The organism is Rhizobium sp. LjRoot30 (assembly GCF_964253915.1).
In the GTDB taxonomy this organism is placed as follows: domain Bacteria; phylum Pseudomonadota; class Alphaproteobacteria; order Rhizobiales; family Rhizobiaceae; genus Metarhizobium.
On sequence record NZ_CAXUSG020000006.1, the window covers coordinates 284520 to 342190 of the forward strand.

Sequence of the window (57671 nt, forward strand, 5' to 3'; positions counted from 1 at the left end):
GCCGAGGCGTGCACGGTCTCGCCGACGCGGTAGATGCCGCGTTCGGTCCAGGTGAGCACGTCGATGGCGCCCGGCGAAGCGCGGCCGGTGACGCCGCGATCGGAAAGATCGAAACCGGCGCGGGTCATGTCGAGGAAGACGTAGTCCTGCTCGCCGTTCTGCGCCGTGATCATTGCCGGCACCATGGCGGCGGTGCCGCGCAGCAGGCCGGCGCTGAACGTGGCGCGGCCTTCCGCGTCGCTGGTCGCTTCGCCGAGGATTTCGTTGTTCTTGGCAAGAAGCTGCAGCTTGACGCCGGTAATCGGCTTGGCGGTCGCAAGCGAACGGGTGAAGACGGTCAGGCCGTCCGTGCCGGTGTAGGTGGAAAGGCCGGTATCGGAGACGACGAACCACTGGGTGGCGCGGCTATCCCAATATTCCTGGTGCGCTTCCGGCACCTGCGCCGTCAGCACGTAGACGCCCGGCTTGCGCTGCGGCAGGGCTTCATCGACAGGGAAGCTGGTGACCACATCCTTGTTGAGGTCTGGCTTGATCTCCAGCGAGCCTTCCCAGACGAGCTGGCCCAGTTCGTCGCTGATACGGCTGGTGTTGTAGCCGTCCATCTGGGTCAGGAACTGCGAGTTGGTGAGCAGCGTGGCGATGTTGCGGTCGCCGACGCGGTAGAGCTGGAGGTTTGCTTTGGTGGCATTGACCGAAACCAGCGGAATGCCGCGGCGGGCGGTGCCCGGCAGCACGAAGCTGTCGCCGGTGAAGCGGACGCTCGCCGAGCGGTCCTTCACATAAAAGTCGATATCCACCTGCTTTTCGAGGTTTTCCTCCACGGAGGACGGCAGGCCGGGACGCAGGCTGATGCGGTAGCGGTCGCCGTGAACCAGGCCGTCGATGCAGATTTCCGTGCCCTTGGCTTCCAGCCCCTGCGGAGCGGCGCCGTTGATGGTCACGAAGGTGGAATAATCCGTGCCGTTCTTGACCAGCGCCTCGGAGAATTGCACGCAGGCGCGCGGCGTTGCGCTATCGGCATCCACCGTGTGGTTGGTCACGCGGAAACCCTGCTGCTCGCGCAGCGTCACATATTCGGAGTGGACGAGCGGATCGTCGACCAGCGCCAGGCTTGCCTTGTAGGCGCTCAGCGCGTTGCGATAGCTTTCCGAGCCGGCCAGCGCCGAAGCGAAGGCAGCCAGCGCCTGCGCCCGCGTCCCCGTGGTGCGGCTGGCCTGGTAGGCGTTGAGGCCGGCCAGCGTGCCCTGCCGCGACAGGTCGGTGCCGCTCGAGGCGCGGGCGCCGGTGCGCGTCAGCTCGATCCAGAGGCCGACATTCTCCTTGTCGTAGACCAGCGCCGACTTGAACGCCATCATCGCCCGTTCGAGGTTCGATACGGCGCGTTCGGCGAGACCCATCGAGGAGAGGCCGAGGATGCCCTGGTCGGCGAAATCGGCCGTAGTCAGGTTGTCCTTGTATTCGCGGGCCTGCTGCACCAGCTCGTCGGAGACGAAAGACAGGGCGGGAGCGGCACCGATATCCTTCTCGGCGCTGACATCGACAACCTTGCCGGCGATGGCGCCGGGGAAGCTGTTGATCTTGCTGAAGTCGGACTTCAGGAAGCACCATTTCACCTTGGGATTATAGGTGAATGCCCGGCAGGCCTGATCGCCGAGGCAGATCGTCTGGCATTGGTCGAGCGAGACCTCCGTTTCGGTCCTGAGGTCGAAACCGAAATAGTCGCTGTCCTTGACGGTGACGACCTCGCGTTTCGTTTCCGCGGCCGTTGCCGGAAGAAGCGGGATGAAGAGAAGGAGAAGAAAGGCAGAAAACCGGATGAGTGCGCGCATAGACATAAAGTCCTCCCAACGCTGCCCGTTTATCGGTCTAGTCTTCCGGCTTCGGCACGGCTTGTCAACGCATGGTCATGCGACCGTCTGCGTGATGCGTGATTGCAACCAAAAGAGGTGTCCCCGACGAATCAATGCTGAATTTAAGCCAACGCGCTCCGCAAGATTGCCTTGCAGGACCGCATGGGCATTCAACGGAGGGCGGTGGGGATTTATTCGGGGGCCCGCAGAAAAAACTTTCGCGGGCATTTTTCCGCAACTATTTTTGGTCTCTATTTTGGCCGCCTGCTCGGGTGAACGTGTCTTCAAGACCGCGCGCGTGAAAACCGGGCGTCAGAAGCGCACTTCGAGGAGCGAAAAATCGTCGGGCAGCGGCCCGTCGCTGTTGAAGGTGCGCACCCATTCGTGGATGGCCGCCGGCGTATTGCCGGTCTTTGCCGCGAAGGCCGCCAGCTCGTCGACGGAGAGCATGTCGTCCTCCGGGCCGTTGACCTCGAATGTCCCGTCGCTGAGGATCAGCAGGCGGTCGCCCGGGCCGACCTGGACGGATTTGCATTCGTAGTCGACATCCGGGAAGGCGCCGATGGCTATGCCGCCGACGGTGATGAGCAGTTCCGGCTCGGCATCGGGCGCATCGGCGCGAATGAGGATCGACGGCGGGTGGCCGCCGGTCGCATAACGCAGTTCTCCCGTGGCCTTGTTGTAGACGCCGTACCAGATGGTGAAAAACATATTGTTTTGTTTTTCCATCGGAAAGGTGGCGTTGAGCGCCGCCATGACCTGGGATGGATCACGAAAATCGGCATTGGCGAGCGCGGAGGCACGCAGCACGTTGATCGCGGTGACGGACAACAGGGCGGCGCCGACGCCGTGGCCGCAGACATCGAGCAGGTAGAAGGCGAAATGATCGTCGTCGAGGGCGTGGTAACCGAAGGAGTCGCCGCCGAGCTCCGTCGACGGCACCAAGAGCCAATCCGTCTTCGGTGCCTGGCTTCTCTTGTCCGGCAGGATGGAGAAGACATAACGCGTGGCATCGGACAGTTCTTCCTCGAGCCGCGCCTGGGTTTTTTCCAGAAGCAGGTTCTTTTCCGCCAACTGATCTTCCACCGCCTCGCCATGTTCGATCATGGCTTCGTAGAGCAGTTTGAGATCCTCGAATTCGGCCGAGAGACGCTCGATTTCCGCATTGGCACGGTCGAGTTCGGCTTGCTTCTCGTCTTGAGACAGAGATTGTTGGTCAGACTGAGGATTTGACATTTCGTTCATGTTTCTGTGTGATTTTGGCTGCCAGTCGCCGAGAGAAGTGCTTGATTACACTTTAAACTTGAAACAATGAGAAAAAATCTCGCGACGGGCGGTATTCTTTTTTTCGTTTCAGGCCTTGAGTGAAATATTCTCGGCTTTCCTGTAACCTTTGTCCGGTCGGTTATCTTTCGGGTGATCGATCAATCTACACTGGAATTGCGGTATGAATTCAAGAGCGGAACCAGCAGAAAAAACAAACTTCGCGCTGTTGTTGCAATTCGACATGCAGATCGACGGTTTTTCGTCCAATTGGGCCTATTGTGATCGCCTGTCCTCTTTCGTGGCACGGATGATCGGCCATAACAGGACGGATTCCCTTTTGTATTCAAATCTGTTCTCGTCTGCATTCAATGAGTTGCTGGAAACGGCGTTCCGGATTCACGAGCCGGGCAGCGATTTCGTCTGCCGCATCTGGCGCAAGGGGCCGACGGACCGGATCGAGCTGACCATCCCCTGCAATACGGAGTTGAGCGCGTTCTACAAGGACGCCGTCGGCACGCTGGGCGAAGACAACCTTGCCGAGCGGTATCACTCCGCACTTTTCTCGGACGGGCCGCTGCAGCCATCCATCGGCCTGATGGAGCTGGCCGTCGACTACAAGGCCCGCCTTTCCATAGCAGCTGCGGGGGACCGCGCTATCCAACTCGTTGCAGAGTTGTCTCTTGAGGATGTAAACCAGTGATGCTCGATACCATAACGCCAACCTATACGGCCCGGTTCGACGAAAACAGCCAGGAGCTTTCGCTCATCGGCTCGATGCGGCCGCAGCACGAAGCCGACATGGCCAAGTGCCTGCAGGTGCTCGAGCAGTCGCTGCGTCTGGTGCGTGGCACGCTGTATATCAACGTCAAGCGGCTGGTGCGGGTTAACAACATCGCGTTTCGCATCCTGGCGGCGGCGCTCGTCAATGCCGCGACGGAACGGCCGGACCTGAAGATCAAGATCATCACCTCCAGCGTGGTGGGCTGGTCGACGAAGAAGTTCGGAGTGCTGAGCGCCGTCAATGCGAACCTCATCGTCGAGGAATACGACAACGAATTTTATCCTGGCCAGACCTTCGTCGAAAACAGCGATTTCATCCATGTGCTGCGCACGCAGACGAAGATGACCTGGCGCCACGAGCGCAGCATCCTGCCCCGCCATGGCCTGAAACCGGGCATGAAGGTCGCCGACATCTGCTGCGGCATCGGCGATTTCGCCGTGCTGATGCAGAAGGAATTCAACCCGTCGCGCATCGTCGCCCTCGACCATTCGAAGTCGAGCCTGGCCTATGCCCGCGGCGTGGCCGAGGAATTTGGCATTTCCGGCATCGAATACATCTATGGCGACGCCTCGGAGATGCTGCTGGAGGACAACCAGTTCGATTTCGTCACCTGCCGCCATGCGCTGCAGGTTTTCGACCGGCCGGAACTGATCCTCAAGGAACTGTATCGCATCTGCAAGCCGGGCGGCCGCATCTACGTGACCAACGAGAAGAACTCCCATTGCCTGGGCGAGCCGCATGGCGACTCCATCCAGTGGACCTATACCGAGGTCGCAAAACTCTGGCATCACTTCAACATGGACATCGAATGCGGCCCGAAAAGCCGCCGGCTGCTGCAGGACAGCGGCTTCGACAAGATCCAGATGGAATCCTTCATGGTCACCAATCTCGATGGCGACCCGCAGGATTTCGCCGATATCATCGAGTCCTGGAAGAACCTGTTTGCCGGTGACATGGCCAACCAGCGCGGTGACACGCCCGAATTCATCGAGCGGTTCAAGCGCGGCTTCGACGACCATATCTTCGCGGCACTGCATCCCAAGGGATATGCCGGCTGGCCGATCTGGGTAGCCTCGGGACGGAAGCCGCTATGACCGACATACAGTCTCAACCAGATAGCCTCGGCAAGGTAGGCTATCTTTCCCCGCGCAGTTTCCGTGCCAAGTTCATTCTGGTCGTCGGCGCTGCCGTGCTGTTCGACCTGCTTCTCGGCGGTGGCATTGCCATCTGGAACGTGCAGCATCTGTCGCGCGACGCCGCCAACCAGGTGGGTGAAGGTCTGACCGAGGCCAACCAGGAATACCTGAAGACCTATATCGAGACGACTGCGTTGCGCGCCGACCTGCTCCTGGAGCAGGTGCATTCCGACGTCACCACGCTTGCCAACACGATGCAGACCCTCGGCGACCATCCGGAACTCGAAGCTGCGATCGGCACGGCGCTGGAGCGGAACCCGGCCTTTTCGACCTCGCTGGTCTATGACCAGACGGGTGGCTGGGCGCAGAATTCGGCCGGCGCCGCCTCGGCGGTCAGCGTCTGGGGTTATCTGCTCGATCCCAGCCATCAGCCGGTCCCGGCGGCGCAAGACCAGGTCCGCAACAGCGAGATTCTCGGCCTTCTCGGCCCGGCGCTGATGAAGACCGGCTCGCCGAAGCTGCAGATGTATTATGTCGGCCCCAAGTCGGCCTCCATCATGCGCGCCACGCCCTATTCCGAGCAGGCGCAGACCTTCGACAAGCTGTATCCGGGCCACAATAACGGACCGAACTTCTGGGATTTCTTCTTCCCCGGCGTTTATGAGGGCTGGCAGTCCTGGATCGCCAATCCCGCTTCCCGCCCTGTCGATACCGATATCGTCACCACGGCGCCTTATATCGATGCGATCACCGGCAAGCTGATCGTCAGCTTCTTCCATCCGCTGTGGACGGCCGATCGCAAGGACGTCGACGGCATGGCGGCCGTCGATATCACCCTCGACCAGCTTTCGGGCCTCGTCCAGAGCGTCAACATCGCCGAAACCGGCTTCGGTTTCCTGGCGATGTCGAACGGCAACGTCATCACCACCAGCAAGATCGGCGAAGAAACGCTCGGCCTCAAGTCCAGCGACCAGAGCGGCCAGGGCGTCACCGGCGTCGACCGGTCGCTGAAGGCCAGCACCCAGGAGGCGATCGCCTCGCTGGCGCTGCCGAGCGACGGCAGCACGCAGATCCTGCACATCAACCTGAAGCGCAACGGCGAAGACATACCGCATCTTGTCGTGCTCAAGCAGCTCAAGCCGGCCAACCTCTGGGACGGCAAGGGCATCGTCAAGGAAACGATGACGCTCGGCTTCGTTGTTTCCGAACAGGAGATCTACCAGTCGCTGATCGCGGCGCAGGACGCGTTGTCTTCGGCCACGAGCCGGATCGTCAACTACCAGATCATCGCAGTGCTGGTCAGCCTGCTGATCGTCTTCATCGCGGTCTTTGCAATTTCCGGCCGTATCACCGCCGGTCTCAGTGCGCTCGCCGATGCGGCGCGGCGGCTGCAGAACAAGGACTATTCGGTGCGGGTCAATATTCCGAGCCGTGACGAAGTCGGCGCCGTCGGCGTCGCCTTCAACCGAATGGCCGAGGAGATCCGCTTCCATACCGAGAACCTGGAAAAACTGGTCGAGGCACGCACCCACGAACTGGCGAATGCCAACACCGAGATCAACGCGCTGAACCAGAAGCTGAAAAGCGAAAACCTGCGCCTCGGCGCGGAGCTGGATGTCGCCCGTCATATCCAGATGATGGTGCTGCCGAAGCCGGCGGAACTGGGCGCTATCCAGAAGATCGAGGTTGCCGGTTACATGGAACCTGCCGACGAGGTGGGCGGCGATTACTTCGACGTGCTGCACGACGGCTCGCGGATCAAGGTCGGCATCGGCGACGTCACCGGACACGGCCTGGAAAGCGGCGTCCTGATGCTGATGGTCCAGTCGGTTGCCCGCGCGCTGCAGGAGCAGGGCGACGAAGATCCGCGGACGTTCCTCGAAGTGCTCAACCGGGCGATCTACAAGAACATCGAGCGGACCAAGACCGACAAGCATCTTTCGCTTGCCTTCCTCGACTACCAGGACAAGCAGATCACGCTGTCCGGCCAGCATGAAGAGGTTCTGGTCGTTCGCAAGGAGGGTGAGGTCGAACGGGTCGATACGGTCGATCTCGGCTTCCCGATCGGGTTGGAAAGCGATATCGCGCCGTTCATCGCGACCCGCGACATCCCGTTCGACAGCGGCGATATCATCGTCCTGCATACCGACGGCGTGACCGAAGCGGAAAGCCCGACGGGCGAACTCTTCGGGCTGGAGCGGCTTTGCGAAAGCGCCCTCAAATACAGGGATTGTGACAGCGCCGAAGAAATCAAGGCGGGCATCATCGCCGACCTGATGGCACATATTGCGACCCAGAAGATCCACGACGACATCACCCTCGTAGTGATGAGGCACAGATAAAGGCCATGACAATCCATTTCGGCGATATCATTTTCAAGAACGAGCCGACGTCGTTCGGCAATCGGCTGCAGCTGGCGGAAGGTCCGATCGACCTCAACTGGCATCATTGCAGCGTGACATCGGAATTTCTCGGCGAATTCTTCGCGCTGCGTTGCGGCGCGAAGAACCTGGATTACAACGAGGCGCGCCACAGCATCGGCTATCTCGTCAACGAACTGCTCGAAAACGCCATCAAGTTCCGTGCGCCGGGTGACATCGTCATCGAAACGACGCTTCAGGAAAACCATTTCGAGATAAAGGTCACCAATCTGATCAACGTGGAAACCTCTAATCGTTTCCAGCCCCTGCTCGCCGAATTGACCTCGCGCGATCCCGGGGACCTGCTGATCGAGCGGATCGAAGCCAATGCGGAAGACGCATTTTCCAGTGGATCGGGGCTTGGCCTTCTGACGTTAATGAGCGACTATGGCGCCCGATTAGGATGGCGATTCAGCCCCGTTGCTGAAGGCAACAACATTCGTCTAGAAACTTTTGCCGCCCTTGATTTTGTCTGAAGTCGGGCTTTTGGAGTATATTGAGTCATATGGAAATCAAGACAAGCGAATATCGGGTGTGGAGCGACGGCGCGGCGATACACTATGAGGGAACGATGCGCCTTTCCGGCACCGAAGCCTATGCCCCCATCCTGGAGCTGATGCAGGAAGTGATGGCGTCCAAGCCGCAGACCATCCTGCTGGACCTCACCGAGCTGGAATTCCTGAACAGCTCCGGCATCAACCTGCTGGCGAAGTTCACCATCGAAGTGCGCAAGCAGCCGGGCATCGGTCTGTCGGTCAAGGGGTCGACCCGTATTCCGTGGCAGTCGAAGTCGCTGCCGAACCTGAAGAAGCTTCATCCGGCGGTTGCGCTCGTCATCGTCTGAGGCAGATGGCGGCAAGTTCTCTTGCCGCCGGCCGGCTTTCCGGGGGGCCGAGGCCGCGTGCCAACGCAGCCACCAGATCCGGGTCCGCCTGCCGCCGGGCGGCGGCAAAATCGAATTCGAGAACGGCGCCCAGCCGTCTTTTTCGTATGATCTCCTCGCTCTCGCCGCTGAAAGGCCGTTCGCCCGTCAACAGCCAGAGCCCGACGGCCGACAACGCCCAGATATCGGCCGGTGGCCCGACCTCTCCCGACAGCTGTTCCGGTGCCATCCAGGCCGGCGTTCCGGCGAATTCGACGGCGCCGAGCGGATCGTCTGCTGTCAGCGCCGCTATGCCGAAATCGATCAGCACCGGCTCCTCGCCGCGAAACAGGATATGGCTGGGCTTGATATCGCCGTGGACCACGCCGCGGGCGTGAAGATAGGCCACGGCCTCCGCCAGCGTGCCCAGCAGCCGTCCGACGGCGTTACCGTCGCCGAACCGCGCCGCCTGTCCCGCTGCGGCTAGGGAAGGCTGCAGATATTCGAACCCCAGCCAGTCGCCGCCCTCTTCGAGGAGCACGGCAAGCTGCGGATGGCGAAGCGTCGAGGCAAGCCGTTTTTCGCGCTCGAAACGTCGGGCGCCGATTGGGTCGGCGCTTTCCGTATCTCGAAAGACATGCTTGACGACCATCGGCTGGCCAGTGGCGGACAAGGCTTCGTAGACCCGCAGCCCGCCCGCCTGCCGGAGCAGCTTGAGGCAGGCCGGCGGGCTTGTCTCCGTCATCGGCGCGATCAGATCGCGCCGACGCGTTGCCAGAAGGGCAGGGCGCCGGTGAGGATGGATTCGGCGCTTTCCCGCAGGATGCGCCGGTTCTCCTCGGGATCCACCACGAATTCACCTTCCTGGCGCAGGCGGTCGCCCCGCTTTTCGAGAAGGCCCCACATGGCCTGCGTCAGGGTTTCCGTCTCCGGTGCCGTTCCGGTCACCAGCACTTCATAAGCGAGCATTTCGATCAGGCGAACCGTGACCGCGGAGCCGATTGCGACGGCGGCCATGGCGCAGATCGAGCGACCTTCGTCGGCGCAGGCGGAAAGATGCGCGAGGTTGAAGGCCCGGACCCTGGCAAGGGCGTCTTCCGAGACCGGGTTGACGACGAGCATCGCCTGGCGCGTGCCGACCATCATGCCGAGCACTTCGCGCGGCGCAGCACTTTTGGCCGCCGCGTGCGGCAGGTCGCGCAGCTCGCCGATCGTCTGCGGGCCTTCCGTCAGCGCCTCGAAGGCCGGCGTGTAGAAACCTTCGTTCAACGTCGCCTCGCCGCGCGGGATCCGCACGGTGCGGCTGATCGCCGATGGCGGAACGACCAGCGAGAGCCGCTTTTCGCTGATCCGCTGGTCCAGGCGCCGCTCCGGGATGGGCCGGGGACCGCGCATGTAGATATCGCGGCGGAACGTCCGCAGCATGAAGTAGTCGCGCGCCGTTTCGGCCACTGCGGGCGGCAGCTGGGCGAGTAGGTCGCGTTGCTCGCCGGTCAGCGAAAGGTCCGGAAAGTTTTCCAGCAGGTTGGCGGTGCCGACGAAGGACAGTTTTGCGGCGGAAAGATCCTTGGCGACATCCATCTGGAAGCAGGGTGACCAGTGTTCGTTGAGATATTCGTGCGACAGGTAGGCGAGATTGCCGTTATCCCGTTCCTTCTTGAGGCCATCCAGCAGTTCGCTCGAAATTCCGACGGCACCGGCTTCGACGAATTGCAGCATGCGGTCCAGCGATTGCACGATCCGCCGGTCGGACCGCTCGTGTCCCATGGTCGAAAACATCAGCAGCATACGCTGCATCGGTGTCACCGTCGCCCAGCCGGGGAGGGCATTGTAGGTCACGTAGACCAGCCCGCCGGGCTTGAGGTAACGGTCGATGAAGCGAACGATATGCTGGCGGTTTTCCAGGCTGACCCAGCTCCAGACGCCGTGAAGCGTGATGTAGTCGAAGGCGGGCAGGTCGCTGACTTTTCCGGCGTTGAGTTCCTCGAACGAGGCTTCTTCCAGCCGGATGTTGTCGAGTTTGCCGGCATCCGCCAGGGCGCGGGCGCGGGCAATGTGGGCGGGGTTGAAATCGAAGCCCCAGACGCTGCTTGCCGGGTTGGCGGCCGCGACCACCAGCGCTGTCTCCGCAACGCCGCAGCCCAGTTCGCAATAGGTGAATGGCTGGCCCTGGGCGACCGGCGGCTCTATGCCGCGCAGCAGGCAGGTGGCATCGAGATGAACCGGTGTCTGCTCCGCGTAGAAGCCGGGCAGGTATTCGATGTCGGAAACGTAACCTTGTGTCCAGTCGTTCATTGAAGGATCCTGATATGTCTATCGCAAATGGGGTAGGGGCTGAAATTCGGTGGTTGCGGCCTCCGTGCGCGGCTGCGGCGAGGTGAGCCAGGTATTCCAGCCGAGGCGGCTGGCGGTCGGGCTCTGGCTGTCCGCTTCGAGCTGCAGGTTCGGCACCTCGGCCGCCTTGAGTTCGAGGCGGATGCGGAAAACCTTGTCCGGGCCGAGCGCGTTGGCGGCGACATCGCTCAGGAGCTGCGAACGGTCGCCATCCGGCAGCAGGGAGCGAAAATCCCGGTAGGTGAGTGCCTGCACGCAGATCAGCACGGTGGAACGGATGTCGAATGTGCGTTCGCCGATCACCAGGTCGTCGCCAAGGCGCGCGAAAGCGCCGTCGCGGTCGTCGCGATGCGGCAGGCGGCTGCGGTCGGCAGGTGCGATCGCCAGCCATTCGCCGTGAAACTGCTCGATCTTCAACTGGTGGCCGAGCGTGCCCGACAGGGCCCTTTCGATGGCCATGGCCGAGCGGCCCTGGCGCCCGAGAAGCCCGCCGAAGAACACGAAGGTGGAATCCGGGGCGGCGGTGCGGTTGGCGGTGGAGGGCAGGCCGAGCCCGACGATCGATTTCAGCGCATGGTCGATCGGCTGGCTGGTTGCCAGCATCGTGGCGCGTTGGCGCTCGACGCTGATACGATATTTCGCCCAGGCGCTGTAGAGCAGGCCGGCGAGCCGATTGTTGAACAGGTCGAAGAATTCCCGCAGCGCCATGTTGCGTTCACGCACGCTGACCTGCACCAGCTCGCTCAGGGCATGCGGCAGGACGCCGGAGGGGCCTGTCAGCCCGACGATGGTCTGCGTCAGTTCGACGGGACCGCCGCCGCGCGGCCGGCGGACGGACGTGACTTCGGCTGCGGCGAAACCGAGCGGCACCGCCGAGCGGATGTTGAGGGCGGCGTTGGTCGGATCGACGCCTTGTCCCACCGGATCGACCGGCGGTAATCCGAGCCGGTGGCTTTCTCGCGCCGCCATCGCCTCGATCAGCCGGATCGCCTGAAACAGTTCGTAGAGCTGCGGCTGCTCGAAGAGGTCGGCCTCTAGAGAAGTGCGCGGTCGCCGGCGCGTGCTGGCCATGTCTTCAAAATCCCGGTGCGGCCTTTCACCAGTGCGGTGAGGCGTGAGAAAGAATTGACGCTGGCGTAAAGCCCCAGGAAGCGCTCCAGCACGCTTGCCATGAGATAGACGCCGTTGCCGGAAAAATTCGGCTCGTCGAAGGTGATGTTGACATCGATGCCGCGGCAGAAGGCACTCTGCCCCTGGCTGCGGACGCGGGCCGTGCCGCTTTTCGAGGAAAGGCCGACGATGCCGTCGATCAGTGCCCGCGTCTCCGCGGAATCGCGGAAATCGTAGAGCAGCAGGATTTCGCGCAGGGCTTCGATGCCGCCGTCAGACACCAGCGACAGGTGGTTGAGCGACAGGTGCGAAATGAGCCGCCAACGGCCGCCCTGGCCGAACAGCGGCCGCAATGTCGAGGTCGGCGCCGTCAAGAGCCGCATCGATTTCACCATCGGCATCGGCTCGACCATGCGCAGTTGCGGCTGGCCGCCGCCGAAAGGCAGTCGCTCCGGCCGGTTACGGTTGAGGCACAGCGTCTCGATCGCCAGCACCTCGTCGGCCGGCACGCTGGCGCGAAAATCCGGATCGGCGAGCGAGATATAGACCTCGCTGCCCGGATTTTCCGCGGCCGCCGCCTCACGGCGCGACAGCCACCAGATCTCGTCCTTCCTGCCTTCCTTGAGGCGGTCGGCGCCGGCGGCATGCTCGACGCTGTAGAAACGGTGCATGTCGTTCTGATTGCCGTCGGAATCGATCGAGGTGACCGATTCGATGCTGTAGACCTCCAGCGCCTGCGGCCTGCGGCTATCGGCGACCACGCGGTATTCAGGGCTTTTCTGGTTGAGCGTGATCGGCTCTGCCGTTTGCGGAAACAGGTTGACGACCGGGACGCATCCGAGCGCAAAGGCCGCCGCCGTCAGCGAGCGTTCGAGGCTCGGCGAGGGGCGGTTGAGGTAGACGAAGACGTCGAGCGTCCGCCCCTTGCGTGCCAGGCGTTCCCGCGCCGGGAAGGCGAGATCGACGAACAGGAACTTTTCCGGAAAGGCGAAATATTCCGTCAGGATCCGGTACCCGAGATGTGATGCCTGCGGATAGGGCAACAGCCCCTCGTTCTCCTCGAAGCCGCCGGGCGAAAAGGCGCTGCCATCGAGAAAGACCGGATCGGGGTCGTTGGCGCCTTCGGCAAAAGCCACGGCGATCGCATCGTTGAGCAGCAATTCGTAGAGGGGATAGACGAGCTGCGGCTGGCCCCGGAGGAAGAAGCGCAGCGATTGCGGGCTGTGGGTGGCGAAACTGCCGTCCGGCACAGACACGTCCAGCGTCAGGCGCAGGCAGGCGGTGGCGTTGAGTGCCCGCGTCGTTTCCGGCGCGGTGATCGGCCGGCCGGTCAGGGTGGCGGAGCGGATGGTGATCGGATGCAGCGCCACATCGAAGGCGGTGCGGAAGCGGCAGCGTTCGCCATCGACCTGTTCCGTATCGATCAGCGTCTTGGCCGGAACGTGGTAGACATCCTGCAGTTCCTGCTTCGGGTCCATCTGCAGGATCGACATCGACGGGATCGGCCGGTCGAGATGTGGATAGAGGATGCCGAGCATGGCATTGGTCAGCTCGGGAAAATCGTCGTCCATCTTCTGCCGCACGCGGGCGGTCAGATAGGCGAAGGCTTCGATCAGGCGGCCGACATGCGGGTCCTCGATCGCATCTTCCGAAAGGCGCAGGCGGCCGGCGATGCGCGGGTTCTCGCTGGCGAAAGCCGCCGCCGCGCGCCGGATGTTCAGCAATTCCCGGTTATAGTGAACCAGCAGGTCATCGGACATGGGCCGGGCTCATTCCTCTCTGTCACGGCGCACGGCCTCGATGCCGCGGCGCTGGTCTCTTTACGGACATTGGCGGAAGAATTTCCGCCAAGTCAAGGCGATCAAATCAAGGCGATTTCGGCCATGGATATGCGCCGCCGGTCACAGGACCGGGCAGCTGTAATCGGCGAGAATATCGCGGGCAAAGGGGTTGCGGGTCGGCGGCGCGGCGAGCCGCAGCAGAACCTGCCGGCTGCCGACGCGGAACTGGTAGGTAACGATATCGGTCGGGCTCTTTTCCAGCATACGGCCGAGCTTGAGCAGTCGGAACAGCGCCCAGGCGCCCTGCCGCGAAACGATGTTCCGTTCGCCTTCCAGCTCCGGCATCATCGATATGTTGGCGCCGACGGAGATGTTTTCCGATGGCCACTGATATTGCGTGTCGACCGGCGGACCGTGATTGTAGAGCAGGGCGGGACCGCCGATGTCGAGAACGAAGGCGCGGGCGCGCATGTCGAGCTTGCCCGGCGTGATGGTGAACTGCACCGAGGGCTTTTCCTGCTCGCCGAAATAGATCGTCGTGACGTTGTCGGCCTTTTCAAGCTCGGCCAGGATCTTGTCGTCGTAGCCCAGCCCGATCTGCTGCCCGGTCTTCCAGCGCCACGGCCGCGTCGACGAGTCGATGAACGGCTTGAGATAATTCTCGCGGAAGCCGGCAATGGCGCCTTTCGGGCCGAACAGCCGGGCGAAATCCTCCAGCGACGTGTCGTTGATGCTGTTGGGATCGAAGGGATAACGCGCCGTCGTGGTCGCCTCGCAGAGCGGCAGCACTGTCGTCTTCCAGATCTGCGACAGGCGCTCGCGCGAACTGCCGCCGGTAATGGCCGCCACCTGCGCCATGATGCGGGCAAACAGCGGCTGCAGCGATGCCGGCAGCTCGCCGTTGCGCTCGGAAAGCTGGTTGAGCAGCGTCTGCGGCTCGGCGCCGAGTTCCAGCACGTCGTTGCCGGTCGCGACGTGGTTGAGCATCCGGTAGAGCGGCTGCATCGCCACCAGCATGGCATCCACCGGTGCCTGCTGGCCTTCCGGCGCGGTCACGGCATTGCGGAAGGATTTGTAGTGTTCCGCTATGGTCTTGGCGACATTGACGACGCGGCGGGGCTGCAAGGCCGTATTGACCTGCGCGGACTTGGCGGCGGCACCGGGGATGGCATCGAGCACCGTCGTCGAGGCTGCTTCCAGATCGGTTTCCGCGGCAATGGCGGTGACGAGTTCCTTCACCGGCGACGGGTTGCCGGTGATGATTGCCATCGAGCGGGCCACTTCGCTGGCTGCCGTTCCGCCGCCGAGGCTGAGATCCGACAGCAGCGTGTCCCATTGGGTGATGTAGTCGACGCGGTAGAGATCGAGCAGGCCGTCGCGAATGCGTGCCGCCTCACGTTCCTGCTCGACGAGATTATCGGCCGTGCCCATGGCCCAGAGGTCGTCGGCAATGCGCCGCGCCACCCGGTTGGCGGTGCCGAGCATCACGTCCTTCAGCCCGTTGCGGGTATAGATGCCGGGGATCCCGTCCCACAGGCTGCCATTGTTGGCGCGCGCCAGCGCCTGCGGCCCCTGCAGGCCCATGTGATCGACAGGTCGCCAGATCGGCAGTTGCTGGACCTCGGAAACGGCCAGCACGTTGTCGTAGGCAAGCCGGGCGAGCGTATAATCGGCGATGCGGCGGCGGGCGCGATCGACAAGTGCCAGGTCGGCGGGCGGTGCCGTGACCGTCGTGCCGGCAAGTGCTGCGAAATGCGCCGAGATGCGTCGGTCGATATCGGCATTGCGCTCGTAGGTCAGCCAGTTGGCAGCGAAATCGGGGCTGATCAGGGCGGCCGTTTCCTGGTCCGTCGGGCGTGTCCCGGTCAGCATCAGGTAGAATTTCAGCTGCTGGAAGCGCAACGCCGCCGGCGTGGCCGGATTGTCCAGCCCGTCGCGCAGATACGCCCAGACGAAGGGGAAAAACAGGTTGGCCAGGGCGCGGTCGTAGGCCTCGCTGGAGGCTTGGCGCACCGAGCCGGTGGTGTAGAGGCCGAAAGTGGTGCTGCGCGGCACTTCCTGCGACAGCGTCCGCAACCGGTCGAGCACGTTGAGTACCGGCTCGAATTTCGTCGGGATCTTGCCGTCGGGTGTCGCCTCGGTGATGTTGGCGTGGGTGACGGTGACGTGTTCGTCGATGCGCGCCGTATAGGCCCGGCCTTCGCTGAAACCCAGCCACCAGATGCCGAGCAGCACCAGCAGGGTGATGAACAGCACGATGTTGGCCGCCACGTCCTGCAGGCGCGTCACCAGCAGGGCCGGCTTGGTCAGGCCGCTGAGATTGGCCTCGGGAATGATGACGTCGCGAAAAAGGCCGGTGAGGAAGAACGGACGGGTGCGCCGCACCCCGACATCCTGCGGCAGCGCCAGACCGCCACGCCGCTGGCCGAAACTCGTCGACAGCGACTGGCCGAGCAGGTCGGAAAACTCGCCGGACTGGTTGGTGCTGGTGAAGAACAGGCCGCGAATATTCGGCGCCTGGCCGAAACGATGCGTCGAGGCGAGGTGCTGCAGCAGCGGTTCGAGCCTGGCCTGCAGCAGCGCGAACTGGCCGGTGAACTCAAAGATCCGCCGGCGGCGGAGTTCGTCCGGCTCCTCCTGCATCCGCAGAAACTGCTGCTGCGAAAAGCGCTCGATGATGCTGGAAAAACCGTTGGCAAAGCTGCCGCTGGCACTGGCGCCATCGACGGAGCGCAGCGCCGACAGCGGCACGCCGAGCACAGAGGTGCGTTCTTCTGCCGTCAGGCTTTCGAAAAACTCCTCGAAGCCGACGACGAGATCGAGCTTGTTGACCAGCAGATAAACCGGCGCCACGGTCCGCAGCCGGGTGATGGTCTCGTCCAGCCGCTTGCGGATGGCGGCGGCATAGTCGGTGATCTGCTCTTCCTGCATCGCCAGCAGTTCTTCGGTGCTGGTGACGACGAGAATGCCGTTGATCGGCTGCTGGGCGCGCTGCCGCTTGATGTAGTCGAGCATGCGCTGCCAGAGCAGCGCCAGGCGTCTTTCCGGCTGGGTCAGGAATGCGCCGGGAAATTCCGCAAACACGGCGCGATCGGTGATGTGAAAATGCACGGTGCCGGCAACCGATGGCGAGGCGGTCTCGAAAGGCAAGGCAAGGCCGCTTGCCCGGACGACGCTCGTCTTGCCGGCGCTGTCGTTGCCGAGGACGACGTACCAGGGAAGCGAATAGCGGGCGCTGACGAACAGGCTGCCGCGCCCCTTGCGCAGGAACTGCACGACGGTGCGAACCGCTTCCCGGAATGCGGAGATTTCCGCGTCGAGTGCGGCTCCTTCCTTTTCCTCGGCAACTTCCGTTTCTTCCTGCTGCTTGCGGAGCGCCGCCAGCATCGAGGTTTCTTCGCTGCTGCGCACGGTGCGGAAGAACAGGCTGCCGATGCCCCAGAGAAGGGCGATGAACAGCAGGCAGGCGAGCCTGACCGAAACAGGACCGAGCGGCTGGAAATCGCCGAAGGCGATCAGCGGTCCGAGGAACCAGATCAGCAGCGCCAGCGCTATCAGGCCAAGGGATATCAGCACCCCCGGGCGACGCAACGTGTTGCCCAGCCATCTGATGAGCTTGCGCGGGCTCACGTCAGGCTTTCCTTGTAGGCGATCAGCCGGCGCGCGGCTTCGAGGTATGAGGGTCCGATGCGCAGGCCGCCGGCTTCGCGGATGGCGACCGGCGCTTCGCTTTCGAGCGTCGCCTTGTCGTCGGCCGCAAGGCTTGCGGCGTTCTTGGCCACCCAGTCGAGAAGGATCGGCGAATCGACGTTGCGGGCATCGGTGGCGACGGCTAGACGCTTGCGCAGCGTCTCGACATCGGCGTTGACGTCGATCAGGTCGGCTTCGAGACGGGCGGCCAGATGAAAGACCAGCGCATTGACCCGCAGGCCGCGTTCAGCCAGCACAAAGCGCTTGTCGAGCTGCGGTCCCACCGAAAGGCCGGGAACCGGATAGGAGACGGCGAGGCGCGGCGTCGCAAGTGCTGCCTCGATCTGCCGCAACTGCCGGAAGCTCTGCAGCAGCGCCGGCAGGTCTTCGCGTTTGGCCGGATTGGCAACCGGCTTCAGGCCGGCCAGCCGGTCCGAGAGGTTGCCGGCGAACTTGATTTCTTCATCGAAGGTGCGGAAGATCCAGTAGCCGCTGCCGAGGCAGGCGAGCACGGTCGCCGCGATCAGCGCCCATTGCACGAAGAAACCGGCGCCGCGGCGTTTGCCGCGCAGAACCAGCCCGGCTTCGGGGATGACGATGCGTTTCAGAACGCCGGTGATGAAATATCCCTGGTCTTCTTCGTCGAGGCCGAGATCCGGCGGCAGCATGCCGATGCGCGGCATGGCGAAACGGCGCGACAGTTCCGGCAGCAGCGCGTCGATCGACAGCGGTTCCTGGCGGGCGCTGGTCAGGAAGATGCCGCGCATCAGCGAGCCCTTCCAGTTACGGTCGTGTTCCGGTGCCAGGTTCTCGAGCAGCGGCGTGATGGTCTTCTGCAGCGCGGCGATCTGTGCCGAAAAGCCCTGCAGATGACCGCAACGCACCGGATCGGCCTCGCGCGAAAGCCATTCCATGTGCCGCGCCCGCATGGCGGCGAGCAGATCCTGGAAACCCTTGTCGATCTCGGCGTGCCGTTCCACCGCCGGCTTGCCCTTGGCCATGGTTTCGTAGGGCAGGATGAAACCCCAGGGCTGCTCGCGCTCCTGCGGTTCGTAACGGTCGAAGAATTCGCGGAAGCCCGGCACGAGGTCGGTCTTGGACAGCAGAAGGTAGGAGGGGATGCTGGTCTTCGTCACCTCATCGAGCATGCGCAGGCTGTTGGTGACGGCATGCATGACGGAGCGCTGCTCGGCAAGATCGGCCAGCGTCAGGTCGGCGGGGCTGAGCGTCAGCAGCGTAGCGTTGACAGGCAGTTTCGGCCGCAGGCTGCGCAGAAGATCGTAGACCTCGCGGGTCACGGCTTCTTCCATGCCGAACGTCGTCTCGATGAAGACGGCTTCCGGCCCCACCCACCATGTGGCGTTGCCGATCGTCATCGGCATGCCGAGGCGCATGTCGGAACGTTCGAGAATGCTCGACTTGCCGCTGCCGGGAGGGCCGACGAGCAGGAAGAACGGCCGGGCGTAACGGCCGCGCCGGCCCTTTACGCCGCGATTGGCGAGAAAGGCGATGGCGGCGCGGCGATGACCGCGCAGCGTCGGCGATTCCTGCGGCCCGGCGGCCTTGAAGAACTGCCGCGAAAACACGACGGGCACCATGGCCCAGAGGATCAGCGGAAGGAGCGCCACGCCGAAACGCAGTTCCTGGCGGATTTCCATCGGCAGGAAATCCGACGCATGGGTCCAGATCAGCCAGCTTGCGCCGGCAGCGACCAGAAGCCCGAGGAACCAGGATATCAGCGCGGCCGGCCTCATGGCGTCTTTTCCGCGGGGATCTGGAATTCGACGCGCCTGTTGCGGGCGCGTTCTTCCGCCGAACTGTTCGGCACGATCGGATCGGTCTCGCCGCGGCCCTCGAAGCTGACGCGCGACTGGTCCTCGACATGCTTCTGCAGCATCTGCGCCGCCGAACGGGCGCGGGCGACCGAAATAGCCATGTTGTCGCCGAGCGGGCTGCCGGCACCGACAGGCACGTTGTCGGTGTGGCCGACGACGAGAATGGGGCCGGGTTCCGGATCGAGTGCGGCGCCGATCTTGGCGATCAGCGGATCTTCGGTCAAAGCCAGGTCCAGCCCGCCCGAGGGGAAGGAGGCACCAAGCATGCGGATGACCACCTTGTCATCGACGGTGGCGACCTCGATGCGGCGTGCGGCAATTTCCGTTGCAAGCGCTTCCGTGATCCGCTCGATCTGCGTCTTGCGCACTGGCGGAACCGGCTCGGGAATGTCGGGAATACCGGCGCGTTCGACCATGACCGGAATGCTCGGCACCAGGCCGCGGATCTGTTCGGCGGAGCGCTCGACGCTGGCGCGCAGGCTGATGCTGGAAAAGGCCCAGAGACCGGCAAGCAGCAGCAGCAGCAACAACGCCGCCGCCCACGGCGCCGCCATGCTGATCGGTGCGCGGTGCGGCACCGGCATGGTCTGCCAGGCGGCGGAGAGATTGCGCTCATAGGGGCCGCGGATGCGGCGAATGGTGCGGTAGAGATCCTGGCGCAGGCGTTGCAGCTGGCCCTGGCCGCCTTCCGCCACCCGGTATTTGCCGGAAAAGCCGATCGACAGGCAGATCGCCATCAATTCCAGCGCATCGATATTCTGGTCCGGCTGCTGCATCACCTGCGACAGCAGGTCGTAGAAACGCTCGCCGCCCCAGGTCTCGTTGTAGAGAATGCTGACAAGGCTGCTGCTCGCCCAGCCGCTGGAGGCGCCCCAGCGGGTGGACAGGATGATGTCGTCGATCACGGCGCAGAGCGCATAGCGGGAGACGCGGATCAGCCTGTCCGGCACATCCTTGGCCATGGCCGCGGTTTCGAAATTGCGGATTTCGTCCATGACGCGGCCGCGGAATTCCGGGATGTCTTCCGGCGGCGCGCTTTCGTTCAGGCGGCCGGCGAGCCAGAGCAGCGGCGAGGCGGCGCTGACCAGCGGATTGATGGCGGCAAGATCGAAAGCCTTGTCGATGGCGGCGTCGCCGCGCCGCGACGGCTTTTCCATCACCGGCTGGTTCAAGCCGAAATCATCCGCAAATCCCTGTCGCGCCTTCGGCTTGGGATCGAAAAAATCGTCGGAGAAAGCGGCGGAGGCGCCGGGGCGGGCAAGCGGCTCCAAGCCCTTGCCGGCGAGTGGTTCAACAAAAACCGCAGCCTGCCGAGGCTGCTCTCCCGAAAGAGGGCGGCGTATCGTGTCGTCGGAACCGGGGTAATAAGCAAACGGATCGCTCAGCGTCTCCCCTCCTCAATCTTTGACGGCCCACAAATCGAGCTCGAGTCCGGGAAATTCCCCTGCGACGTGAATGGCAAGGCCGGCACCGGCGGCAACCTGCTTCCAGATGGGGCTGGAGCGGTCGAGCTCGAAATAGGCCTTTCCGGTGTGATACGGGATCTGCCGCGGCGCCACCGGCAGGGCGCGCAACATGACGCCGGGCAGCGCCGTGTTGACCAGTTCGGTGATCTGCTCGACGGCGCCGATCTTCACCTGGCCGATCAGGCGGCGCACGAGCGCTTCGGCCGGCATGTCCGCCTTTCCGGCGAGCACGAAGGTGTATTTCAGATAGAGCGAGCGGTCCGGAACCTCGGCCACGCGGATGCCGTAGCGATGTTCCGTCAGCGGAATGGCGATGGCGTTGCGTTCGAGCACGGCGCTCAGCGCCTGGCGGATGGCGGCGGCGACGGGCGTGAACACCAGCTGCAGCCGCTCGTGGTCATAGACCGGGAAGGGGCGCGGACGATGCGAACCGCTGGTGAAGGTCGACAGTTCGCCCGCCAGGCCGATCGCCGTCATGAAAAGCTGCTCGGGATGGACGAAGGACGCCGACGCCAGATGTGAGAAGACCGGCTGCCAGCGATTGATCGTCTGCAGCATCATCATGTCGGTGATTTCCGACGCCGTGCCGGAGCTGGAGCCGGCCAGGCGCGAGGCGATCGCCTCGCCGCGGTGATTGAGCAGGCCAACGATCTCGGTCATGAAGCCGGACAGCAGGTTGGACACCTGGGAATCGAGCACCGGCGGCACATAACTCTCGTCGAGCACCACGGAATTGTCGGCGCGGACCTCGATAATGCGGGCCAGGCCGATGCTGACGAGGCCGCTGCGGTCGCTGCCTTCCAGCGCGTAGCGCAGGCGCAGCTTGCCGACGACGATGGGTGCCGCCGAAATATCGTTGCTGTTGGCGTCGGAAATTTCGATTTCGGTGGTTGCGTAACGCGTCTGTGTTTCCGCCGAAAGTTCGGCCGTCTCGCGCCCGCCCGGCTGGCTGATCGGCAAGGTCAGGTAGACGATGCTGTTGCGGACATTTTCGTTGAGCTGCAGCGGTGGCAGTTCCAATGCGTCGTCGGGAATGGAAAACGGCGTGCCATCGGCAAAGACGCCGGAGGCGCGCTCGACGCCGAAGCGGCCGATCGACAGAAGTTCGCGGTTGAGGCGCAGTTCGGTCAGGCCCCACGCGTAGGGCCTGAGGCCGCGCGTGCGGTTGCGCACCAGGCGCTCGACGTAGCGGGCATCCTGCTGGAAGTGCTGGGCACGGATGAACATGCCCTCGGACCATATCACCTTGTCAAATGACATCGTCCGCTCCCCTCAGGCGCGGTGAAAACTCCGCCCTCTTGTTCCAGTCAAAACGCGACATATCAATCCTGCGGTCCCAGTTCGACGGACGATGTCTTCAGGTCGGCTTTCAGCTTGAAACGCTTGTCGCCCTGAAGCGGCACCATGGCCCGCCATTTCGCATCCTCAAAATTCCTGTAACCCACCACGACCGCAACAATCGTGGTGCCTTCAATCAAGTTCGCCTTAATGCGCTCCACCCCGCCAGGCGTCAGGTATATTTCCGTCTTGCCGAGCATGGTTCCGCCCAGCGTCTTTTCGTCTTCTTCCCAGAGTTGGCGGAAACTGCCGTTGACGAAATTCGTTTCACCGTTGAGCTGATAGAGCCGCATCACCACGGGTGACGGCACGCCGTCCGGGCCGGGATTGGCCAGCGGCGAGGCGACCGCGATAAAATCGATGCTTGCAGCGGCCGGCGCCGGCTTGATCTCGATTTCCGTCGGCGGCGGCTTCTTCTTGCCGAACATGCCACAGGCGGACAGTCCGGCCGCCAGAACGCAGACGATCAGAACCTTGAGGACAAGCGACATAGCTCCTCGAATGGCCGGGACATGCCCGGCATTCATAGGAAACGACCCTACTGCCAACGCGACCTCTCCTCCTGGAGGAAGTCACGTAGCCTGGCGTCAAATACCTGTCTTTCGTTTTCTGACAAAGCCAGCATCGCCTTTTCAACAACCCGGATCAACGTCTTCACGTCGACAGTTCCGGCCGCCTGCAAAAGCGTCCCCATTTCGCCGCTCGAAACCGGCACTACTCCTTGGTTGCCCCCCGCCACATCCGGCGGCGAGAGGGCACTTCCGGCCACCATATCGGCGGACAATGGCAGTTCGGGCTTGCTCGAAGCTGCCTTTGGATCCCACCAGTCCTGCAAGAGCGGGCCTTGGCCCGGTTGAATCGCTGCCTCCTCCGCAGCCGGTATAACGGTAACAGCCGGTGCCGCCGCCTTGTCGTCGAAGCCGAAGGGGCCATCGAGAAAGGCCTCGCCCGGCAATGCTTGCATGGCAACCGTGCCCGGTATCTCGGCAACCGCAACCGCGGCCGACATCGCTTCGATTTCGACGCCGATGATGGCGTCGCCCAGAAGCAGCGTATCCCCGTGCGACAGCAGTCCCGGAATACCGCGCCCCACCGGTACGTCGTTAATGCGCACGCCATTTGTTGACGTGTCCGTCACCATAAACCCTCTCTCCGTTCGATCGATGCGGCAATGCGCCTTGGAGAGCACACGATCGGGATCGGGAATCATCCAATCCGCCTCCGGTGACCGTCCTATGACGAGGCCCCCGGACTCAAGAACCTTTTCTGGTATGGTTTGCATTAGGCGTGCGGGGCCTCTCAACAAAAGTTTCAGTCGCATGGAACTCCCCGCTATACGACGGCGTAATATCAATCTTCTATAGGTCGATACACTATTTCACGGTTTTTCGGGCCGCCACAAGGTGGGCGGAGTAGTACATACAGGAACGATCGTGCAATCTGACATGCCAGGGAACCTCCTGCGAAGGGCCGCTGCGCCTGAGATCGCCGGCTGCAAGCGGTCCGTCGGAGAGCAGCATGTCGAGGATAGCCTCCGGGCTGCCGCCATGTGCGGCGCGCTGCGAATGGCCGCCAAGCCAGGCTTCGACGGGCGTCACCTGACCTGACCAGTCGAACGGTACGGAAAGGATGGCCGCCCCGTCCGGCCGCAGGGCGCGGCTGATTTCGGTCAGTCCGGCCCGCGGGTCGATCATGCAGTCGACGACGTTCATCGCAGCGGCGGCGGCGAAAGTATCGGCCGCGAAAGGCAATGCCATGACATCGCAGATCCAGATATCGGCCAGCTTGCCCGCCTTGTGGCCTGCGGCATAATGTCGTCGATCGTAGACGAGGCCGTTGCGGCGCAAGCCGTAATCGACGACCCCGCCGACGACGGCCTGGCGCCCGTTGCGCGCCAGCGACATCGAAATGTCGATGCCCAGCGTCAACCGGCCCGTGCGCTCGGCCAGTTCCACCGTCGTTCTCCCCGTGCCGCAGCCGATGTCGAGGATCGGTCCGTCCGGCATGTCCGCGGCAACCATGTCGAGCCCGGAAGCGAGGTTGCGGACGACGGCGCCCGGTGTGGCGCCGCCCGGCGGACTGCCGGCGCCGGCTGGATCGCGGTCGCCCCAATGGTCCCACGCATAGGAGGAGACGTGCTGGCGAATCGCCTCCAATCCGCTTCCGGGGCCGGCGGCGTCGCCGATCAGCCCCTCGACGGCGGGCGTCAGGTCGTTGCGGGCCAATATGTAAAAGAGATTGTCCTGGACATAACGTCGCACCTCGGGAACGAGGATCGGCAGGCCATCGATGATCGGGAATTCAGCCCCGCAGGCACTGCAGGAAAGAATGCCGCTGCGGATGTCGTCGTCCTCTTCCTTTTCCACCACCATGATGGCGACGGGGGAATTGTTCCCCTGGCGCCGGCACACGGGGCAGGCCGGACGAAGCGATTCGAAATGATGCCGACGCACGCCCGATAACCCTCAGCCGCCGATCATGACGGTGGGGCATCCCGGCGGCAAAACCTTGCCTGTCGGGCTCGGGATCGGCGCAACACAGGCCGCATGCATGGTCATGTCGTTGATGCGCGCCGCCGGCAGGTTGCCGATCAGCACCGTTGCCGAACCCAGGGAGATCATGCCGGGGCCGCCGGGAACGCAGCCGGGAAGCGTGCAGGGCGCCGACGTGTCGGTCAGCCGCGCCGCCGGCATGTTGCCGATCATGACGGTCGGCAGGCCGGTGATGATGGCGAGCGGCAGCGCCGGATGCGGCACGGGCGTCGGCACAAGCGCCGCGGGATGGATGGGCGCATGGCAATGCGGCGCATCCTGCAGGATCATGTCTCCCATGCGAGCGGCGTTCATTGTCCATTTCCTCCGGCCGGGGGCAGATTTTTTTCAAGTAAAAGGACGTTCCAGCCATTACTTCGTTTGTACTCCACCCTGTCAAGCAAAGTTCGAACGAAATGCATGCCCAATCCACCGATCTGGCGGTCGTCGATCTCCACGGACAAGTCCGGTTCTGGCACACTCAAGGGGTCGAACGGCCCTCCGTCGTCGCGAACTTCGATGGTCAGCAGCCCCGATTCGACCGAAAGTGACACAAGGATTTCGTGGGCGTTGCCATCCTTGTAGCCGTAGTTAACCGCGTTGGTCAGAATTTCGTCCAAAGCCACGTCAAGCCCGGCAACCGCCTCTTCGTCCAGCGATTGGCGCAGGAAAAAGCGGCCGATATCCTCCAGCAAAGGCGGAATTCCAGCCAAATCATTGGTCATGACGAAGGTGGCTGACCTGTTCGATTTGGCGGCAGTCTTGTAGAGAACCGCGCAGCCCACGCCTGTGGAGGCCTGCAGAGCAGGCTTCACCAGCCCTTCAAGTCCCTCGATCGGCACCTTGCCGTCGGGCAGGCCGGGCGTATCGCCGGCGGTCAGCCACAGGATGCTGCCGGGCGTAACGGACGGGCCGGCGAACGCCTCCGTGCCGTCGCCGAGGCGGGCACCCGCTTCGCCCGTCGTCGCAATGCTCACCTGGCCGGATACGACGTCGAGCCGAGCCAGGACGGCGTCGAAGCGGATCTGCGGCGCCAGGTTGGCGACGGCTGCAAGCACAGCGTGTGGGTCGCTGATTCGCGTCAGCAGTGCCCGCAGCATCTGCCTAAGGCCGGAGGCCGTCCAGGCGCCGTCGAGGCCGGTCTGGTGCACGCGGATCGCCGTTGCGGCGAAGATCTGCGTTTCCACCCAAATATGGTCGTAGAAGGCGACTGTGGTGTTTCCCGTACCGATGCCGGATTCGACTTCGAGGTCGCGACGCACCGGAAACCGCGGCGGCAGCAGCGCTCGCTGCATCAGCGCGGCCAGTTCCTGGCGCAGGGGATCAGCTGACGTCATTGATGCGGTTCCCTCTCATCCTTGAAAAACATTCTGGCGCGGGGCGCCACTTTCTGAAATCATTACGGGCAATAATGCTGCGGTTCGTCACGCGGGCCGTTTCCCGATCAAGTGTGAATAACGAGGGTACCAACGCCATGAACATCGCCGAGACTCGCCGAGAGGGCAACCTTATTGTTTCGCCAAACGGCAGAATAGACAGCATGACGTCGGGTGTGTTCGACCGTCATCTTGCCGCTGTCATCGATCGTGGCGATACCAACATCATCGTCGATCTTGCCGGGCTGGAATATATCAGCAGCACCGGATTGTCGGTTTTCCTGTCGGCTGCAAAGAAGATCCGTGCAACCGGAGGGCGAATGGCATTGACCGGCCTTAACAGTCGTATCCGTTTGGTATTCGAAATGAGTGGTTTCTTAAGGCTATTTCCGATTTATCCGACCGTGGATGCGGCCCTCGCCGGATGACCCAATTTTGGACATGGACTTTTAGGGGCAAATCGGTTCTAGCTTTCCAAGTCGCAACAAGAGCGACCGAATTGTCATAATAGTTTTTCAAGTCATGCGTCACTATTTGCTTGGCGCCCTGCAGCATGAGAGGGGATATGCTTGCTTAACGTTGACTTGCAATCGTTGATCGCACGCCTCAATCCGATTTGCCGTTCGACACTCGAAGGTGCAGTCGGTCTGACGTTGTCGCGCACGCATTATAACGTCGAGATCGAGCACTGGCTGGTCAAGCTTCTCGAATCCGCCGACACCGACATTGCCGCGATCCTGCGGCATTTCGAAATCGACGCGGGCCGTCTGGCCGCCGACCTCAACAAGGTGCTCGATCGCCAGAAGACCGGCAACAGCCGTTCTCCGGCGCTGGCCCCCAACATTATCAAGTGGATGCGTGAAGCCTGGATCTTCACGTCGCTGCAATACAATGAGCGGGCCGTGCGCAGCGGCCATCTGCTGACCGCACTTCTGTGCGACGACACGCTCGCTGCCTTGGCGCGCGACGCATCTTCGCAATTTGCCCGTATCAATGCCGAGGCACTGCGGACTTCGGTCGGCAAGATCACCTCCGGTACTAGCGAAGCCGGTGCCGCGGCGGCGGCTGCAAGTGGCAGCGCCGGCGCACCGTCCGTGGATGGCCAGGCTCGCCCGGCCGTCGTCTCCGGATCGGCGCTCGACCAGTACACCATCAACCTGACGGCGCGGGCCCGCGAGGGCAAGATCGATCCGGTTCTCGGCCGTGACGCCGAAACCCGCCAGATCGTCGACATCCTGACCCGCCGCCGCCAGAACAACCCGATCCTCACCGGCGAAGCCGGCGTCGGCAAGACGGCCGTCGTCGAAGGTTTTGCCCTGAAGATCGCGGCCGGCGACGTGCCCCCGGCTCTCAAGGACGTCGAACTTCTGTCGCTCGATCTCGGCCTGCTGCAGGCCGGTGCCGGCATGAAGGGCGAATTCGAGAACCGGCTCAAGAACGTCATCGAAGAGGTGAAGGCCTCTCCGCGGCCGATCATCATGTTCATCGACGAAGCCCATACGCTGATCGGCGCGGGCGGTGCGGCTGGCCAGAACGATGCCGCCAACCTGCTGAAGCCGGCGCTGGCACGTGGCGAAATGCGCACGATCGCCGCCACGACCTGGGCCGAATACAAGAAATACTTCGAGCGCGACCCGGCCCTGACCCGCCGTTTCCAGGTGGTCAAGGTCGACGAACCGGGCGACGAGGCAGCCATCGGCATGATGCGCGGCCTGATCCCGACGCTCGAAAAACATCATGGCGTGCGCGTGCTGGCAGAAGCGGTGGAAGATGCCGTTCGCCTGTCGCGGCGCTATATTCCGAGCCGCCAGCTTCCGGACAAGGCGGTCAGCCTTCTGGACACGGCCTGCGGTCGTGTTGCCGTTGCCGCGCATGGAACGCCTGCCGTGGTCGAAGACCGTCGCCGGCGGATCGAGATGATCGATACGGATCTTGCCGTCCTTGGACGCGAAGTGAAGATCGGCGCCGATCATGCCGAGCGGATTGCCGAGTTGCAGGCCGATCGCGAGAAGACGGCCTCCGAACTGGTCGACATGGAAGCGCAGTGGGAAAAGGAACGCGATCTGGTGTCGCAGATCCGCGCACTGCAGGAAACGCTGGGCGAACTGGAGGAAGGGGCCGAACAGCCCGCCGACGCCAAAACCCCGGAAGAAATGCGCAGCGAACTTGCGGCACTTGGTGCCGAACTGACTGCGCTGCAGGGTGAAAACCCGCTGATGCGCGTCACGGTGGATAGCCAGGCCATTGCCGAAGTCGTCGGCAACTGGACCGGCATTCCGGTCGGCCGCATGGTTTCCAACGAAATCAAGACGGTTCTGGCCCTCAAGGACAAGCTCAGCGAGCGCGTCATCGGTCAGTCGCATGCCCTGGAAGCGATCGCGGAAACGATCCGCACCTCGCGCGCCAAGCTAACGGACCCGCGCAAGCCGATCGGCGTGTTCCTCATGGTCGGCACCTCGGGCGTCGGCAAGACGGAAACGGCATTGGCCTTGGCCGACCTGCTGTATGGTGGCGAGCAGAACCTCACCGTCATCAACATGTCGGAATTCAAGGAAGAGCATAAGGTTTCGATGCTCGTCGGGTCGCCCCCCGGTTATGTCGGTTATGGCGAAGGCGGGGTTCTGACCGAAGCGGTTCGCCGCCGGCCTTACTCCGTGGTGCTGTTCGACGAAATGGAAAAGGCCCATCCGGGCGTGCAGGACGTGTTCTACCAGGTCTTCGACAAGGGCATGCTGCGCGACGGCGAAGGCCGCGACATCGACTTCAAGAACACCATCATCATCATGACGTCGAATGCGGGCACGGATCTCATCCACAAGCTCTATGCCGATCCGACCGACCGGCCCGACGTCGATACGCTGACCGAGGCTGTGCGTCCGGAGCTGCTGAAGAGCTTCAAGCCGGCCTTCCTGGGGCGTTGCTCCGTGGTTCCCTACTTCCCGCTCGCGGACGACATCATTCGCAAGATCGTGGAACTGCAGCTGAACCGCATCCGCAAGCGGTTCCTGGAAAATTACCGCGCAAACCTCACCTGGGATGCGTCGTTGATCGCCGATATCGCCAGCCGCTGCACCGAAGTGGAAAGCGGCGCGCGCAATATCGAATATATCCTCTCTCGCGGATTGTTGCCGCGCCTGTCTGCCCACGTCCTGTCGATCATGGCGGACGGCCGGCAGGTCGGAAGCCTCAAGGCAGTCCTCGGAGCGGATGGTCAGTTCGAGTTTGTGGAACAGGCGTCGAACGACGAAGTCGTGTCGCCTGCCGATATCGACGAGACAGCGGAGGAAGAGCCGGTCGCTGCCGCCGAATAAGCATGTTCTGCGAAGACTAAAGCCTGATAATAGAAATTGGACACACTAACGGGAGCTTACGAATGGCTATTTATCTGAAGTACGAAGGTATCGATGGCGAAGCAACGCACGCCGCCCACTCCAAGTGGATCGACATCGGCAGCATGCAGTTCGGCCTCGGTCGTGCGATCTCGACGCCGGCAGGTGCTGCAGCAAACCGCGAAGCAAGCGAGCCGAGCGTCAGCGAAGTCACCGTCACGAAGATGCTGGACAGCTCCTCTTCCAAGCTGTTCACGGAATCGGCAACCGGCGCAGCCGGCAAGAAGGTCGAAATCCATCTCGTCAGCACCGGTAGCCCGGGTGCAACCTATGCCGAATACACGCTGACCAACGCTCTGGTTTCGGCCTATTCGGTCAGCTCCGGCGGCGACCGTCCGAGCGAATCCATTTCGATCAACTTCACGAAGATCGAATACAAGTTCACGCCGTATGACGACAAGAACAAGGCCGGTACGCCGGTAACCGTCAGCTACGACCTCTCGACCACCAAGAGCGGCTGATAGTGACCAAATCCTGGCGCTTGGCGTTTAGCCAAGCGCCTCTAAGGATCATGCTTCCATGACGACGACACTCACTCAGGCGGAGCGCTGGCTGACCCTTGACACGCCGCTCGGCGAGGATGTGCTTGTCGCAACCGGTGTCCGTGGGGTGGAAGGCATCTCGCGGCTTTTTGAATTTCATGCGGAAGCCCTCTGCGAGCGCGAGATCATTGCGCCGGGGGATCTTCTCGGCAAAAGCGTGACGCTGCAGATGTCGCACCCGGCCTCGAAGCGGCGCCTGGTGAACGGCATCGTGACGGCATTCTCAGGCGGTGCCCTGACGCGCAGCAGTTACCGCATCTACAATCTGACGATTTCGCCGACCTTCTGGGTTCTCGACCGAACGTCTGACTACAAGATTTTCCAGGACAAGACTGCGGTGGAGATCGTCGAGGAAATCCTCGGCGAAGAAAGCATCAAGTTCGAGAAGAAGCTCAACGCGACCTACGACCGGCGGGAATATTGCGTCCAGTATGGCGAAACCAACCGCGCCTTCGTCGAGCGTTTGCTGGCCGAGGAAGGCATTTTCTACTTTTTCACCCATGCGCAGGGCGCCCATACGCTGGTGCTGGCGGACGACGCCACCGGCTATAAGGATTGCCTGCAGGAAAAGGTGGCTTACCGTGCCGACAGCAGCAACACGGCGGATGCGATCTCTGTCCTGGATATTGGCCGCGGACTGACCGACACCAAATGGGAACTCCAGGACTACAATTTCGAGGTTCCCAGCGAAAATGTCTCGGGAACGAAAACCACGAAGAAGGCGCCGGCTGCCGACAAGTCTTGGTCGCATTTCCGCTTTCCGGGCGACTCCATCCAGAAGACGACGCTCACTCGCCTGTCGGCCGTGGCCGTCGATGCATCTGACCGCGTCACGGAGACGATTTCAGGTGATTCAAGCTGTGCGAGTTTTGCCCCCGGCCATCGCTTTACGGTCGAACATCCGATCGATGCGGAGAACAACAAAACCTACGTGCTGACGGAGGTCTATCACGAGGCTTACAACCGCACGCACTTTACCATGCAGGGCGGCAGTGGCGGAGAACCTTCCTATAAGAACCGGTTTACCGGCGCGATCTCCACGCAGCCGGCGCGCAGCCCGCTGCCGGTGCCGCGGCCGATTGCCCGGGGGCCGGTAACCGCCAAGGTCGTCGGCGCGTCGCAGGAAGAGATCCATACGGACAAGTATGGCCGCATCCGCGTACAATTCTTCTGGGATCGCTACGGCAAGAACAACGAACAGAGCTCCTGCTTCATCCGCGTCGCGCAAAGCATGGCGGGCAGCGCCTGGGGTTCGATGTTCATTCCGCGTGTCGGAATGGAAGTGGTGGTGCAGTTCCTCGACGGCGACCCCGACAGGCCGCTGGTGACCGGCGCCGTCTACAACGCCGACAACATGCCGCCGTGGGCCTTGCCGGAGAACATGACGAAAAGCGGCCTGCTGACGCGGTCGACGAAGGACGGCCAGGTCGCGAATGCCAACGAATTGTCTTTCGAAGACAAGAAGGGCAGCGAAAAGATCCTGTTCCACGCGGAGAAGGATTTTACCCGCGAGGTCGAAAACGACGACGTGCTCGATGTCGGCCATGACCAGACGCGGACGATCAAGAACGACCGGACCTCGACGATCACCGAAGGCAACGACACCTTCACGATCAAGAAGGGCAACCGTGTCGAAAAGATCGAGACCGGCAACGAAACCCTCGATATCGACAAGGGTAACCGCACGACGACGCTTGGGCAGGGCAACGATACGCTGACGCTGTCGCAAGGCAACCGGACGGCGACGCTCGACAAAGGCAACGACGCCCTGACCGTGTCGATGGGGAACCGGACGACGACGGTCGACAAGGGTGACGATACGTTAACTGTTTCTCTGGGAAATCAGACAACCAAGGCGAGTGCTGGTAAGATTCTGCTGGAAGCCGGGCAAGGCATAACCTTGAAATGCGGCTCGAGCACCATCGAATTGACACCGGCCGGGATCAACATAAAGGCGGTTCAGATCACGATAAAGGGGGATGCGAAGGCAGGCCTGCAGGCGCCGATGGTGGACGTTGCCGGGGACGGCATGGTCACCGTCAAGGGCGGTATCGTGAAGATCAACTAGGAGCGCGGACTGTGAAGATCCAGAACGAACCGTTCCGCAAGGTGAGTGCTGCGACAGCAGCGGAGATTTGTGAGCGCGTCGACCTCTCGACGGAAGCGCGCGCCTTCCTGCTGCCGGACCTCTCGCCGCAAGGTTACTTCTCCCTGCTGGTGGATTCCGAGCAGGTCGGCGATGCCGTGCGCTTCATGGCGTTCTCGCTGCCCGTCCGTGAGGCGGTGTGGTGGGCTTGTGTCGTGGCGCATACCAATATCGCCCAGCCGAATGAACTCGAAACGACCTGCCTGGAGCGGACGGCCGCCTGGGTCTACGGTCCGAACGAGGAGCGCAGGCGGGCATGTTTTGCCGTTGCCGAACAGGCGAAATTCGAGGGGGCAGCGGCCTATGCGGCGCTTTCCGTCTTCTGGTCGGGCGGAAGCCTGGCGCCGGAAGGCATGCCGGATGCGCCAGCGGATCCCAAGCTCGGCCCGATCGGTGTCGGCGCTTCCGTGCTGCTGTCCATCACCGGCGGCGCGCCGCAGAGCCTCCTGAGGCGCTTCGAGGCATCGGTGGTGCGCGGCGTGAACATCGCCAATGGCGGGAACGGCTGGTTGAAGGACGACCGCCCGCTGAAGGCGGCAAGCTAGGGTTGCGAAGAAACAATCGGGGTTTTTCAACCTCTTTAACATTTTGCGCATAAGAGTGGAATTACAGTCGAGTGTCCTTCTTGTTACGGCCGCGCCCGCGGTCAAGGAGACAAGGTTCGGCCGGGTTCTTCTCTCTGAAAAGGAAGCCTGCTCATGGCGTTGACGCCGGTCATCGATATCGACGCTTTTCTCCAGCCCATCAGCGATGATGCGCCGGCTGGAACGGATCCGCGTGCCGATACCTCGTCGTCCTCGCTCTATTACCAGACGAAGGATGCGCGCAACGCTGCGCGTTCGGCCGAACGTTCCGCCGTCGAACTCGGCGGCCCGCCGCCGGAAGAATGGGACGTGGTTGCCGAGACGGCGGCGACCATCCTCGCCAGCCACGCGAAAGATCTGGAAATCGCCGCCTGGTTCGTCGAGGCCCTGCTGCGCCAGGAAGGTTTTGCCGGGCTGCGGGATGGCTTCAAGGTCATCACCGGCATCGTCCAGAATTTCTGGGAACCGTGTTTCCCGGAACTCGACGAGGACGGCATCGAAAGCAAGGTGTCCGCGGTATCGGGGCTGAGCGGCGCCGGCGCCGTCGGCACGTTGATCCAGCCGACCCGGCTGGTTCCGCTGACCTTCGGTTCGCTGGCGGATTATTCCTTGTGGAACTTCGAGCAGGCGACGGATCTCGAAAAGATTACCGACACATACAAGCGCCAGGAACGGATCGACAACGGCGCCGTTACCATGGAGCAGTTCAACCAGAGTGTCGCCGAAACTCCGGCGGCCCGCTTTGGCGAAACGGCGGCGCTGATCGAAGAGACGCTGGCGGCGCTGGCGGATATGTCGGCTGCCTTCGATGCCGTTGCCGGCATGGATGCCCCGCCGACGTCCGCGCTCCGCGAACTGCTGGAACAGATTCTTGGTTCGCTCAAGCATTTTGCCGCCGACAAGCTTGCCGTTTCCTCCTATGGTGATCCGCAAGCCGGCGCCGGCGAAGAGACCGGCGAGGCGGTGGAAACCACGGGTGCCGATGGCACCGTCACGATGGTGCAGGTCCGCAAGATCGACGGTTACGCCTCCCGTGACGAAGCTTTGGCGGAATTGCTTCGTATTTCGAACTATTTCCGCAAGACCGAGCCACACTCGCCGATATCCTACACACTGGAGGATGCGGTTCGGCGAGCGCGCCTCACCCTGCCGGAACTTCTTGCCGAACTGGCGGAAGATCCAAGTCATATCCAGAGAATACTTCTTGCGGCGGGCATCAAGCCGCCGGAAGCCGAGCCCTCCGGATATTGAGTATAAAACGTAGCATCGCATTGATTCCAAACGGCAACTGACACAGAGGGATTGTCATGGCAGAGAGCGTTCAACAGAAACTGAAGAGAGTGCGCGCTCCGCGCGTCCACATTACCTATGACGTGGAGACTGAAGGCGCGCAGGTTCGCAAGGAACTTCCTTTCGTTGTCGGCGTGATCGGCGATTTCTCGGGCAAGCCCTACGAGCCGCTGAAGCCGTTGCGCGATCGCAAGTTCATCCAGATCGACCGCGACAATTTCGACGACGTGATGAAGCGCATGACGCCCGGCGCGGAATTCAAGGTCGACAACACGCTGGCCGGCGACGATTCGCAGATGGCGGTGTCGCTGAAGTTCAACTCGATGGAAGACTTCGAGCCGGGTTCGATCGTCGACCAGGTCGAGCCGCTGCGCAAGCTTCTGGCCGTCCGCAACAAGCTGCGCGACCTGATGTCGAAGGTCGACCGGTCGGAAGAGCTGGAAAGCCTGCTCGAAGAAGTTCTGCAGAACACCGAGAAATTGTCCGCGCTCGCCGGCGAGCTGGGCAGCGAGAAGAAGGAGGGCTGATTTATGAGCACTGAAGTCAAAACCGAAGGCGGCGCAGCAGCCGCAGAAGCCACCGGTTCGCTAAGCCTGCTCGACCAGGCCATCCAGGTCACCAAGACCGCCGAACCGGACGAAATGCAGGACCTCCTGAAGACGTTGACCGACGAAGCCCTCTCGGGCACGGTGACCTTCTCCAAGAACCTGACGCAGACCTTCAACAAGGCCATCCAGGCGATCGACGAAAAGCTGTCCAAGCAGCTGACCGCGATCATGCATCACCCGGACTTCCAGAAGCTGGAAGGTTCCTGGCGCGGCCTGAACTACCTCGTGAAGAACTCCGAAACGTCGGCGACGCTGAAGATCCGCGTCCTGAACCAGACGAAGAAGGAACTGCACAAGGATCTCACCAAGGCTGTCGAATTCGACCAGAGCCAGGTGTTCAAGAAAATCTACGAAAACGAATTCGGCACCCCCGGTGGCGAACCCTACGGCGCCCTGATCGGCGACTACGAATTCGGCAATGGCACCGAGGACCTGGAAATCCTGCAGGGCATGTCGAACGTCGCGGCCGCTTCCTTCGCGCCGTTCGTTTCTGCTGCCAGCCCGCGGATGTTCGGCCTGGAAAACTTCACTGACCTTTCCAAGCCGCGTGATCTCGAGAAGATTTTCGAGAGCTCGGAATACATCAAGTGGCGGGGCTTCCGTGAAAGCGAAGACAGCCGCTTCGTCACCCTGACGATGCCGCGCGTTCTCGCACGCGTGCCCTACGGTTCGCAGGGCACCTCGATCGAGGAGTTCAAGTTCGAAGAAGCGCCGATCGATGCCAATGGCGTCGTGACCAAGATGGAGCAGGACCAGTTCACCTGGATGAACGCTTCGTACGCACTCGGCGAGCGCCTGACGACGGCTTTCGCCAAGTATGGTTGGTGCGTTGCCATCCGCGGCGCCGAAGGCGGCGGCAAGGTCGAGAACCTGCCGAGCTTCACCTTCACCAGCGATGACGGCGATGCCGACCAGCAGTGCCCGACGGAAATCGGTATCACCGACCGCCGCGAAGCCGAACTCTCCAAGCTCGGCTTCCTGCCGCTGTGCCACTACAAGAACACGGATTACGCCGTTTTCTTCGGTGCGCAGACGACCCAGAAGGCAAAGAAGTACGACAAGCCGGATGCAACGGCCAACGCCGCCATCTCCGCCCGCCTGCCGTACATCATGGCGACCTCGCGCTTCTCGCACTACCTGAAGGTCATGGGCCGCGACAAGATCGGTTCGTTCATGGAAGTCAGCGATTGCGAAACCTGGTTGAACAACTGGATCCGCAACTACGTCAACGGCAACTCGGAAGCCAGCGCCGAAATGAAGGCGCAGTATCCGCTCGCCGAAGCGCAGGTCTCGGTCAAGGAAGTTCCGGGCGCTCCGGGTTCCTACAACGCCGTCGCCTACCTGCGTCCGTGGCTGCAGATGGAAGAGCTGACCGCTTCCATGCGTCTGGTTGCGCGCATCCCGCAGATGGGTTGATCGCATGGTGGATGCCGAGGTTCTTGATGCGGTAGGGCCTGCTTCAGGTAGCGAGCCCGTAAGCCTCGATCTTCGGCGCAGCATTGTCGATGCTGTTTTGGGGCGCGGCGGCGAAGAACTCGCCGCCGCGCTCGACGATTTTTTCGGCGAAGACGACCGGACGGCCGGATTGGCCCGGTGGTTTTCGGAGGAACAGCTGGCCCGGATCGAGCCGAGCCGGATCTCCGCCATGCTGATGCGCGATATTGCCGCCATCGACGCGCTGATCGGCGATCAGGTGGACGAGATCCTCCACGCGCCTGAATTCAAGCGTATGGAAGCTGCGTGGCGCGGCGTCGATCTGCTGCTGGCGGAAACCGACGACGACGAGAAAATTCGCCTGCGTCTGTTCAATGCGACGTGGCTGGAATTGTCGCGGGATTTCGACAGGTCGATCGAATTCGACCAGAGCACCCTGTTTGCCAAGATCTACAACGAGGAATACGGCATGCCGGGCGGCGTGCCTTACGGATTGCTGGTCTGCGATTACGCCGTGCGTCATCGCTTCTCGTCCGGCTCCGGCCCGGTGACAGACGACGTGAGCACGCTGTCCAGTATCGCGCAGGTGGCGGCGGCGGCGTTTTCCCCTTGCGTGATCGGTGCGGCGCCGGAACTCTTCGGCGTCTCGACATTCGCCGACCTGTCCTATTCGCAGCGTCTCGACACCAGCTTCCGGCTGGTCGAGTACCAGCGGTGGCGCAAGCTGCGGGAGAGGGAAGAAAGCCGGTTCGTCGGCATTGCCCTGCCGCGCATCCTTTTGCGCGACCGGTATCGCGACAGCGCTGTCCGGGAGGATGGTTTCCGATACATCGAAGGCGGTACCGGCGTCGATTCCTGGCTGTGGGGCAACGCCGCCTTCGGCTTCGGCGTGGTGGCGATCCGTGCTTTCAAGGAGTGGGGCTGGTTTGCCGACGTCTGCGGCACGCGGGGCGACAGCAATCGTGGCGGGGTGATTTCCGATCTGCCGTCGCCGGATTTCTCGACCGTCGAGGCAGCCGGCTATCGGCGTCCGCTGGAGGTCGAACTGACCGACAAGAAGCAGAAGGCGCTCGAGGATCTCGGCTTCATCTCCTTCAGCCCCTGCAATTTTACGCGTTCCGTGGTGATGCTTGGCGCCCAATCGCTGCATCTGCCCACGGATGAGGGCGACGTTGCCGAGCGGGCAAACGACCGACTTTCCTCGATGCTGCAATATGTGATGTGCATCAGCCGCTTCGCGCATTACGTCAAGGTGATGGCTCGCGATCGGGTCGGCGCCTACTCGACGCCGCAGGATCTGGAGCGCTATCTGGCGGAGTGGTTGCGCAACTATACGATTGGCAATACCGATGCCGGGCCGGAACTCAAGGCGCGTTATCCGTTGAGCGGTGCGCAGCTGGAAGTTAGGGAAACGCCGGGCCGCCCGGGTTCCATGAACTGCGTCATGCATCTGCAACCGCATTTCCAATTCGACCAGGTGGTCTCGGGGTTCAAGATGCGGACGGAAATACAGGCGGCGAGGGTAAGATAGGATGGCACGCAATCCGCCAAAGGCACCGCCGCGTCTGGCGCTCTTCGACCGGCTTCTGCAGGGCGACAGTGTCGAGACCGACAAGAACGCCGACCGCGCGATGCGCGAGTTGCGCGACTCCGTGCGGCGCGATCTCGAAATTCTCTTCAACACCCGTCCCCGGCATCTGCCGATCGATCCGGCATTGGAGGAGTTGCAGAAGTCGCTCCTGGCTTTCGGCCTGCCCTCGCTGCAGGGCCAGCATGTTGCGACCCCGACCCAGCAGCGGAAATTTCAGGAGCATCTGCAGTCGATCATCCAGCGGTTCGAGCCGCGTTTCCGGGATCTTTCGGTGCAACTTGTGCAGAACCAGGACTGGATGGACCGCGTCTTGCGCCTGCAGATCCATGCCATCCTGGAAACCGATTCGTCCAGCGAGGCGGTGGTCTACGATACGATGATCGATCCGGTTTCCGGCGGTCTCGTCATCAAGGAAGCGTGACGCGCTCGCGGCGGACCTTATTACGCGGCAAAGATCTGCATCGAGCGTGGCGCAGGCGCGCGCTGGTGGCTGCGGCGGGCGATGGCATATTCCAGCGATTGTTCGATGGTGCGCGAATCGACCGGTTTCCTGACAACACCCAGCGCACCCTTGACGCCTGTGGCCACCAGTTCCGGATTGGCCGTCATGAAGATGACGGTGACGCCGAATTCTTCGGCGAGGATGCGACCGATTTCGGGGCCGCTGGGGCCATCCGACAGGTTGACATCAACGAGCGCGATATCGGCCAGCGGTGCGAGAATAAGCGCATTTTCCTTGTTGCTGGCGAGACCGACCACATCCGCCTCGACAGGCGACGACGACACCATGTCCTCGACGTCCATGGCAATGAGGTATTCATCCTCGATTATCAGCACACGATGATTCATATCGCCCCCATTCTGATCCCTACTCGTCTCCATAACCTGATCCTTTCCGAAGCGACGACCCGTCTTGCGAGCAGACGTGCTCGGTCATACCGATCTTCCAGGTCATGGGTCACGCTGTTGTATATCCGTGGGCTTGTATTCTTGCCCTTTGAAATCTCAAAACGGCCGGGATTGAAATATGTTCCGCGGAAGAACATCTTTTGTGAAAAATAGGGAAGATTCGGGAGAAAATAACTTAGAACTTGAAATTGGAGGATTTCATAAAGAATAAATTAACCATGTCGGCCGTTTTTGGTTAATCGAAAGTAAATTATTCCGCTTTCGCCCGAACTGTGTCGGCGTGCAGGGGCAGATGCTTCAAACGACGAGCGAAGCGCCCAGCCAGAGGCAGGCTATACTACGGCTGACGTAACATTCCAGCGTGGACATGCCTCCACCTTTCCGCCAGACCGAAGACCAGATGAAGAGATTGTAGGGCAGCGGCAATAGAAAAATCAGCAGCGCCGTCCAGTCCGGCATGCCTGCGCCCGCGGCCGTGAAGGCCAGCGCAAGGAAGGTGACGTTCAACGCGGTGCCGAACAGGAACATGTCGCGCCACAGGAGCACGGGCATCGCGATCCGATTTTCCCGTCTGTCTGTTATGAAGCGGCGCAGTGGCATGACCTGAACTTTGATGATGGAACGGCAGGCGCCGACGGTGTCGTGTGCGGGCCTTCGCGTCTTCGATAGAGCAGCGATGGCACAAAAGCAATTGCCGCGCCCTGGGGCGCGGCAACTCGATTGTCTGGATGCGGGCGGCGATCAGAAGTCCATATCGTCCATGCCGGCATCGGCGCCGAGGTCGTTGTCCTGATTGGACGTATCTTCCTGCGGCTGTTCGGCTGCCGGCGCGGCATTGGCGGTATCGCCGGCGAACATGCCGGCGATGGCGTTGCCCAGAAGCACGCCGCCGGCAACGCCCATGGCCGTCTGGGCGGCACCGGCGAGGAAGCCGCCGCCGCCGCGCTGGGCCATGCCTGCCTGCTGGCCCCATGGGCCGCCGGCCTGTTGGCCCATCGGCGCACCGTTCGGAAAGCCGCCCATGCCGTTGCCGGCATTCTGGCCCTGATAAGCCTGGCCCTGCTGATAGGCCTGGCGTTGCGGCTGCGGCGCGGGGCGGCTGCCGCCACCGAACAGGCTGGAGAGCAGGCCGCCCGAAGCCGGACGGTTGGCCGCCTCGTATTCGAGTTGCTCGATGCGCTGCTGCGCCGCCTGCAACGCCTGATCCTGCACGACGATGGTCTGCGCCATGAAGTAGGGCGAGGCGGGCTGGGCGGCGACCCGTTCCCGGATCAAGGCCTCGGCCTCGTTGTCGCGCTGGCCGCTCTGCTGCTCTACCTGGGAGAGCTTGCCGAAGAGGCCGTCGATCGCCTGGCGGTCGTTCTGGTCCATGGATGATACTCCTTTGCGTCGGGCGGCTTACTCGCGCTCGCCCGTAAAGTTCAGCAACAGCTGGAAGATGTTGACGAAGTTAAGGTAGAGCGACAGGGCGCCGAAGACAGCGAGCTTCTGCTGCGATTCTTCGTCGAAGTTTTCAGCATACTGTTCCTTGATGTTCTGCGTGTCCCAGGCGGTCAGGCCGACGAAGACGACGATACCGATCACCGAGATGGCAAACTGCAGGGCCGAAGAGCCGAGGAAGATGTTGACGACGGACGCGATGACGACACCGATCAGGCCCATCATCAGGAACGAGCCGAACTTCGACAGGTCACGCTTCGTCGTGTAGCCGTAAAGGCTGGTGGCGCCGAACATCGTCGCGGCGATGAAGAAGGTGCGTGCGATGCTGGTGCCGGTGAAGACCAGGAACACGGACGCCAGCGACAGGCCCATCACGGCGCAGAAGGCCCAGAAGGTCAGCTGTGCGGTGCGTGCCGACATCGAGTGGATGCGGAACGAGAAGAAGAAGACGAAGGCGAGCGGCGCCAGCATCACCACCCACTTCAGCGGCGTGGAGAAGATCGGCACGTAGAGCGCCGGCGTCGAGCCGACGAAGAAGGCGACGAGGCCGGTCAGCACCAGGCCGGCGCCCATGTAATTGTAGACGCGCAGCATGTGCTTGCGCAGGCTTTCGTCGAACACCGCCTGGCTTTGCGCAGCGGGATGATACCCAAAACGATTGGGGTTTGTATTCATGATCGATCTCCTTGTCCGATTCTATGAATGGGGAAAAATCAGTAGAGCGAGCCGGCGAGTTTCTGAGCTATGCCGTTGAGTTCGTTGGCCTTGCGGGCATCCGAAACCAGGGCGTAAGCCACCTCGCCGATCTGCCAGTAGGACGCCTGCGTCGCGCCGGTGGCGAAGGGCAGGGCCTGCTGTACGGTGAAATTGCCGGGGCGGACGGCAAAGAGCGACAGCACTTCGCCCTTGCCGGGGGATACCGCCATTTCGACGCTGGGGCCGAAGGCGGAGGGGAAAATCTGCACGTCCATCACCCGCCAGCCTTTCGGCACGGCCGGCATGACGATGCCGGTTGCGGCGCGGATGTCGTTGGGGTCGTAATCGGCGGTCTCGCGCTGCGAATGCATGCTTTCGCGCAACAGCGTCGTCTGGTGGGCACGGACGGCCTCCTCGACGAAAGCCGGCGGCTGCACGGAAGCGACGACGCTGGTGGCGCCGAAGGGACCGACATAGGCATTGGCCAGCCAGCCGGTTGCGATCAGCAGGATGATGGCCGCCGCGCGCCGCACCGTCGAGAAGAAGCGGCCGCGCGACAGCGCGCCTTCGAGCCGTCGTGCGGCATCGCGGGTTTGCGGCCGTGCGGCCCTGCTCTGGTCGGCGAGCGCCAGCCGCAATTCGCCCTTGAGGCTGAGGTCAGCCATCACCTGCGCCGCGATCTGCGGGTTTTCGGAGAGATAGGCCTCGACCTCGATGCGGCGATTGATGCCGAGCTGGTTGTCGACATAGGCCGCCAGATCGGTCTCGACGATGGGATCAACGCTTTTCATTGTCTGCTCCTCCGATCAGCCGCAGGTGACCGCCCTTGGCGGCGCCGGCCTGGTCTTCGAAATTCCTGAGTTTTTCCCGTGCCCGCGAAATGCGCGACATCAGCGTGCCCACCGGAATGCCGAGTGCCTCGGCCGCTTCCTGGTAGGAAAGATCTTCCATCGCCACGAGATGCAGGGCTTCGCGCTGTTCTTCCGGCAGGGCGAAAAACGCTTCGCGCACCTGGCGCAGGCGAACGGCATGATCCTGATCGGCGGGGGCCGCCTGTTCGGTTATCTGGGCCGCCGCCTCCACGCGCAGCGACTGGGACCGGGCGCGGCGGATGCGGTCGATATGGGTATTGTGCACGATCGACAGCAGCCAGTTGCGGATGTTGGCGCCGCGCCGGAAGGTGCTTTCGTGTTCGTAGGCGCGGACGAGCGCATCGTGCACGAGATCTTCCGCCTCGTCGGCATTGCGCACCAGCGAGCGCGCATACCGCCGCAAGGTTTCCAACTGGCCGACAATGTCGAACGGGCTGCGTTTCGTTTCCATGACCCAGTATACGCAAGCCCGGTTGACCCTATTCCATCGATTTCGAAAAAAAATCGCATGTCCGGCATGGCGCGCGGGAACACGCAGCGGAATAGGCCGTTCGCCCTCTGGATTTCGCCTTTCAAAAATGCGTCGGCTGTTCAGAAAAAGGAAAGGGAATGCACGGATGATTGCCGGATGATCGTTGCAGCCGCTGGCGCGGCTCGGGGTCGTATCGGCGGTTTTTGGTAAAAAACACTTGTCACACCCGCGCCTGCCGTGGGTAGATGGTGGCATCATCGTATCGTGGAGGATCGTGGGTTTGGCGGCAAAAGAATACGGGCTGACCGGATGAGTTTGAGAAAATACGTCTGGCCGGTGATCGGTCTCGCTGCCGTCGTCTTCTCGATATGGTTGCTGTATCGGGAACTGCGTGGTCTTTCCCTCAACGACATGATTGCCAGTTTCCGGGCCATCCCGTTGCATCACTGGCTGTTGTCGGGCGCTTCGACTTTGCTCGCTTATGCCGCTCTGGCCGGTTACGACCGGATCGCGCTTTTGCATTTACGGCGCAAGGTTCCCTGGCTGTTCATAACCGTCGCCTCCTTCACCACCTATGCCCTGTCCCACAATGTCGGCGCGTCCGTCCTGTCCGGCGCAGTCGTGCGCTACCGCGCCTATACCTCCCGCGGGCTGACCGGGCAGGAGGTGGGCGTGCTGGTAGCGTTCTGCTCGTTCACCTTCATGCTCGGCACCATTCTTCTCGGTGGCATCGTGCTGGTGTTCGAGCCGACCATCGTCGAACGTTTCGTCGATGTTCTGCCGCTCGATGCGTCGCGGACGACCGGTTTCGTGCTGCTTGGCCTTGTGGCGCTTTATGTCATCGGCAGCATGCTGGGGTTTCGGACCCTGTCGTTCGGCAAGCTCGAACTGTCTTATCCGCGTCCGCGTGTTGTATTGCAGCAGCTGGTAATCGGCCCGCTGGAGCTGTTGGCTGCCGCCGGCATCATCTATTTCGCTCTGCCGGAGGCTGGCAATCCCGGCTATTTCGTTGTGCTCGGCATCTTTCTGGTGTCGTTTTCGGCCGCCCTGGTTTCGCATGCGCCCGGCGGCCTGGGGGTGCTCGAACTGGTGTTCATCACCGGACTGCCGGATATGAACCAAGCGGACGTGCTGGCGGCGCTCGTGGTGTTCCGCCTGTTCTACCTTCTCATTCCCTTCGTCATTGCCCTTGTGGTGATCCTGCTGTTCGAACGGTCGCAGTTTTCGGTCGAGGAGCAATAGAGCAATTCCAGCAAAAGTGCGGAGCGGTTTTGCGTCCGGAATTGCGTAAAAAACAAAGGGATAGAGCGTTTTCGCGATTCGGAGAGAAGCGGAAATGCTCTAACCGCCCGCCGGATGTCCGGCAGGCGGCCTTGTTGGTCTTCGCTCAGATTTCGGGATTGCCCGATGGCGTCGGCGTTGCGCTCTGAACCGTCTGATGAGCCGGTTTTTTCTGCAGGGCCGTCTTCTCCGCGGCACCGCCGACGGAGGCCGCCAGCAGAGCCTGTGTTGCGTCCTCGCCCTTGAAGCCCGCCTGGGCAAGGATCTCGTCGAGAATAGGCTTCTGCGCGGTGAAGCTGAGAAGCTGGCTGCTGAGATCGCCGACCGGGTTGCCCGTCTGCTCGCCACCGGCGCCGCCGAGGGCGCCGACCAGGTTGCCGGCACTGAAGATGCGGATATCGGAGATCTTCTCGATCGGCTTCATTGCCTGAGCCAGGGCATCCGGAACGATGGCGATCCGGGCGCGGGCAAGCTCGAAGTCGATAATGCTGGTGGCCAGCGCATTGCGGGCCTCGTTCCTCGCCCGTTCGGCCTGCGCCTCGGCTTCGCCGAGCGCGATGACGCCGGCGGCGCGGATTTTTGCCGCTTCCGCCTCGGCCTCGGCTTCGATCTTGGTCGCAGCGGCGAGGTTTTCGGCGGCCTGGCGTTCGGCTTCGGCCTTGACCGTCAGCGCCGTTGCTTCCTGCTCGGCGGCCTTGCGGGCGTCGAGAACGGCGATGCGCTTGGCGCGCTCGGCGATCTCGACTTCGCGGGCGGTGATAACTTGTTCTTCGGCAGTGGTTGCCGCTGCCTTCGCCTCGTCGGCCTTGGCGCGGGCGGCCTGTTCCTGTTCGCTCTTCTGTGCCACGGCGATGGCCGCGTCGATGCGTGCCGTTTCCGTGATGCGGCGTGCCTCGGCTTCGCGCTCGGCAATGCCGCGTTCGGCTTCGATGCGGGCGGTTTCGCGGATCTGCCGGGCTTCGGCGTCGCGTTCGGCAATGCCGCGTTCGGTGTCGAGGCGGGACGTTTCTTCGCTGAGGCGCGCCAGCTGCTCCGCCTTGGCCGCTTCGGCGCGGGTTTCGGCGGTCTTGTTGGCGATATCGCGTTCCTGGCTCAGCTCGGCGTCGCGCTGTTCACGCTCGATGGTCAACCGCCGCAGCGCCGCTTCGCGGTCCTTGGTGGCGATCTCGACTTCGTTGTCGCGAACGATCTGGTTGCGTTCGCGCTTGCGCTCCTCGGTGATCTTGGTGAGCGCGGTCAGACCCTCGGCGTCAAAACTGTTGTTGGGGTTGAAATGCTTGATGTCGGTCTGGTCGAGGCGGGTCAGCGACACCGATTCGAGTTCCAGGCCGTTGGATTGCAGGTCGTGGGCGACGGCAGCCTGCACCGACTTGACGAATTCGGCACGCTGCTCCTGCAGGTCGCGGAGCGTCATGGTGGCGGCGACGGAACGCAGGCCGTCGACGAACTTGGCTTCCACCAGCGCCTTCAAGGCATCCGCGTCGTTGGTGCGGTCGCCGAGCGTCTGGGCCGCCAGCGCGATGTTTTCCGCATCGGGCTTCACACGGACGTAGAATTCGGCGGTGATGTCGGCGCGCATGCGGTCCTGGGTGATCAGCGATTCATGTTCGGAGCGCTTGACTTCCAGCCGCAGCGTGCTGAGCGAAACCCAGGAGTAGGAGTGGAAGATCGGCAGGATGATCGAGCCGCCGTCGAGGACGACCTTTTTGCCGCCGAGGCCGGTTTTCACATATGCCTTGTCCCGCGTCGCCCTGGTGTAGAGCGACGTCATGATGATGCCGATGACGACGACAGCCACTACGATGACGCCGGCGATCAGTCCCAATGAAAGAAAGTCCATGGTCGTTTAGCCCCCGTGATTCTCAGTGTGGGAATTGTCCAGTTCCGGCGGCGCCGGAATGGCTTGGAAAAGGCCTTTCGCGCCATCGACGATCAGCACCTGTGCTCCCGTCTGGATGACGTGGCCGGGTGCCGCGCAAGCGCGCAGGGTATGGATGTTATCATGCAGGTCCTTGACGCGGACGGTGCCGGGATTGCCCTGGTCGAGCGGCCCCAGGGTCACGATGCCGATGAGGCCGATGAAATCGGCCTGCTCGACGACGCTGGTCTCGTCGCGCGGTATGATTTTCGAGATGCCGTTGCTGCCCCAGCGGGTGACGGGGATTGCCGCCGCCACCGCGCCTGTCATCGCGGCAAAGAGCGGCATCGGGCCGCCCGTCATGTTGGTCCACATCGCCTGGATCGCGAAGCCGGCCGCGGCAAAGGCCGAGAGCAGGATGACCGCTAGAACGAGGATCGGCACGCCGCCCGCATTCAGCCAGGACATCCAGCCGCCCAGCAGGCCGGCTTCGGAGTGATCGGGAACATGGTGGCCGTGATGGCCGAGCCCATCGTCGATCAACCCGGAGGCCGAGCCGCCGAGCAGAACGGAGACAAGCTCGACGATGCCGAGACCCGCCACCGTCAGCAACGCGATCCAGAAAGGCGCCGTACCGGGTTGAACGACACCGTCCATCAGCGCTGACCTTCCTTGAAGGCTTTCAGACGCGCCTCGATGGCGTTCTGACGCTGCATCCGGCCCAACTCCTCGACTTCGGCCGCGCCGTCTGTCGGCTTGGCGGGAACGCCGGTGACCCGATGGACGGCATCGAGTGCATCCGCCAGGCGGCGATCGTTGCGCTGCGACGGTGTCGCCGCCGATGTCGGCACCGCCCGTTCGGCCCGTTGGGCATCCTCAAGGCGCTTCTGCGCATCGGCGCGGGCCGATGCGATGCTGCGCAACGTTGCTTCCGCCTCGGCGATTTCGGCGGCATTTTCGAGGATGGCCTTGGACAGGGCCTCGCGCTGCGCCTCGAGATCGATCTGCAGGCCGGTGGCGGCGCGGGCGAGATCCTCGCGGCCATTCTCCAGCCCGACCTTGATCTTGTCGTCGAGATCCTGGATTTCGGCATCGAGATCGCCGGACTTGGCTTTCAGGCGATGGCCCGCGGCGACGGCGACGCCGAGCGCCGTGCGTGCCTCCTCGGCGATCTTGCCGATTTCGCGTACGGCCTGCTGGGCAACGGCCGTCGGGTTGGATGCCTCTGCAGTATCGACTGCATTGTTGACGACACCGGCGATGACACGCCCGAGCCGGGCAAGAATACCTTCATTGGTCATGGAAGCCTCCTTGTTCGGTTGGAAGCCGGACTGGATGCCGGCCTGTATGCGGATCGAATTTCCATCGAAAACCAGCCGCGCCTCGGCAAAATCGCTCCAGCCGCTGCGATAACCGCTGACCGCGTAGGGCACGACGATGCGCCCGGCGACGGTGGCGATGCTGACGCTATCCGGGCCTTTGACCGCAAACAGCTTGGCATCGAGCGGGATATCCGAGACGGTTTCATCCGCCCGGCGGCGACTGTGATCGCGCAGTGCGAGGGTTGCCATTCGCGACGGCAGCCCAGTCTTCGTCCTGATTTCTTCATAGGCCGCCTCATGCAATGCCACCAGGTTGGCACCCCTTGTGCGGTCCAGAATCGCCATGGCCTGGCGATAGGCATGCAGGGTTTCATCAAGCATCCCCCGCTCCTTTTCAGCGAGTTGAAGGACAAGCGTGACGGCGGCTTTAAGCTTCGTACCCATGGCAAAATATATAAAGCACTGCATTGGTGCTTTCAAGGTTTCGACCTTACTATTTCGAGAACGCTTTGGCCCGGCCAATTATTCGGAGCGGCGGTTTGGGTGCACAATCGCTCCCGGCACGGATGATATGAAATATATTTCATTGCGTGAATTATATTGACAACATGGGCGGAACCGCGCAATTTGCCTTCACCGCGGATCGAGGAGAACCCGCGGTTCCACAGATCAGGCGCAAAGCGCCGAGGTTATTTTTGGGAGGGGCTTCGGCCTCGAGGAGGACATTTGCGCACATTTTTCAGCATGGCCGCAACCGCGGCCCTGGCAGCCACCCTATTGTCCGGCACGGCGTCGGCTCAGGAAACCGAAAACCCGTTCCGCTGCAAGCCGGGCGAAAAATACGTCATGAACGTCATGGTTTCCGGCGTCGAATACTGGTTCCCGGTCTATGAGATGTTCAAGCAGGCCGGCAAGCAGTTCGGCTGCGAAACGGCCTATACCGGCACGCCGGAATATGACGTCAACAAGCAGATCGCCACGTTCGACCAGGCCCTGGCGCAGAACCCGGCCGGCATTCTCGTCCATCCGATGAACTCCGATCCGTTCATCGAGCCGATCAACCGCGCCATCGACCAGGGCACCGCGGTCGTCACGTTTGCTGCGGACTCGCCGCTGTCGAAGCGCATCTCGTTCATCACGTCTGACAACACCCGCGAGGGCATCTACGCCGCCGACGCGCTGGCCGAGAAGCTGGGCGGCAAGGGCGAATATGCGGTTCTGGAAAACCCCGGCCAGGACAACCACGACAAGCGCATCGCCGCCTTCATCGGCCGCATGGAAGAAAAGTGGCCTGACATGAAGCTGGTCGGCCGCGCTGCGTCGAACCAGGACCCGACCAAGGCTTATCAGGGCCTGCTCAGCATCATCCAGGCGAACCCGAACCTCGGCGCCGTCTTCATGCCGGAAGCCAACTCGGCGATCGGCGCGGCCCAGGCCTCGAAGGAAAGCGGCGGCAAGGTGCTCGTCATGTGCGCCGACGTCAACGCCAACATCCTCGATATGATCAAGGCCGGCGAAGTCTTCGGTTCGATCAACCCGAACCAGGGCATGCAGGGTTACATGGGCTTCATGCTCTTGTGGCTCGCCAAGCATCCGGAACTCATCGACCCGATGAACGATGCCAAGCGCTCCGGCTTCAACCCGATGAGCGTTCCCTTCGTCGACAACGGCCTGTCGATCGTCACGGCCGAAAATGCCGATGATTTTTATTGGGACAAGTACCTGAAGCGTCGTGGTACGAAGGGTATCGAGGAGTAAGTCCGTCGTTCGGCGGCTTGGGGTGGGCCGTTTCGGCCCGCTCCATCCGCCGACGATCCGGACATGAGAAGGCGAGGAGTACCCCGATGGCATCGACGGTTTCGGCCGGAAGCGGTCCAGTTCTGGAAATCCGCAACGTTTCCAAACACTTCGGTGTCGTGAAAGCACTGTCCGGCGTCGATTTTGCGCTGGAGCGCGGCGAGATCCATGCCCTGTGCGGCGAAAACGGCGCCGGCAAGTCCACCCTGATGAACATCATCGCCGGCGTGCTGCAGCCGAGTGAAGGCGAGATCCGTTTCGAGGGCAATGTCGTGCGCATCGCCTCTCCGGCAACGGCGCAAAAACTCGGCATCGGCCTGGTGCATCAGGAAATCGCGCTGTGCCCCGACGTGTCGGTGGCGGAAAACATGTTCATGGCGGCGACCAGCCTGCGCAAGGCGCCGATGATGAATTATCGCGAGCTGAACCGACAGGCGCAGCAGATCATGCATCGCCTGGCGCCGATCCCCGTCGATGCCAAGGTTTCGACGTTGTCGATTTCCAACCAGCAACTGGTCGAGATCGCCAAGGCGCTGACGCTCGATTGCCGCGTGCTGATCTTCGACGAACCGACGGCGGCGCTGACGGAATCGGAAGCCAAGGTGCTGTTCGGCATCATCCGCGATTTGAAGGCGCAGGGAATTTCCATCATCTATATCAGCCACCGCATGGCGGAGATTTTTAGCCTTTGCGACCGGGTGACGGTGTTCCGCGACGGGCGTTATGTTTCGACCGACCCGATCAAGGACGTCGATGCGGATTATGTCGTGCGCCGCATGGTCGGTCGCGAAATCACCCAACTCTATCCGCCGAAATTGTCCGAGCCGCCGGGCGAAGTCATCCTTTCTGTCCGCGATCTCGGCGACGGTACCCGCTTCTCGAAGATCGGCTTCGATGTGCGCAAGGGCGAAATCCTCGGCATTGGCGGCCTGATCGGCGCCGGGCGGACGGAGATCGCCGAAGGTATCTGCGGCCTGCGGCCGGTGACGACGGGCGGCGTGCTGCTGCACGGCGTGCCGCAAAAGATCGGCTCCTATGCGGACGCGGTGAAGAGCGGCATCGTCTACCTCTCGGAGGACCGCAAGGGGTCGGGCGTTTTCCTTGACTTGTCGATTGCGAAGAACATTTCGGCGCTGGACCTGAAGCGCTTGACGACAGCCTTCGGGCTGCTGAACGCCCGGGCGGAGGCGGACCTCGCCCGGGATTTCACCAAAAAACTCGGCGTGCGCATGGGCGGCATCGATTACCCGGTCTCGTCGCTCTCGGGCGGCAACCAGCAGAAGGTGGCGATTGCCAAGCAGCTGTCGGTCAATCCGAAAGTCATCCTGATGGACGAGCCGACGCGCGGCATCGATGTCGGCGCCAAGTCGGAAATCCATCGGCTTCTGCGCGAGCTTGCCGAAACCGGCATCGGCATCGTGGTGATCTCGTCGGAACTGCCGGAATTGCTCGGCCTCTGCGACCGGGTGGCGGTGATCCGGGAGGGGCATATCGCCGGCGAACTGACGGGAGAGGACATGTCTGAGGAAAACGTCATGCGACTGGCCTCCGGTGTCGCCATGGAGACGGCGGACAACGAACGGCGGGCGTCCGCGCATGTCTGAGAAGGATAAGGGAGAGACGAAGATGGCAGTCGATACATTGGCAGGCGGCGAGGAGCGGGTCTCTTCGTGGCGCCGGCTCGGTTCCATGCGCGAGGCGGGACTGATCGCCATCATCCTGGCACTGTGCGTGATCATGACGTTCGCGTCGCCGCATTTCCTGACGCTCGGCAATTTCCGGGCGATGCTGATGTCCTTCTCGGTGGAAGGCATCGTCGTCGTCGGCATGACGGTGTTGCTGATCGTCGGCGGTATCGATTTGGCCGTCGGCTCGGTGGTCTGCTTCGCCATGGTGTTTGCCGGCTCGCTGTTCCTTCTCGGGCTGGATCCGTGGAGCGCATCGCTGCTCGGCATCCTCGCCAGTGCGGCGATCGGGGCGATCATGGGCTTCTTCGTCACCGTGGTCGGGCTCAACCACTTCATTACCTCGCTGGCGGCGATGGTCATCGTGCGCGGCCTCTGCCTGATCATCACCAAGGGAACGCCGCTGTCGCTGTTCACCATGCCGCCGGCCTTCAAGGCAGTGGGGCAGGGGACGTTCTACGGCGTGCCCTATGTCATCCTGATTTTCGTCGCCGTCGTTGTCGTCTTCGATTTCCTGCTGCGCCGCGCCACCGCCTTCCGCAAGGTGTTCTATACCGGCAGCAACGAGAAGGCGGCGCAATATTCCGGCATCAAGACCAAGCAGGTAAAATTCTGGGTGACGGTGATGTGCTCGACGCTCGCCGGTGTCGCAGGCGTCATCTACATGTCGCGCTTCGGTGCCGCGACGCCAACCTTCGGCGTCGGCATGGAGCTGAACATCATCGCCGCGGCGGTCATCGGCGGCGCGTCGCTCAATGGCGGCTCGGGCACCATCCTCGGCGCCATCCTCGGCATCGCGCTGCTCTCGGTCGTCACCTCGTCGCTGATCCTGCTCGACGTCTCCGTCTACTGGCAGGATATGATCAAGGGCTGCATCCTGCTCGCGGCCGTGTCCATCGACCACTTCCTGCACAAGCGAAAGGCCTGAGCATGGCCATCGGCAAGCTCGTGAAGAAACCCGCCGGCTCCTCCGGCCCCCGCGAAGAAATCGTCATCGCGCGGCAGATGCACCAGGCGCTCGTGCTGCACTTCCTCGAAGGGTTGACGCAGGCGCAGATCGCCGACCGGCTCGGCATCTCGCATGCCACCGTCAACCGGCTGATCAAGCGCGGCCGGCAGCTCGGCCTCGTCGAGATCAAGATCAAGTCGCCGGTCGAACAGCTTGTCGATATGGAAGAACAGCTTCTGGCGCTGGGTGGCATCGATCGTGCCGTGGTGGTGCCGACCGTCTCCGACAATCCGCAGCTTTCGCTGCAGGCGACCGGCGAGGCGGCGGCGCGGCTGCTGCTCGATACGATCAAGGACGGTGACACCATCTGCATCACCGGCGGCAAGGGCGTCAGCGCCGTCGTCGCCGGGCTGAAGCCGACGCGGCGCTACGACGTCGAGGTCATTCCGGCGACCGGCTGCGTCCAGGGCAAGCACTATACCGACGTCAACCACGTCGCGACGCTGATGGCCGACAAGCTCGGCGGCCGGGCCTACCAGATCCACGCGCCGCTCTTCGCCGACGATGCCGACCAGCGCGAGATGCTGATCAACATGCGCTCGGTCTCGAACGTCTTCCGTCTGGCCCGCGAAGCAACCCTCGCAGTCGTCGGCATCGGTTCGATCATGAGCGACGATTCGAGCTACTACGACCTGCATCCGTCTTCCGCGACAGATCGCGCCGCGATCGAGCGCTCTGGGGCAAGCTGCGAATTGCTCGCCCACCTGCTCGATGCCGGCGGTGCCGTCTGCGACTACAGCCTCAACCGCTCGCTGGTTTCCCTGACGCTTGACGAATTCGCCTCGATCCCCACCAAGATCGGCGTTGCCAGCGGTCCGAACAAGGCCGGGCCGATCCTCAGCGTCATGCGCGGCGGCCATCTCGATACGCTGGTGACCGACGAAAGCACCAGCGCCCGCATCCTTGATCTTGCTCACGGAGTTTCAGCATGACCGCCTCTCAGATCACTCGCGACATCGGCAAATCCGGCGTTACCGCATCGGCCGTCGGCCTCGGCACCTGGGCCATCGGCGGATGGATGTGGGGCGGCACCGACGAGAAGGAATCGATTGCCGCGATCCAGGCCTCGCTCGATGCCGGCGTGTCGCTGATCGACACCGCGCCGGCCTATGGCCTCGGCCGCTCCGAGGAGATCGTCGGCAAGGCGCTGGCCGGCCGGCGTGACAAGGCGGTGATCGCCACCAAATGCGGCCTCGTCTGGCACACGCAGAAGGGCAGGCATTTCTTCGATCAGGACGGCAAGCCGGTGCACCGTTATCTCGGCCGCGATGCGATCTTCCACGAGGTGGAGGAAAGCCTGAAACGGCTCGGCACCGATTACATCGACCTCTACATCACCCACTGGCAGGACCCGACGACGCCGATTGCCGAGACGATGCAGGCGCTGGAAGACCTGCGCAAGCAAGGCAAGATCCGCGCCATCGGCGCCAGCAATGTCAGCCGCACCGAACTGGAAGACTATGCGCGGATCGGCGGGCTGGATGCGATCCAGGAGCGCTTCAGCATGATCGACCGCGAAATCGAGGCGGAGCTGCTGCCGGTGACGACGCGGGAAGGCATTGCGACGCTGAGTTATTCCTCGCTGGCGCTCGGCCTGCTGTCCGGCGTGATCGGGCCGGACCGGGTGTTCGAAGGCGACGACCAGCGTCGCGACAATCCACGCTTCTCCGTTGCCAACCGGGAGAAGGTCGCGGCCTTCTCCGCCGATATCCGCCCCGTTGCCGACGCCCATCAGGCGAGCATCGCCCAGATCGTCATCGCTTGGACGCTGGCGCAGCCGGGCATCACCTTCGCGCTCTGCGGCGCCCGCAACCCGCGCCAGGCACTCGACAATGCCCGCGCCGGAACCATCCGGCTGAGCGACGACGAGCGCGGTCTGATCGACACGGCGATTGCCGGTCGGCTGGCGCAGATGGACTCATAAGGACCGGACGACAGGTCATGAACCGCAAACATGTGATGGATGAACTCCGCGTCCGCGGTCAGGTGGACGTGCTGGTGGTCGGCGGCGGCATCAATGGTGTCAGCGTCTTCCGCGAACTGGCGCTGCAGGGCGTCGACGTGCTGCTTGTCGAGCGCCACGATTTCTGTTCCGGCGCCAGCGCTGCCCCGTCACGCATGGTTCATGGCGGTCTGCGATACTTGGAAAATGGCGAGTTCAAGCTGGTGAAGGAATCGCTGTTCGAGCGCGACCGGCTGCTGGCCAACGCGCCGCACTATGTCGGGCCGCTGCCGACGACGGTGCCGATCTTTGATTTTTTCTCCGGCATCGGCAACGGCATCGTGCGTTTCCTCGGCCTTACCCGGCGCCCGAGCCGCCGCGGCGCCGTGGTCATCAAGGCAGGCCTCAGCATCTACGACTTCTTCACCAAGGCGCGGCGGATGATGCCGCAGCACCAGTTCCGCAGCCGGCGGGAAACGTTGGCAAAATGGCCGGCGCTCAATCCGTCGATCCGCAATTCGGCGACCTATTACGATGCATGGGTAAGCCATCCCGAACGTATCGGCATCGAGTTGCTGGAGGACGGCCTGTCGGCGCATGCCGGTGCGCGAGCTCTGAATTATGCCGAGGCCAGCCGTGGGCCGGATGGCGGATTGGTAGTGACGGACAAGATTTCCGGTGAGGCCGTCGCCGTCACGCCAAAAATGATCGTCAACGCCACTGGCGGCTGGATCGACCTGACCAACACGGAACTGAAGACGAAATCGGACCGGCCGTTGATGGGCGGCACCAAGGGTTCGCACCTGATCGTCGAGAACGAAGCGCTGAAGACGGCGCTCGGCGATCACATGATCTATTATGAAAACGAGGATGGCCGGATCTGCATCCTGTTTCCCTATCTCGGCAAGGTGCTGATCGGCTCGACCGATATCCGCGTCGACAATCCTGAGGTGGTGCGTTGCGAGGCGGATGAGCGCGACTATATCCTGCAATCGCTGGCCTTCGTCCTGCCGGAGATCCGCATCCGGCCGGAGGAGATCGTCTTCCAGTTTGCCGGCGTGCGGCCGCTGCCGGCCAGCAACGACAGTTTTACCGGCCGCATCCCGCGCGATCATTTCTGCACCGTCATCGAAGGCGAGCAGCCGGTGCTGTGCATGATCGGCGGCAAGTGGACGACGTTCCGCTCCTTCGGCGAACTGGCTGCCGACATGGTGCTGGAACGGCTGGCCTTGCCGCGTCGCATCGAGACCACGGAGCGGGCCATCGGCGGCGGCCGCGATTATCCCACCAACAGCAATGACTGGGTGGCGCGGCTGGCGGAAAACCATCGGCTGACATTGGCGCAGGCGGAACTGCTTTTCCGCCGGTATGGCACAAGGGCAGAAGCCATTGCGGCATTTATCGCCGAAGGAAACGATGCGCCGCTGCCGGGCGCGGCCTATTCACGGCGAGAAATTCTGTATCTCATCCGCAACGAGGCGGTCGAACATCCGGGCGACATCATCCTGCGCCGCACGACTCTGGCCATCACCGGTGAGGTGTCCATGCAGGTTGTCGACGCCATTCTCGATCTGCTTGCTGCCGAGCGACAGTGGCCGGACGAGCGCCGCGCGGCGGAGCGGATGCTCTTCCTCGACCTCATGGCCGAACGCCACGGCGTTTCCGCAGAAACCCTTATCGCACGCAACTCCCAAGGAGACTGAACATGAAAACCAATCACAAGGCCCGCATGAACCGGCTGTTCGGCGGTGGCCGCTGCCTGGACGTGGCCATCGATCACGGCGTCTGCAACGAACCGAGTTTCCTTTCCGGTCTGGAAGACATGGAAGGCGTCGTCAAGGCGCTGGTGGCGGCCAATCCGGATGCGATCCAGATGAGCTACGGCGCTGCCGATATCCTGCAGTCGATCGAAAGCAAGGACAAACCGGCGCTGGTGATGCGTCTCGACATGGGCAACCCCTACAACAAGATCCGCCACCGCTCCATGTGGGCGGTGATGCAGAACGAGGCCGAACCGCTGGTCGGCGCGCTGCAGATGGATGCGGCCTGCGTCGTCGTCAATCTGTTCATGTTGCCGGATGAGCCCGACCTGTTCCGCCAGTGCGTGCAGAACATCGCCCGCGTCCGCGCCGATTGCGAAAAATACGGCATGCCGCTGATGATCGAGCCGCTGGCGATGCTCCCCGTTGCCGAACACGGCGGTTACATGGTCGATGGCGATCCGGAAAAGATCGTGACGCTGACGCGGCTTGCCAGCGAAATGGGCGCCGATGTCATCAAGGCCGACCCGACCACCAATCCGGAGGATTTCCACCGCGTCGTGCAGGCGGCGCGTTGCCCCGTGCTCGTCCGCGGCGGCGGCAAGGAAGACCTGCGCGCGGTGTTCGATAAGTCGGCCGCGCTGATGGCGCAGGGCGCCAAGGGTATGGTTTACGGCCGTAACATCTACCAGCATGCCAATCCCAGCGCCGTCGTGCGCGGGCTGATGGCGATCATCCATGACGATGCCGGTGGCGCAGAGGCCTTTGAACTGTATCAGAAGGGCTGATAGGCCAGCGAAGACCTTTGGGAGGAGGCGCATATGGGTGAGTATCTGCTGGGGCTCGATGCCGGCAACACCGTCATCAAGGCGGTGATCTTCGATCTGCAGGGCAAGGAGATCGCCGCTGCCGCGGAAGAAGGCCACAGCCGCATGCCGCGGCCGGGCCATGTCGAACGCGGTCTCGACGAACTCTGGCAGAATGCCCGCCTGGTTATCGCCTCCTGCCTGAAACAGGCCGGCATCTCACCGGCCGACATCGCCGCCATCGGCTGCGCCGGCCACGGCAACGGCCTCTATGCGCTTGATAAGGCTGGCGATCCGCTGCTCGGCATCCAGTCGATCGACACGCGCGCTTCGGCGCTGGTCGAGGAATGGCAGGCTGCGGGCGTTGGCGACCGGACCTATCCCATCGGCCAGCAACGCCCCTGGCCGGCGCAGACGCCGACCTTGATGGCGTGGCTCAAGCGGCACCAGCCGGAGATGTTTGCGAAGATCGGCACGGTGTTCCTCTGCAAGGATTTCATCGTCAACCGGCTGACCGGCGAACGGGTCAGCGAGGTCTCCGACATGATCGGCTGCGGGCTGTTGCATGTGGCGGAGCGGCGCTACGACCGGCCGCTGATGCAGGCCTACGGGCTGGAAGAGGCATTCGATACCCTGCCGCGGCTCTTGGAAAGCGCTGAGATCGCCGGGCATGTCAGCGACAAGGCTGCGGCGGAAACCGGGTTGAAGGCGGGCACGCCCGTCGTTGCCGGGCTTTTCGATGTCATCGCCAGCGCGCTTGGCTCCGGCGTGGCGCGCACCGGTGCTGCGTCGATCATCGCCGGCACCTGGAGCATCAACCAGGTAGTCATCGACCGGCCGGCCCTGGACGGCCCGGTGTTCATGTCGTCGAGCTTCGACCACGAGCGCTACATGGCGATCGAATCGAGCGCGACATCTGCGGCCAACCTGGAATGGATCGTGCGGGAATTTTTTGCCGACGAGCGGCCGGACGGCCGTTCGCCCTTCGAGGTCTGCAGCGAACTGGTGGGTTCGGTGGCGCCCGCCGACGACAATCCGCACTATCATCCCTATGTGTACGGCGCGCAGCAGGATGGCAACGCCCGGGCCGGCTTCTACGGCGTCGGCGGCTGGCACACCAAGGCGCATCTGCTGCACGCGGTCTTCGAAGGCGTCGCCTTCGGGCACCGCTGGCATATCGACAATCTTCGGCGCGCCGGCGCGCGTTTCGACGAGGCGATCCTCTCCGGCGGCGGCTCGCGCAGTGCCGTCTGGCCGCAGATTTTTGCTGACGTGCTGGGCGTGCCCGTTTCCGTGGCGCGGTCGCGGGAGACCGGCGCATTGGGCGCGGCGATTGCCGCCGGCATCGGCGTCGGCCTGTTCGGCGGTTTCGAGGCCGGTGCGGCGGCCATGACCGAGGTGGTCCGCAGCTATCAGCCCAATCCGCAGCTGAAGGCGCTGTACGATCGCCGTTATGCCCTGCACCGCGATATCGTCGAGGCGATGACGCCGATCTGGAAGCGCCTGGCATCGGCCGCGCCCGCATGACGGGTGCCGATGCGGTCCGGTTGAATTTTTTGCACTGCAGCGGAACCAAGCGGGCCGTGAGGACTTAACCTGCCGAACAGAATTCGGGGGTTTTTCTTCATGACATCGATGAATGGCGGCTATTCGATCCAATCCGGAAGCTGGACCGAACTGGGCGCAACATGGCAGGGCGACGGCGTCAACTTCGCCCTGTTTTCAGCGCATGCCGAACGGGTGGAACTCTGCCTTTTCGACGACCGCGGCCAGACCGAAATCGCCCGGCTGACGCTGCCGGAATTCACCAACGAGATCTGGCACGGCTTCGTTCCCGGCCTGAAGCCGGGAGCGCTGTACGGTTATCGTGTTCATGGCCCGTATGATCCCGGCAATGGCCACCGCTTCAACCCGAACAAGCTGCTGATCGATCCTTACGCCCGCCAGCTCGTCGGCCCGCTGCAATGGTCAGAAGCGCTGTTCGGCTACGACCTACTGCACAAGGACAAGGACCTGACCTTCGACAAGCGCGACAGCGCCGCCGGCATGCCGAAATGCCGCGTCGTCGATCCCTCGACCTACGATGCCAGCGGCGACGTGAAGCCGAACATCCCCTGGTCGCAGACGGTGATCTATGAAACCCACGTCAAAGGCTTCACCCAGCTGAACCCCAACATTCCCGAGGAGCTGCGCGGAACCTATGAAGGCATGGGCCACAAGGCGGCGGTCGATTACATCAAGGGATTGGGCATCACCAGTGTCGAGCTTCTGCCGGTCCACGAATTTCCCGACGATTCCTATCTGATCGACAGGGGGCTGAAGAACTACTGGGGGTATAACACGCTCGCATTCTTCGCCCCGGCCTCCCGCTATTTCGGCCCGAATGGCGTCGATGGCTTCCGCGCCATGGTTCGCGCCTTCCACGATGCGGGCGTCGAGGTCATCCTCGACGTCGTCTACAA

49 protein-coding genes (2 of these 49 cut by a window edge) are annotated in these 57671 nt (G+C 62.7%); 25 read left to right on the top strand and 24 right to left on the bottom strand.

What is annotated here, in order from left to right; genetic code table 11:
• Both ACSQ3I_RS14845 and ACSQ3I_RS14850 read right to left on the bottom strand, forming a co-directional pair.
• Positions 1-1829 carry the 5' end (the start) of an alpha-2-macroglobulin family protein gene (locus tag ACSQ3I_RS14845; protein ID WP_436000241.1) on the bottom strand. 3616 nt of this gene lie to the left of the window's left edge, so the window shows 1829 of its 5445 coding nt (coding positions 1-1829); it begins with the start codon at positions 1827-1829; the stop codon falls past the left edge of the window.
• 333 nt (positions 1830-2162) lie between these two features.
• Positions 2163-3086, bottom strand: a complete 924-nt coding sequence (locus ACSQ3I_RS14850) for a PP2C family protein-serine/threonine phosphatase (RefSeq protein WP_436000113.1) — start codon at positions 3084-3086, stop codon at positions 2163-2165.
• Positions 3087-3297: 211 nt separating this feature from the next.
• Here ACSQ3I_RS14850 and ACSQ3I_RS14855 point away from each other — a divergent pair, with 211 nt between their 5' ends.
• Genes ACSQ3I_RS14855 through ACSQ3I_RS14875 form a run of 5 tightly spaced genes read left to right on the top strand, consistent with a single transcriptional unit; the run spans position 3298 to position 8297 of the window.
• Complete coding sequence (locus ACSQ3I_RS14855) at positions 3298-3816, top strand: ubiquinone biosynthesis methyltransferase UbiE (protein WP_436000115.1); 519 nt, start codon at positions 3298-3300, stop codon at positions 3814-3816.
• Positions 3816-4991: a methyltransferase domain-containing protein gene (locus ACSQ3I_RS14860; RefSeq protein WP_436000117.1), complete on the top strand. Its 1176-nt coding sequence runs from the start codon at positions 3816-3818 to the stop codon at positions 4989-4991. The genes ACSQ3I_RS14855 and ACSQ3I_RS14860 overlap by 1 nt, the downstream gene beginning before the upstream one ends.
• Positions 4988-7375: a SpoIIE family protein phosphatase gene (locus ACSQ3I_RS14865; RefSeq protein WP_436000119.1), complete on the top strand. Its 2388-nt coding sequence runs from the start codon at positions 4988-4990 to the stop codon at positions 7373-7375. Before ACSQ3I_RS14860 ends, ACSQ3I_RS14865 begins: the two co-directional genes overlap by 4 nt.
• Before the next feature lie 5 nt (positions 7376-7380).
• Entirely contained in the window at positions 7381-7929 is a 549-nt protein-coding gene (locus ACSQ3I_RS14870) for a slr1658 superfamily regulator (RefSeq protein ID WP_436000121.1), read from the top strand.
• A gap of 29 nt (positions 7930-7958) precedes the next feature.
• Positions 7959-8297, top strand: a complete 339-nt coding sequence (locus tag ACSQ3I_RS14875; protein ID WP_436000123.1) for a slr1659 superfamily regulator — start codon at positions 7959-7961, stop codon at positions 8295-8297.
• Here ACSQ3I_RS14875 and ACSQ3I_RS14880 read toward each other — a convergent pair.
• The 13 genes from ACSQ3I_RS14880 to ACSQ3I_RS14940 form a co-directional block, all read right to left on the bottom strand.
• Positions 8287-9060, bottom strand: coding sequence for a serine/threonine-protein kinase (locus ACSQ3I_RS14880; protein WP_436000125.1), 774 nt, complete (start codon positions 9058-9060; stop codon positions 8287-8289). The two genes, ACSQ3I_RS14875 and ACSQ3I_RS14880, sit on opposite strands and share 11 nt — an antisense overlap.
• 8 nt (positions 9061-9068) lie before the next feature.
• Positions 9069-10610 carry a class I SAM-dependent methyltransferase gene (locus ACSQ3I_RS14885; RefSeq protein ID WP_436000126.1) on the bottom strand — a complete coding sequence of 514 codons (1542 nt, stop codon included), beginning with the start codon at positions 10608-10610 and terminating at the stop codon, positions 9069-9071.
• A gap of 18 nt (positions 10611-10628) precedes the next feature.
• Positions 10629-11720 carry a type VI secretion system baseplate subunit TssG gene (tssG, locus tag ACSQ3I_RS14890; protein WP_436000127.1) on the bottom strand — a complete coding sequence of 364 codons (1092 nt, stop codon included), beginning with the start codon at positions 11718-11720 and terminating at the stop codon, positions 10629-10631.
• A complete protein-coding gene (tssF, locus tag ACSQ3I_RS14895) occupies positions 11684-13519 on the bottom strand; it encodes a type VI secretion system baseplate subunit TssF (RefSeq protein WP_436000129.1) in 1836 nt (611 codons plus the stop codon). Before tssF ends, tssG begins: the two co-directional genes overlap by 37 nt.
• Positions 13520-13660: 141 nt before the next feature.
• The gene (gene tssM / locus ACSQ3I_RS14900) at positions 13661-17170 is read right to left on the bottom strand and encodes a type VI secretion system membrane subunit TssM (protein ID WP_436000131.1); all 3510 of its coding nucleotides are present in this window, start codon (positions 17168-17170) and stop codon (positions 13661-13663) included.
• Positions 17167-18984 carry a type VI secretion protein IcmF/TssM N-terminal domain-containing protein gene (locus tag ACSQ3I_RS14905; RefSeq protein WP_436000133.1) on the bottom strand — a complete coding sequence of 606 codons (1818 nt, stop codon included), beginning with the start codon at positions 18982-18984 and terminating at the stop codon, positions 17167-17169. Before ACSQ3I_RS14905 ends, tssM begins: the two co-directional genes overlap by 4 nt.
• Positions 18981-20336, bottom strand: coding sequence for a type IVB secretion system protein IcmH/DotU (gene icmH / locus ACSQ3I_RS14910; RefSeq protein WP_436000134.1), 1356 nt, complete (start codon positions 20334-20336; stop codon positions 18981-18983). The genes ACSQ3I_RS14905 and icmH overlap by 4 nt, the downstream gene beginning before the upstream one ends.
• Before the next feature lie 126 nt (positions 20337-20462).
• Entirely contained in the window at positions 20463-21791 is a 1329-nt protein-coding gene (gene tssK / locus ACSQ3I_RS14915; protein WP_436000136.1) for a type VI secretion system baseplate subunit TssK, read from the bottom strand.
• A 62-nt stretch (positions 21792-21853) separates the two neighbouring features.
• On the bottom strand, positions 21854-22360 hold the full coding sequence (gene tssJ / locus ACSQ3I_RS14920; protein WP_436000137.1) for a type VI secretion system lipoprotein TssJ: 507 nt from the start codon (positions 22358-22360) through the stop codon (positions 21854-21856).
• A gap of 47 nt (positions 22361-22407) precedes the next feature.
• Entirely contained in the window at positions 22408-23190 is a 783-nt protein-coding gene (locus tag ACSQ3I_RS14925; RefSeq protein WP_436000139.1) for an FHA domain-containing protein, read from the bottom strand.
• A gap of 52 nt (positions 23191-23242) precedes the next feature.
• A complete protein-coding gene (locus tag ACSQ3I_RS14930; protein ID WP_436000141.1) occupies positions 23243-24322 on the bottom strand; it encodes a methyltransferase domain-containing protein in 1080 nt (359 codons plus the stop codon).
• 12 nt (positions 24323-24334) lie between these two features.
• Complete coding sequence (locus ACSQ3I_RS14935) at positions 24335-24715, bottom strand: PAAR domain-containing protein (protein ID WP_436000143.1); 381 nt, start codon at positions 24713-24715, stop codon at positions 24335-24337.
• Positions 24712-25737 (bottom strand): ATP-binding protein, encoded by a 1026-nt coding sequence (locus ACSQ3I_RS14940; protein ID WP_436000145.1) that lies wholly within the window; start codon positions 25735-25737, stop codon positions 24712-24714. Before ACSQ3I_RS14940 ends, ACSQ3I_RS14935 begins: the two co-directional genes overlap by 4 nt.
• Positions 25738-25874: 137 nt before the next feature.
• Here ACSQ3I_RS14940 and ACSQ3I_RS14945 point away from each other — a divergent pair, with 137 nt between their 5' ends.
• The 10 genes from ACSQ3I_RS14945 (at position 25875) to tssE (ending at position 37781) form a co-directional block, all read left to right on the top strand.
• On the top strand, positions 25875-26204 hold the full coding sequence (locus ACSQ3I_RS14945; protein ID WP_109458954.1) for an STAS domain-containing protein: 330 nt from the start codon (positions 25875-25877) through the stop codon (positions 26202-26204).
• Positions 26205-26345: 141 nt separating this feature from the next.
• Positions 26346-29087, top strand: coding sequence for a type VI secretion system ATPase TssH (tssH, locus tag ACSQ3I_RS14950; RefSeq protein ID WP_436000147.1), 2742 nt, complete (start codon positions 26346-26348; stop codon positions 29085-29087).
• 62 nt (positions 29088-29149) lie between these two features.
• On the top strand, positions 29150-29626 hold the full coding sequence (locus ACSQ3I_RS14955) for an Hcp family type VI secretion system effector (RefSeq protein WP_436000149.1): 477 nt from the start codon (positions 29150-29152) through the stop codon (positions 29624-29626).
• Between the two features lie 58 nt (positions 29627-29684).
• Complete coding sequence (locus ACSQ3I_RS14960) at positions 29685-31775, top strand: type VI secretion system Vgr family protein (RefSeq protein WP_436000151.1); 2091 nt, start codon at positions 29685-29687, stop codon at positions 31773-31775.
• 11 nt (positions 31776-31786) lie between these two features.
• Entirely contained in the window at positions 31787-32398 is a 612-nt protein-coding gene (locus ACSQ3I_RS14965; RefSeq protein WP_436000153.1) for a DUF6931 family protein, read from the top strand.
• Between the two features lie 153 nt (positions 32399-32551).
• The gene (gene tssA, locus ACSQ3I_RS14970; protein WP_436000154.1) at positions 32552-33688 is read left to right on the top strand and encodes a type VI secretion system protein TssA; all 1137 of its coding nucleotides are present in this window, start codon (positions 32552-32554) and stop codon (positions 33686-33688) included.
• A gap of 56 nt (positions 33689-33744) precedes the next feature.
• Positions 33745-34254 carry a type VI secretion system contractile sheath small subunit gene (gene tssB, locus ACSQ3I_RS14975; RefSeq protein WP_436000156.1) on the top strand — a complete coding sequence of 170 codons (510 nt, stop codon included), beginning with the start codon at positions 33745-33747 and terminating at the stop codon, positions 34252-34254.
• A 3-nt stretch (positions 34255-34257) separates the two neighbouring features.
• Positions 34258-35751, top strand: coding sequence for a type VI secretion system contractile sheath large subunit (gene tssC, locus ACSQ3I_RS14980; protein WP_436000158.1), 1494 nt, complete (start codon positions 34258-34260; stop codon positions 35749-35751).
• A 4-nt stretch (positions 35752-35755) separates the two neighbouring features.
• Positions 35756-37300, top strand: coding sequence for a type VI secretion system contractile sheath large subunit (gene tssC, locus ACSQ3I_RS14985; RefSeq protein WP_436000160.1), 1545 nt, complete (start codon positions 35756-35758; stop codon positions 37298-37300).
• Position 37301: 1 nt separating this feature from the next.
• Positions 37302-37781 (top strand): type VI secretion system baseplate subunit TssE, encoded by a 480-nt coding sequence (gene tssE, locus ACSQ3I_RS14990; protein ID WP_436000162.1) that lies wholly within the window; start codon positions 37302-37304, stop codon positions 37779-37781.
• A gap of 20 nt (positions 37782-37801) precedes the next feature.
• Here tssE and ACSQ3I_RS14995 read toward each other — a convergent pair whose 3' ends face one another.
• From ACSQ3I_RS14995 to ACSQ3I_RS15020, 6 genes are all read right to left on the bottom strand, one after another.
• Complete coding sequence (locus ACSQ3I_RS14995; protein ID WP_436000163.1) at positions 37802-38242, bottom strand: response regulator; 441 nt, start codon at positions 38240-38242, stop codon at positions 37802-37804.
• 324 nt (positions 38243-38566) lie between these two features.
• On the bottom strand, positions 38567-38821 hold the full coding sequence (locus tag ACSQ3I_RS15000) for a hypothetical protein (RefSeq protein WP_436000165.1): 255 nt from the start codon (positions 38819-38821) through the stop codon (positions 38567-38569).
• 189 nt (positions 38822-39010) lie between these two features.
• On the bottom strand, positions 39011-39640 hold the full coding sequence (locus ACSQ3I_RS15005) for a DUF2076 domain-containing protein (protein ID WP_436000167.1): 630 nt from the start codon (positions 39638-39640) through the stop codon (positions 39011-39013).
• Positions 39641-39667: 27 nt separating this feature from the next.
• On the bottom strand, positions 39668-40384 hold the full coding sequence (locus ACSQ3I_RS15010) for a Bax inhibitor-1/YccA family protein (protein ID WP_436000169.1): 717 nt from the start codon (positions 40382-40384) through the stop codon (positions 39668-39670).
• Positions 40385-40422: 38 nt separating this feature from the next.
• On the bottom strand, positions 40423-41196 hold the full coding sequence (locus tag ACSQ3I_RS15015) for an anti-sigma factor family protein (RefSeq protein ID WP_436000171.1): 774 nt from the start codon (positions 41194-41196) through the stop codon (positions 40423-40425).
• Positions 41183-41728, bottom strand: a complete 546-nt coding sequence (locus ACSQ3I_RS15020; RefSeq protein ID WP_436000172.1) for a sigma-70 family RNA polymerase sigma factor — start codon at positions 41726-41728, stop codon at positions 41183-41185. The genes ACSQ3I_RS15015 and ACSQ3I_RS15020 overlap by 14 nt, the downstream gene beginning before the upstream one ends.
• A 330-nt stretch (positions 41729-42058) precedes the next feature.
• On the opposite strand from ACSQ3I_RS15020, the gene ACSQ3I_RS15025 reads away from it, so the two are divergent.
• A complete protein-coding gene (locus tag ACSQ3I_RS15025) occupies positions 42059-42991 on the top strand; it encodes a lysylphosphatidylglycerol synthase domain-containing protein (RefSeq protein WP_436000174.1) in 933 nt (310 codons plus the stop codon).
• A gap of 145 nt (positions 42992-43136) precedes the next feature.
• On the opposite strand, the gene ACSQ3I_RS15030 is transcribed toward ACSQ3I_RS15025, so the two are convergent.
• From ACSQ3I_RS15030 to ACSQ3I_RS15040, 3 genes are read right to left on the bottom strand one after another with little or no spacing between them, the layout of a single operon-like run.
• Positions 43137-44870 (bottom strand): flotillin family protein, encoded by a 1734-nt coding sequence (locus ACSQ3I_RS15030; RefSeq protein WP_436000175.1) that lies wholly within the window; start codon positions 44868-44870, stop codon positions 43137-43139.
• Positions 44871-44876: 6 nt separating this feature from the next.
• Positions 44877-45545 carry an OB-fold-containig protein gene (locus tag ACSQ3I_RS15035; protein ID WP_436000177.1) on the bottom strand — a complete coding sequence of 223 codons (669 nt, stop codon included), beginning with the start codon at positions 45543-45545 and terminating at the stop codon, positions 44877-44879.
• On the bottom strand, positions 45545-46591 hold the full coding sequence (locus ACSQ3I_RS15040; RefSeq protein WP_436000179.1) for a PspA/IM30 family protein: 1047 nt from the start codon (positions 46589-46591) through the stop codon (positions 45545-45547). Before ACSQ3I_RS15040 ends, ACSQ3I_RS15035 begins: the two co-directional genes overlap by 1 nt.
• Before the next feature lie 345 nt (positions 46592-46936).
• Between ACSQ3I_RS15040 and ACSQ3I_RS15045 the strand changes: the two genes are divergently transcribed.
• From ACSQ3I_RS15045 to glgX, 9 genes are all read left to right on the top strand, one after another.
• On the top strand, positions 46937-47968 hold the full coding sequence (locus tag ACSQ3I_RS15045) for a substrate-binding domain-containing protein (RefSeq protein ID WP_436000181.1): 1032 nt from the start codon (positions 46937-46939) through the stop codon (positions 47966-47968).
• Positions 47969-48054: 86 nt separating this feature from the next.
• Positions 48055-49611: a sugar ABC transporter ATP-binding protein gene (locus ACSQ3I_RS15050; protein ID WP_436000183.1), complete on the top strand. Its 1557-nt coding sequence runs from the start codon at positions 48055-48057 to the stop codon at positions 49609-49611.
• A gap of 22 nt (positions 49612-49633) precedes the next feature.
• Positions 49634-50620, top strand: a complete 987-nt coding sequence (locus ACSQ3I_RS15055) for an ABC transporter permease (RefSeq protein ID WP_436000185.1) — start codon at positions 49634-49636, stop codon at positions 50618-50620.
• Between the two features lie 2 nt (positions 50621-50622).
• Positions 50623-51633 (top strand): sugar-binding transcriptional regulator, encoded by a 1011-nt coding sequence (locus ACSQ3I_RS15060; protein WP_436000187.1) that lies wholly within the window; start codon positions 50623-50625, stop codon positions 51631-51633.
• Positions 51630-52625 (top strand): aldo/keto reductase, encoded by a 996-nt coding sequence (locus tag ACSQ3I_RS15065; RefSeq protein WP_436000189.1) that lies wholly within the window; start codon positions 51630-51632, stop codon positions 52623-52625. The genes ACSQ3I_RS15060 and ACSQ3I_RS15065 overlap by 4 nt, the downstream gene beginning before the upstream one ends.
• Positions 52626-52642: 17 nt before the next feature.
• A complete protein-coding gene (locus ACSQ3I_RS15070; protein ID WP_436000191.1) occupies positions 52643-54346 on the top strand; it encodes an FAD-dependent oxidoreductase in 1704 nt (567 codons plus the stop codon).
• A gap of 2 nt (positions 54347-54348) precedes the next feature.
• Positions 54349-55191 carry a class I fructose-bisphosphate aldolase gene (locus ACSQ3I_RS15075; protein ID WP_436000192.1) on the top strand — a complete coding sequence of 281 codons (843 nt, stop codon included), beginning with the start codon at positions 54349-54351 and terminating at the stop codon, positions 55189-55191.
• Positions 55192-55224: 33 nt separating this feature from the next.
• Complete coding sequence (locus ACSQ3I_RS15080; RefSeq protein WP_436000193.1) at positions 55225-56736, top strand: FGGY-family carbohydrate kinase; 1512 nt, start codon at positions 55225-55227, stop codon at positions 56734-56736.
• A gap of 99 nt (positions 56737-56835) precedes the next feature.
• Positions 56836-57671 carry the start of a glycogen debranching protein GlgX gene (glgX, locus tag ACSQ3I_RS15085; RefSeq protein ID WP_436000195.1) on the top strand. Its footprint extends 1252 nt past the window's final position, so the window shows 836 of its 2088 coding nt (coding positions 1-836); its start codon is at positions 56836-56838; its stop codon lies off the right edge, out of view.

Excerpts from the sequence above, each read along its gene's own strand:
- ACSQ3I_RS14850 (WP_436000113.1), bottom strand. The coding sequence starts at position 3,086 with ATGTCAAATCCTCAGTCTGACCAACAATCTCTGTCTCAAGACGAGAAG.
- ACSQ3I_RS14855 (WP_436000115.1), top strand. The coding sequence starts at position 3,298 with ATGAATTCAAGAGCGGAACCAGCAGAAAAAACAAACTTCGCGCTGTTG.
- ACSQ3I_RS14860 (WP_436000117.1), top strand. The coding sequence starts at position 3,816 with ATGCTCGATACCATAACGCCAACCTATACGGCCCGGTTCGACGAAAAC.
- ACSQ3I_RS14865 (WP_436000119.1), top strand. The coding sequence starts at position 4,988 with ATGACCGACATACAGTCTCAACCAGATAGCCTCGGCAAGGTAGGCTAT.
- ACSQ3I_RS14870 (WP_436000121.1), top strand. The coding sequence starts at position 7,381 with ATGACAATCCATTTCGGCGATATCATTTTCAAGAACGAGCCGACGTCG.
- ACSQ3I_RS14875 (WP_436000123.1), top strand. The coding sequence starts at position 7,959 with ATGGAAATCAAGACAAGCGAATATCGGGTGTGGAGCGACGGCGCGGCG.
- ACSQ3I_RS14880 (WP_436000125.1), bottom strand. The coding sequence starts at position 9,060 with ATGACGGAGACAAGCCCGCCGGCCTGCCTCAAGCTGCTCCGGCAGGCG.
- ACSQ3I_RS14885 (WP_436000126.1), bottom strand. The coding sequence starts at position 10,610 with ATGAACGACTGGACACAAGGTTACGTTTCCGACATCGAATACCTGCCC.
- tssG (WP_436000127.1), bottom strand. The coding sequence starts at position 11,720 with ATGGCCAGCACGCGCCGGCGACCGCGCACTTCTCTAGAGGCCGACCTC.
- tssF (WP_436000129.1), bottom strand. The coding sequence starts at position 13,519 with ATGTCCGATGACCTGCTGGTTCACTATAACCGGGAATTGCTGAACATC.
- ACSQ3I_RS14905 (WP_436000133.1), bottom strand. The coding sequence starts at position 18,984 with ATGAGGCCGGCCGCGCTGATATCCTGGTTCCTCGGGCTTCTGGTCGCT.
- tssK (WP_436000136.1), bottom strand. The coding sequence starts at position 21,791 with ATGTCATTTGACAAGGTGATATGGTCCGAGGGCATGTTCATCCGTGCC.
- tssJ (WP_436000137.1), bottom strand. The coding sequence starts at position 22,360 with ATGTCGCTTGTCCTCAAGGTTCTGATCGTCTGCGTTCTGGCGGCCGGA.
- ACSQ3I_RS14925 (WP_436000139.1), bottom strand. The coding sequence starts at position 23,190 with ATGCGACTGAAACTTTTGTTGAGAGGCCCCGCACGCCTAATGCAAACC.
- ACSQ3I_RS14935 (WP_436000143.1), bottom strand. The coding sequence starts at position 24,715 with ATGAACGCCGCTCGCATGGGAGACATGATCCTGCAGGATGCGCCGCAT.
- ACSQ3I_RS14940 (WP_436000145.1), bottom strand. The coding sequence starts at position 25,737 with ATGACGTCAGCTGATCCCCTGCGCCAGGAACTGGCCGCGCTGATGCAG.
- ACSQ3I_RS14945 (WP_109458954.1), top strand. The coding sequence starts at position 25,875 with ATGAACATCGCCGAGACTCGCCGAGAGGGCAACCTTATTGTTTCGCCA.
- ACSQ3I_RS14955 (WP_436000149.1), top strand. The coding sequence starts at position 29,150 with ATGGCTATTTATCTGAAGTACGAAGGTATCGATGGCGAAGCAACGCAC.
- ACSQ3I_RS14960 (WP_436000151.1), top strand. The coding sequence starts at position 29,685 with ATGACGACGACACTCACTCAGGCGGAGCGCTGGCTGACCCTTGACACG.
- tssA (WP_436000154.1), top strand. The coding sequence starts at position 32,552 with ATGGCGTTGACGCCGGTCATCGATATCGACGCTTTTCTCCAGCCCATC.
- tssB (WP_436000156.1), top strand. The coding sequence starts at position 33,745 with ATGGCAGAGAGCGTTCAACAGAAACTGAAGAGAGTGCGCGCTCCGCGC.
- tssC (WP_436000158.1), top strand. The coding sequence starts at position 34,258 with ATGAGCACTGAAGTCAAAACCGAAGGCGGCGCAGCAGCCGCAGAAGCC.
- tssC (WP_436000160.1), top strand. The coding sequence starts at position 35,756 with ATGGTGGATGCCGAGGTTCTTGATGCGGTAGGGCCTGCTTCAGGTAGC.
- tssE (WP_436000162.1), top strand. The coding sequence starts at position 37,302 with ATGGCACGCAATCCGCCAAAGGCACCGCCGCGTCTGGCGCTCTTCGAC.
- ACSQ3I_RS14995 (WP_436000163.1), bottom strand. The coding sequence starts at position 38,242 with ATGGAGACGAGTAGGGATCAGAATGGGGGCGATATGAATCATCGTGTG.
- ACSQ3I_RS15000 (WP_436000165.1), bottom strand. The coding sequence starts at position 38,821 with ATGCCCGTGCTCCTGTGGCGCGACATGTTCCTGTTCGGCACCGCGTTG.
- ACSQ3I_RS15005 (WP_436000167.1), bottom strand. The coding sequence starts at position 39,640 with ATGGACCAGAACGACCGCCAGGCGATCGACGGCCTCTTCGGCAAGCTC.
- ACSQ3I_RS15010 (WP_436000169.1), bottom strand. The coding sequence starts at position 40,384 with ATGAATACAAACCCCAATCGTTTTGGGTATCATCCCGCTGCGCAAAGC.
- ACSQ3I_RS15015 (WP_436000171.1), bottom strand. The coding sequence starts at position 41,196 with ATGAAAAGCGTTGATCCCATCGTCGAGACCGATCTGGCGGCCTATGTC.
- ACSQ3I_RS15020 (WP_436000172.1), bottom strand. The coding sequence starts at position 41,728 with ATGGAAACGAAACGCAGCCCGTTCGACATTGTCGGCCAGTTGGAAACC.
- ACSQ3I_RS15025 (WP_436000174.1), top strand. The coding sequence starts at position 42,059 with ATGAGTTTGAGAAAATACGTCTGGCCGGTGATCGGTCTCGCTGCCGTC.
- ACSQ3I_RS15030 (WP_436000175.1), bottom strand. The coding sequence starts at position 44,870 with ATGGACTTTCTTTCATTGGGACTGATCGCCGGCGTCATCGTAGTGGCT.
- ACSQ3I_RS15035 (WP_436000177.1), bottom strand. The coding sequence starts at position 45,545 with ATGGACGGTGTCGTTCAACCCGGTACGGCGCCTTTCTGGATCGCGTTG.
- ACSQ3I_RS15040 (WP_436000179.1), bottom strand. The coding sequence starts at position 46,591 with ATGCTTGATGAAACCCTGCATGCCTATCGCCAGGCCATGGCGATTCTG.
- ACSQ3I_RS15050 (WP_436000183.1), top strand. The coding sequence starts at position 48,055 with ATGGCATCGACGGTTTCGGCCGGAAGCGGTCCAGTTCTGGAAATCCGC.
- ACSQ3I_RS15055 (WP_436000185.1), top strand. The coding sequence starts at position 49,634 with ATGGCAGTCGATACATTGGCAGGCGGCGAGGAGCGGGTCTCTTCGTGG.
- ACSQ3I_RS15060 (WP_436000187.1), top strand. The coding sequence starts at position 50,623 with ATGGCCATCGGCAAGCTCGTGAAGAAACCCGCCGGCTCCTCCGGCCCC.
- ACSQ3I_RS15065 (WP_436000189.1), top strand. The coding sequence starts at position 51,630 with ATGACCGCCTCTCAGATCACTCGCGACATCGGCAAATCCGGCGTTACC.
- ACSQ3I_RS15070 (WP_436000191.1), top strand. The coding sequence starts at position 52,643 with ATGAACCGCAAACATGTGATGGATGAACTCCGCGTCCGCGGTCAGGTG.
- ACSQ3I_RS15075 (WP_436000192.1), top strand. The coding sequence starts at position 54,349 with ATGAAAACCAATCACAAGGCCCGCATGAACCGGCTGTTCGGCGGTGGC.
- ACSQ3I_RS15080 (WP_436000193.1), top strand. The coding sequence starts at position 55,225 with ATGGGTGAGTATCTGCTGGGGCTCGATGCCGGCAACACCGTCATCAAG.